This is a genomic window from Streptomyces noursei (assembly GCF_001646665.1).
Lineage (GTDB): Bacteria > Actinomycetota > Actinomycetes > Streptomycetales > Streptomycetaceae > Streptomyces > Streptomyces lavendulocolor.
Window position 1 is genome coordinate 7,517 of sequence record NZ_LWBU01000090.1, and the last position, 56,775, is coordinate 64,291.

General features: G+C 74.2%; 53 protein-coding genes (1 of these 53 running past the window's edge). 34 read left to right on the forward strand and 19 right to left on the reverse strand.

The annotated features are described in order from the left end of the window. The first annotated feature begins 211 nt into the window (after positions 1–211). From A4V12_RS39450 to purM, 7 genes are read left to right on the forward strand one after another with little or no spacing between them, the layout of a single operon-like run. Entirely contained in the window at positions 212–1,384 is a 1,173-nt protein-coding gene (locus tag A4V12_RS39450) for a cytochrome P450 (protein WP_064068432.1), read from the forward strand. Between the two features lie 15 nt (positions 1,385–1,399). After that, positions 1,400–2,410 (forward strand): 3-oxoacyl-ACP synthase III family protein, encoded by a 1,011-nt coding sequence (locus A4V12_RS07440; protein WP_064068433.1) that lies wholly within the window; start codon positions 1,400–1,402, stop codon positions 2,408–2,410. Continuing rightward, a complete protein-coding gene (locus A4V12_RS07445; RefSeq protein ID WP_064068434.1) occupies positions 2,407–3,150 on the forward strand; it encodes a glycosyltransferase family 2 protein in 744 nt (247 codons plus the stop codon). The genes A4V12_RS07440 and A4V12_RS07445 overlap by 4 nt, the downstream gene beginning before the upstream one ends. Beyond that, on the forward strand, positions 3,147–4,337 hold the full coding sequence (locus A4V12_RS07450; protein WP_064068435.1) for a cytochrome P450: 1,191 nt from the start codon (positions 3,147–3,149) through the stop codon (positions 4,335–4,337). Before A4V12_RS07445 ends, A4V12_RS07450 begins: the two co-directional genes overlap by 4 nt. Further along, positions 4,334–6,031, forward strand: coding sequence for a class I adenylate-forming enzyme family protein (locus A4V12_RS07455; protein WP_199831234.1), 1,698 nt, complete (start codon positions 4,334–4,336; stop codon positions 6,029–6,031). The genes A4V12_RS07450 and A4V12_RS07455 overlap by 4 nt, the downstream gene beginning before the upstream one ends. After that, entirely contained in the window at positions 6,028–6,915 is an 888-nt protein-coding gene (locus A4V12_RS07460) for an NAD-dependent epimerase/dehydratase family protein (RefSeq protein ID WP_064068436.1), read from the forward strand. The genes A4V12_RS07455 and A4V12_RS07460 overlap by 4 nt, the downstream gene beginning before the upstream one ends. Before the next feature lie 35 nt (positions 6,916–6,950). After that, positions 6,951–8,018, forward strand: coding sequence for a phosphoribosylformylglycinamidine cyclo-ligase (purM, locus tag A4V12_RS07465; RefSeq protein WP_064068437.1), 1,068 nt, complete (start codon positions 6,951–6,953; stop codon positions 8,016–8,018). 253 nt (positions 8,019–8,271) lie between these two features. Here the strand turns inward: purM and A4V12_RS07470 are convergent, their stop codons facing one another. Further along, a complete protein-coding gene (locus A4V12_RS07470) occupies positions 8,272–9,177 on the reverse strand; it encodes a hypothetical protein (RefSeq protein ID WP_064068438.1) in 906 nt (301 codons plus the stop codon). Between the two features lie 30 nt (positions 9,178–9,207). Here A4V12_RS07470 and dapE point away from each other — a divergent pair, with 30 nt between their 5' ends. Together dapE and A4V12_RS07480 are read left to right on the forward strand one after the other, a co-directional pair. Further along, entirely contained in the window at positions 9,208–10,299 is a 1,092-nt protein-coding gene (dapE, locus tag A4V12_RS07475; protein ID WP_064068439.1) for a succinyl-diaminopimelate desuccinylase, read from the forward strand. Positions 10,300–10,376: 77 nt separating this feature from the next. Continuing rightward, positions 10,377–11,147, forward strand: coding sequence for a TIGR00730 family Rossman fold protein (locus A4V12_RS07480; protein WP_064068440.1), 771 nt, complete (start codon positions 10,377–10,379; stop codon positions 11,145–11,147). Positions 11,148–11,202: 55 nt separating this feature from the next. On the opposite strand, the gene folP is transcribed toward A4V12_RS07480, so the two are convergent. After that, a complete protein-coding gene (gene folP / locus A4V12_RS07485; RefSeq protein ID WP_064068441.1) occupies positions 11,203–12,063 on the reverse strand; it encodes a dihydropteroate synthase in 861 nt (286 codons plus the stop codon). Positions 12,064–12,167: 104 nt separating this feature from the next. Between folP and A4V12_RS07490 the strand changes: the two genes are divergently transcribed. Together A4V12_RS07490 and A4V12_RS07495 are read left to right on the forward strand one after the other, a co-directional pair. Continuing rightward, positions 12,168–12,545, forward strand: coding sequence for a DivIVA domain-containing protein (locus tag A4V12_RS07490; protein ID WP_079136888.1), 378 nt, complete (start codon positions 12,168–12,170; stop codon positions 12,543–12,545). Beyond that, positions 12,542–13,120 carry a DNA-3-methyladenine glycosylase I gene (locus tag A4V12_RS07495; RefSeq protein ID WP_064068443.1) on the forward strand — a complete coding sequence of 193 codons (579 nt, stop codon included), beginning with the start codon at positions 12,542–12,544 and terminating at the stop codon, positions 13,118–13,120. Before A4V12_RS07490 ends, A4V12_RS07495 begins: the two co-directional genes overlap by 4 nt. A gap of 85 nt (positions 13,121–13,205) precedes the next feature. Here the strand turns inward: A4V12_RS07495 and A4V12_RS07500 are convergent, their stop codons facing one another. Next, complete coding sequence (locus A4V12_RS07500) at positions 13,206–13,988, reverse strand: enoyl-CoA hydratase/isomerase family protein (protein WP_064068444.1); 783 nt, start codon at positions 13,986–13,988, stop codon at positions 13,206–13,208. 313 nt (positions 13,989–14,301) lie between these two features. On the opposite strand from A4V12_RS07500, the gene A4V12_RS34075 reads away from it, so the two are divergent. After that, the gene (locus A4V12_RS34075; RefSeq protein WP_003966491.1) at positions 14,302–14,469 is read left to right on the forward strand and encodes a DUF3117 domain-containing protein; all 168 of its coding nucleotides are present in this window, start codon (positions 14,302–14,304) and stop codon (positions 14,467–14,469) included. 84 nt (positions 14,470–14,553) lie between these two features. Here A4V12_RS34075 and A4V12_RS07505 read toward each other — a convergent pair whose 3' ends face one another. Then, positions 14,554–15,219: an O-methyltransferase gene (locus A4V12_RS07505; protein WP_064068445.1), complete on the reverse strand. Its 666-nt coding sequence runs from the start codon at positions 15,217–15,219 to the stop codon at positions 14,554–14,556. A gap of 144 nt (positions 15,220–15,363) precedes the next feature. Between A4V12_RS07505 and sigE the strand changes: the two genes are divergently transcribed. From sigE to A4V12_RS07530, 5 genes are all read left to right on the forward strand, one after another. Next, complete coding sequence (sigE, locus tag A4V12_RS07510; protein WP_199831238.1) at positions 15,364–16,125, forward strand: RNA polymerase sigma factor SigE; 762 nt, start codon at positions 15,364–15,366, stop codon at positions 16,123–16,125. Next, positions 16,122–16,928 carry an anti-sigma factor family protein gene (locus tag A4V12_RS07515; RefSeq protein WP_064068447.1) on the forward strand — a complete coding sequence of 269 codons (807 nt, stop codon included), beginning with the start codon at positions 16,122–16,124 and terminating at the stop codon, positions 16,926–16,928. Before sigE ends, A4V12_RS07515 begins: the two co-directional genes overlap by 4 nt. A 93-nt stretch (positions 16,929–17,021) precedes the next feature. Beyond that, positions 17,022–18,788, forward strand: a complete 1,767-nt coding sequence (locus tag A4V12_RS07520; RefSeq protein WP_064068448.1) for a trypsin-like peptidase domain-containing protein — start codon at positions 17,022–17,024, stop codon at positions 18,786–18,788. Positions 18,789–18,934: 146 nt separating this feature from the next. Beyond that, positions 18,935–19,393, forward strand: a complete 459-nt coding sequence (locus A4V12_RS07525) for a sec-independent translocase (protein WP_064068449.1) — start codon at positions 18,935–18,937, stop codon at positions 19,391–19,393. Positions 19,394–19,523: 130 nt separating this feature from the next. Continuing rightward, positions 19,524–20,216 (forward strand): hypothetical protein, encoded by a 693-nt coding sequence (locus tag A4V12_RS07530; RefSeq protein ID WP_079136890.1) that lies wholly within the window; start codon positions 19,524–19,526, stop codon positions 20,214–20,216. A gap of 71 nt (positions 20,217–20,287) precedes the next feature. Here A4V12_RS07530 and A4V12_RS07535 read toward each other — a convergent pair whose 3' ends face one another. The 3 genes from A4V12_RS07535 to A4V12_RS07545 are packed head-to-tail and all read right to left on the reverse strand — an operon-like array spanning position 20,288 to position 23,280. After that, entirely contained in the window at positions 20,288–21,421 is a 1,134-nt protein-coding gene (locus A4V12_RS07535) for an Mrp/NBP35 family ATP-binding protein (protein WP_064068451.1), read from the reverse strand. Between the two features lie 43 nt (positions 21,422–21,464). Beyond that, complete coding sequence (locus tag A4V12_RS07540; RefSeq protein WP_064068452.1) at positions 21,465–22,010, reverse strand: DUF1003 domain-containing protein; 546 nt, start codon at positions 22,008–22,010, stop codon at positions 21,465–21,467. Beyond that, entirely contained in the window at positions 22,000–23,280 is a 1,281-nt protein-coding gene (locus A4V12_RS07545) for a magnesium transporter MgtE N-terminal domain-containing protein (RefSeq protein ID WP_064068453.1), read from the reverse strand. Before A4V12_RS07545 ends, A4V12_RS07540 begins: the two co-directional genes overlap by 11 nt. Positions 23,281–23,456: 176 nt before the next feature. Between A4V12_RS07545 and A4V12_RS07550 the strand changes: the two genes are divergently transcribed. After that, positions 23,457–24,284, forward strand: a complete 828-nt coding sequence (locus A4V12_RS07550) for a hypothetical protein (RefSeq protein ID WP_064068454.1) — start codon at positions 23,457–23,459, stop codon at positions 24,282–24,284. 71 nt (positions 24,285–24,355) lie between these two features. Here the strand turns inward: A4V12_RS07550 and A4V12_RS07555 are convergent, their stop codons facing one another. Continuing rightward, a complete protein-coding gene (locus tag A4V12_RS07555; protein WP_064068455.1) occupies positions 24,356–24,862 on the reverse strand; it encodes a hypothetical protein in 507 nt (168 codons plus the stop codon). A gap of 23 nt (positions 24,863–24,885) precedes the next feature. Continuing rightward, entirely contained in the window at positions 24,886–26,019 is a 1,134-nt protein-coding gene (locus A4V12_RS07560) for a magnesium and cobalt transport protein CorA (protein WP_064068456.1), read from the reverse strand. A 472-nt stretch (positions 26,020–26,491) separates the two neighbouring features. Here A4V12_RS07560 and A4V12_RS07565 point away from each other — a divergent pair, with 472 nt between their 5' ends. From A4V12_RS07565 to A4V12_RS07580, 4 genes are all read left to right on the forward strand, one after another. Beyond that, on the forward strand, positions 26,492–27,082 hold the full coding sequence (locus A4V12_RS07565; RefSeq protein WP_064068457.1) for a suppressor of fused domain protein: 591 nt from the start codon (positions 26,492–26,494) through the stop codon (positions 27,080–27,082). A gap of 131 nt (positions 27,083–27,213) precedes the next feature. Further along, positions 27,214–27,852, forward strand: a complete 639-nt coding sequence (locus tag A4V12_RS07570) for a DUF6758 family protein (protein ID WP_064068458.1) — start codon at positions 27,214–27,216, stop codon at positions 27,850–27,852. Between the two features lie 76 nt (positions 27,853–27,928). Next, entirely contained in the window at positions 27,929–28,801 is an 873-nt protein-coding gene (locus tag A4V12_RS07575) for a PHP domain-containing protein (protein ID WP_064068459.1), read from the forward strand. A 53-nt stretch (positions 28,802–28,854) separates the two neighbouring features. Beyond that, the gene (locus A4V12_RS07580) at positions 28,855–29,460 is read left to right on the forward strand and encodes a MarC family protein (RefSeq protein WP_064068460.1); all 606 of its coding nucleotides are present in this window, start codon (positions 28,855–28,857) and stop codon (positions 29,458–29,460) included. Between the two features lie 94 nt (positions 29,461–29,554). Here the strand turns inward: A4V12_RS07580 and A4V12_RS36280 are convergent, their stop codons facing one another. Beyond that, positions 29,555–29,707, reverse strand: coding sequence for a hypothetical protein (locus A4V12_RS36280; RefSeq protein ID WP_107415354.1), 153 nt, complete (start codon positions 29,705–29,707; stop codon positions 29,555–29,557). 172 nt (positions 29,708–29,879) lie between these two features. Between A4V12_RS36280 and A4V12_RS07585 the strand changes: the two genes are divergently transcribed. Beyond that, positions 29,880–30,800 (forward strand): NYN domain-containing protein, encoded by a 921-nt coding sequence (locus A4V12_RS07585; protein WP_064068461.1) that lies wholly within the window; start codon positions 29,880–29,882, stop codon positions 30,798–30,800. On the opposite strand, the gene A4V12_RS07590 is transcribed toward A4V12_RS07585, so the two are convergent. Then, positions 30,785–31,654, reverse strand: a complete 870-nt coding sequence (locus A4V12_RS07590; RefSeq protein WP_064068462.1) for an alpha/beta fold hydrolase — start codon at positions 31,652–31,654, stop codon at positions 30,785–30,787. The genes A4V12_RS07585 and A4V12_RS07590 overlap by 16 nt on opposite strands. 100 nt (positions 31,655–31,754) lie before the next feature. Then, positions 31,755–33,797, reverse strand: coding sequence for a DEAD/DEAH box helicase (locus A4V12_RS07595; RefSeq protein WP_064068463.1), 2,043 nt, complete (start codon positions 33,795–33,797; stop codon positions 31,755–31,757). Between the two features lie 481 nt (positions 33,798–34,278). Between A4V12_RS07595 and A4V12_RS07600 the strand changes: the two genes are divergently transcribed. Then, the gene (locus A4V12_RS07600) at positions 34,279–35,022 is read left to right on the forward strand and encodes a ferritin-like fold-containing protein (protein ID WP_064068591.1); all 744 of its coding nucleotides are present in this window, start codon (positions 34,279–34,281) and stop codon (positions 35,020–35,022) included. A 459-nt stretch (positions 35,023–35,481) separates the two neighbouring features. On the opposite strand, the gene A4V12_RS07605 is transcribed toward A4V12_RS07600, so the two are convergent. The 4 genes from A4V12_RS07605 to A4V12_RS07620 all read right to left on the reverse strand — a co-directional run bounded on the left by A4V12_RS07605 (position 35,482) and on the right by A4V12_RS07620 (position 37,238). Beyond that, positions 35,482–35,754 carry a hypothetical protein gene (locus A4V12_RS07605; RefSeq protein ID WP_064068464.1) on the reverse strand — a complete coding sequence of 91 codons (273 nt, stop codon included), beginning with the start codon at positions 35,752–35,754 and terminating at the stop codon, positions 35,482–35,484. A 156-nt stretch (positions 35,755–35,910) separates the two neighbouring features. Beyond that, on the reverse strand, positions 35,911–36,138 hold the full coding sequence (locus tag A4V12_RS07610) for a DUF3107 domain-containing protein (RefSeq protein ID WP_064068465.1): 228 nt from the start codon (positions 36,136–36,138) through the stop codon (positions 35,911–35,913). An 85-nt stretch (positions 36,139–36,223) separates the two neighbouring features. Continuing rightward, positions 36,224–36,865: a TetR/AcrR family transcriptional regulator gene (locus tag A4V12_RS07615; protein WP_064068466.1), complete on the reverse strand. Its 642-nt coding sequence runs from the start codon at positions 36,863–36,865 to the stop codon at positions 36,224–36,226. Between the two features lie 145 nt (positions 36,866–37,010). After that, entirely contained in the window at positions 37,011–37,238 is a 228-nt protein-coding gene (locus tag A4V12_RS07620) for a hypothetical protein (protein ID WP_064068467.1), read from the reverse strand. 154 nt (positions 37,239–37,392) lie between these two features. Between A4V12_RS07620 and A4V12_RS07625 the strand changes: the two genes are divergently transcribed. From A4V12_RS07625 to moeZ, 7 genes are all read left to right on the forward strand, one after another. After that, positions 37,393–38,415 (forward strand): alpha/beta fold hydrolase, encoded by a 1,023-nt coding sequence (locus tag A4V12_RS07625; RefSeq protein ID WP_064068468.1) that lies wholly within the window; start codon positions 37,393–37,395, stop codon positions 38,413–38,415. 8 nt (positions 38,416–38,423) lie between these two features. Beyond that, complete coding sequence (locus tag A4V12_RS07630) at positions 38,424–39,791, forward strand: DUF3152 domain-containing protein (protein ID WP_064068469.1); 1,368 nt, start codon at positions 38,424–38,426, stop codon at positions 39,789–39,791. 196 nt (positions 39,792–39,987) lie between these two features. Then, on the forward strand, positions 39,988–41,898 hold the full coding sequence (locus A4V12_RS07635; RefSeq protein ID WP_079136892.1) for a DUF3492 domain-containing protein: 1,911 nt from the start codon (positions 39,988–39,990) through the stop codon (positions 41,896–41,898). Beyond that, positions 41,891–43,153: a hypothetical protein gene (locus A4V12_RS07640; RefSeq protein WP_107415356.1), complete on the forward strand. Its 1,263-nt coding sequence runs from the start codon at positions 41,891–41,893 to the stop codon at positions 43,151–43,153. Before A4V12_RS07635 ends, A4V12_RS07640 begins: the two co-directional genes overlap by 8 nt. A 116-nt stretch (positions 43,154–43,269) precedes the next feature. After that, on the forward strand, positions 43,270–44,259 hold the full coding sequence (locus A4V12_RS07645) for an NAD-dependent epimerase/dehydratase family protein (RefSeq protein ID WP_064068470.1): 990 nt from the start codon (positions 43,270–43,272) through the stop codon (positions 44,257–44,259). Then, the gene (locus A4V12_RS07650; protein ID WP_064068471.1) at positions 44,247–45,008 is read left to right on the forward strand and encodes a spherulation-specific family 4 protein; all 762 of its coding nucleotides are present in this window, start codon (positions 44,247–44,249) and stop codon (positions 45,006–45,008) included. The genes A4V12_RS07645 and A4V12_RS07650 overlap by 13 nt, the downstream gene beginning before the upstream one ends. A 61-nt stretch (positions 45,009–45,069) precedes the next feature. Then, entirely contained in the window at positions 45,070–46,248 is a 1,179-nt protein-coding gene (gene moeZ / locus A4V12_RS07655) for an adenylyltransferase/sulfurtransferase MoeZ (protein ID WP_064068472.1), read from the forward strand. Positions 46,249–46,328: 80 nt separating this feature from the next. Here moeZ and A4V12_RS07660 read toward each other — a convergent pair whose 3' ends face one another. The 3 genes from A4V12_RS07660 to A4V12_RS07670 form a co-directional block, all read right to left on the reverse strand. After that, the gene (locus tag A4V12_RS07660) at positions 46,329–47,891 is read right to left on the reverse strand and encodes an alpha/beta hydrolase (RefSeq protein WP_064068473.1); all 1,563 of its coding nucleotides are present in this window, start codon (positions 47,889–47,891) and stop codon (positions 46,329–46,331) included. 54 nt (positions 47,892–47,945) lie between these two features. Then, positions 47,946–49,451 carry an alpha/beta hydrolase gene (locus tag A4V12_RS07665; protein WP_064068592.1) on the reverse strand — a complete coding sequence of 502 codons (1,506 nt, stop codon included), beginning with the start codon at positions 49,449–49,451 and terminating at the stop codon, positions 47,946–47,948. Between the two features lie 207 nt (positions 49,452–49,658). Further along, on the reverse strand, positions 49,659–52,301 hold the full coding sequence (locus A4V12_RS07670) for a lysylphosphatidylglycerol synthase domain-containing protein (RefSeq protein ID WP_079136894.1): 2,643 nt from the start codon (positions 52,299–52,301) through the stop codon (positions 49,659–49,661). A 179-nt stretch (positions 52,302–52,480) separates the two neighbouring features. Here A4V12_RS07670 and A4V12_RS07675 point away from each other — a divergent pair, with 179 nt between their 5' ends. The 3 genes from A4V12_RS07675 to A4V12_RS07685 all read left to right on the forward strand — a co-directional run. Beyond that, entirely contained in the window at positions 52,481–52,894 is a 414-nt protein-coding gene (locus tag A4V12_RS07675) for an MGMT family protein (protein ID WP_064068475.1), read from the forward strand. A 155-nt stretch (positions 52,895–53,049) separates the two neighbouring features. Next, positions 53,050–56,583 (forward strand): ATP-dependent helicase, encoded by a 3,534-nt coding sequence (locus A4V12_RS07680; protein ID WP_079136895.1) that lies wholly within the window; start codon positions 53,050–53,052, stop codon positions 56,581–56,583. A gap of 34 nt (positions 56,584–56,617) precedes the next feature. After that, positions 56,618–56,775: the start of an ATP-dependent DNA helicase gene (locus A4V12_RS07685; RefSeq protein WP_064068593.1), read on the forward strand. 3,589 nt of this gene lie beyond the right edge of the window; 158 of the gene's 3,747 nt are visible here — the first part of the coding sequence; its start codon is at positions 56,618–56,620; the stop codon falls past the right edge of the window.

The following is a 56,775-nucleotide window of genomic DNA, read 5'->3' on the forward strand; positions in this document are numbered from 1 at the left end:
CCCCCCCCCCCCCCCCGCCGGTTCGTCGCCGGCCGGCGCCCCACCCGTCGGCCGGCGACCAACCGCCCCCCGTACGGACGGGGCTCCACCGCCCCGTCCGTACGCCCCGCACTCCTGCCGGGCCTCCTCCTCGTGACTATCCCCCGGTACGGGAGGAAGCCCGGCAGGCCCCCGGTCGTGCCCACTCCGCGCAACGACGAGATGGATCACCATGAACCGCGCCGAATTCCACGAACTGCGCGTGCTGGCCGCCAGCCGTCCCGCCCTGCCCCTCCTGCTGCACGCCGGCCGGCTGGCCCGGCCCCTGCGGCACGTCCCGCGCGTCGGGTGGGTGACCGCCGACGCCGCCACGGCCCGCTCCGTCCTGACCGACCCCGAGCACTTCACCGTCCTGGACCGCGGCGGCGTCGGCCGGCTGTGGGCCCAGCTCCTCGGCGACTGGGTCGACGACCTCTTCGACGGGGAGGGGCACCGCGCCCTGCGCACCGCGACCCGGGACCTGTTCGGCGAGGCGCCCGCCCGCGAACTGGTCGAGCGGACCATCGGCGCCCGGCTCGCGGAGACCCGCGCCCGGCTCGCCGCCGGCAAGCCGGTCGACGTCGCCGCCCTCGGCCGCACCCTCGTCGGCCGGATCGTGACGGAACTCCTGCGGGTCCCCGTCACCGGCACCGACGACGCCGCCTACGAGAAGGTCTTCGCCACCGCCCGCGAACTGGCCGCCATCTCCCTGGAGGCCGCCGGAGGAGCCGACCTGACCGACGAGACCGTCGCCCGCGGCCGGCGCGTCGTCGCCCGGCTCACCGGCCACGTCGAGCAGGAATGGCGCACCGGCTCCACCGACCACCTCGTCGGACGCTGCCGGGAAGCCGGCCTCGACGCCCACCAGACCGCCGGAATGGCCGCCCTCGTCGGGGTCGCCGCGACCGAGACGGCGGCCAGCGCCATCACCCGCACCGTCGCCCTGCTGCACGACACCGGCGACCAGCACAAGCTCGTCGCGTCCCCCGCGCTCGTACCGGACGCGGTCCGCGAAGGGCTGCGCGTGACGGCGCCCGCGCCCGTCATCGGCCGGACCGTGCGCGGCGACGTCGAGCTCGCGGGCCGCAGGCTCAGGGCCGGAGAACGCATCACCCTGCTCAACTACACCGCCAACAGCCTCACCGGAGGCTTCCGCCTCGGCCGGCCCGCCGAACCGGCCAACCGGGAGCTGTGGTTCGGCGCCGGCCGCCACCGCTGCCTCGGATCCGCCATCGCCCAGGCGGAGATCGGCCGGACGCTGGAGACCCTGACCAGCGTCGGGCGGCCCTGGCGGATCGTCGAGCGGCGCTACAGCCGGCGCGTGGTCATCCCCACGTACGCCCGGCTGACCGTGACACTCGTCTGACGGGAGACCAGCCCCATGCCTGCACACCACGCCCGGCTCGCCGGTGTGGCCGTACACCTGCCGGAGACCCTGCGCACCGCGGAGGAGACCGAGCGGCGGGTGGCCGCCGCCGGAACCGGCTTCCGGCCACCCCCCGGACTCGTCCGCCGACTCACCGGCGTGGAGCGGCTCCACGTCATGCCCGACGACTGGCAGGCCTCCGACCTCGCCGCCGCCGCCGCGCGCAAACTGCTCGCCGACACCGGGACCGACCCCGACGACGTCGACCTGCTCATCTTCGCCGCGGCGAGCCAGGACATGATCGAGCCCGCGACCTCGCACATGACCGCCGACCGCCTCGGCCTGCGCTGCCCCGCCTTCGACGTGAAGAACGCCTGCAACAGCGTGCTCAACGCGCTGGAGACCGCGCACGCGCTCATCGCCCAGGGCGGCTACCGCCGCATCCTCGTGGCGTGCGGCGAGTCGCCCTCCCGCGCGGTGCGCTGGTCCGTACCCGACCTGCGCAGCTACCTCACCTCGATACCCGGCTACACCCTCTCCGACGCCGGTGCGGCCCTCCTCGTGGAGGCCTCCGCCGAACCGGGCCTCCTGGGCCACGGGTTCGCCGCCGACTCCGCCTCCTGGAGCGTCGGCACCCTGCCCTCGGGCGGGTCGGCCCATCCGCGCGGCGAGGAGCACACGTACTTCCGGCTCGACGGAGTGGGCCTGCGCCGCGCCTTCGAACGGCTGGGCCCCGGCGTGCTCGACGACACCCTCGACCGGCTGGGCGTCGGCTGGCACGACATGGCCGCCATCTGCGTCCACCAGGTGTCCAAGCCCTACCTCGACCAGCTCGCCGACCGGTTCGGCCTGCCCATGGACAAGATCCCCGTGACCATCACCGAGCACGGCAACACCGCCGCCGCGAGCCTGCCCCTGCAACTCGTCCGCGCCATCGAGAGCGGCCGGGCCGGCCCCGGCGACCTGGTCGGCCTGGTCGGCCTCGCCGGAGGCATCAGCATGGGAATGAGCGTGATCCGGCTGTGAGGCTCTGGGTGGTCGTCCCCGCGTACAACGAGGCCCACGGCATCACGGCGACCCTCCGGGCCCTCGCGTCGCAGACCGACCGGGACTTCTCCCTGGTCGTCGTCGACAACAACTCCACGGACGGCACCGCCGACGTCGTCCGGTCCTTCCCCTACCCCGGCGACCTGCACATCGTCCACGAGACGCAGAAGGGCACGGGCGCGGCGGCGGACACCGGCATGCGGTACGCCATCGCCCACGGCGCCACGCACCTCGCCCGCACCGACGCCGACTGCCTGCCCGCGCCCGACTGGACCGCCCGCATCCGGGCCGCCTTCCGGTCCGGGCTGCAACTGGTCGCCGGGCAGCTGCGGCCCCGCACCGACGAGGCACCGCTGCCCCCGCTGCGCCGTACCGCCCTCGTCGCCGCCACCGAGGTCGCCGCCTGGTTCGGCCGGATCCGGCCCGGCAACCGGGACGCCGGCTACCTGGGGCCCTACGTCATGGCGCCCGGCTGCAACATGGCCATCACCGCCGGGCTCTACGAACGCGCCGGCGGCTTCCCCCGCACGGCCATCGAGGAACTCCACGAGGACCGGGCCCTGGTGAACGCGGTACGGCTGCTGACGACCGCGTACGGCCTGCGCCGCGACGTACGCGTCCAGGGCTCCGCCCGCCGGGTGCGGGAGTGGGGGCTGCGCCGGACCCTCGGCTGGTACGCGGACCACCGCTACCGCCCCGAGGTGGTGGACATCCGATGACGGTCACCGCCACCACCGCACCCGACGCGACCTGGCAGCGGTGGGAGCACCGGGTGCAGACGTCGGCCCACCCCGTGGCCTACCGGCTGCTGCGCGCCATCGCGGCCCGCGGCCCGGTCGTGCGGGTGCCGCGGGTCGGGGTCGTCGTCAGCGACGCGGCCCTGGCGCGCGAGGTCCTGTGCGACACCGCGCACTACACGAAGACCGGACCGGGCTCGCCCTCCGACCTGTGGACACCGGTCCTCGGCCCGGCGGTGCTGCTCAACATGGAGGGCGCCGACCACGCCGCGCTGCGCCGCCGGCTCTCCGGCCTGTTCACCCCGGGGTACGTCGCCGCGCTGTGCGACCGCGTGCTGGCGCGGCCCCTCGCCGACCTCACGCGACGGCTCGCCGCCGGCGAGGAGGTCGACCTGGTCCGGGTGGCGCAGAGCTGCGCGGGCGCCGCCATCTGCGAGATCGTCGGCCTTCCGGTGGAACCGGAGCGGTTCGCCGCCGCGCACGCCGACGCGTCGGAGGTGACCAAGGCGGTACGGCTGTGGCGGCACTCCCTGCCGCCCCGGCACGTGCGCCGGGCCCGGGAGGTGCTGGGCCGCCTCACCGCCTCGGCGGTCGACGCCTACCGGCGGGGCGGGGACGACACCCTGCCCGGCCGGCTGCGCGGCCTCGGCCTGAGCGAGGAGGAGGCCCGGGGCGCCGTCGGGGCGTTCCTGCTCACCGGGACCGAGACGCTGGTCTCGTTCATCCCCCGCCTCGTCGCGCTCTGCCACGACACGGCCTGGCTCGACCGGCTCCGCGACGGCACGGCCGACCCCGGCGCAGTCGTCGAGGAGGCCCTGCGGGTCACCGTCCCGTCGCCCGTGATGCTGCGCAGCGTCGCCCGGCCGACCGCGATCGGCGGCGTACCGGTGGCCCCCGGCGACCGGGTCGTCATCGCCACGCTGATGTGCGCCTCGGCGTACGGCGCCTTCGACCCCGACCGGCCGCACCCGCCGGAGCTGCGCCGGCTGTGGTTCGGCGCCGGCCCGCACTTCTGCCTGGGCATGCCCCTCGCCATGGCGCAGGTCCGCGCGGTGCTGGACGCCGTCCTCGCGGCCGGACCGGTCGCGGTCGCCGACCGCCGTACCGCCCGCCACGTGCTGATCCCCGGGTACGCCCGGCTCACCCTCTCCCTCCGGAGCGCGCCGTGACCGACACCGAGCACCTCCCGGGACCCGACGGCCGCACCGCCCGCCCCGGCGGACCCGACGGCCGCACCGCCCGCCCCGGCGGACCCGACGGCCGCCCCGCGCACCTCCCGGCACCCGACACCGAGCACCTCCCGGGACCCGACGGCCCCACCGACGTGCTGACAGCGCTGCTGGAGACCGCGCGGCGGCGCGGTGACGCCCCGGCGCTCACCGGCCCCGACGGGACGACCCTCGGCCACCGGCAGCTCGCCGACGCCGTGCGGGCCACCGCGCGCGGGCTGCGCGAGGCGGGGATGGCACCGGGGGAGCGGGTGCTGTTCTCCGTACGCCCCGGGCCCGAGGGCGTCGTGCTGGCGCTGGGCATCATCGCGGCGGGCGCCACCGTGGTGTTCGTCGACCCGGGCGCGGGCCCCGAACTGTTCGCCGCGCGCCGTGAACTGGCCGCCCCCCGCTGGGCCGCCGCCGAGTCGCTGCTGTACGCCGCGAGCCGCTACGGCCGCCCGCTCGCGCGGCGCCGCGGACTGCTGCTGCCGCAGTACCACCGGCTCGGCCTGCGCCACATCCGCGCCGGCCGGTGGCTGCCCGGCGCCCCCGCGGGGGCGCTGTCCGCCAAGGGGCTCGCCGCCGGTCCCGCCGGGTCGTTCCACTCCGCGCCCGCGCCCGACCAGGAGGCCCTGGTCGTCTTCACCTCCGGCACCACCAGCGCCCCCAGGGCCGTGGTGCACACCCGGGGCTCGCTCGGCGCCGGCCTCGCGCGCTGCGGACACGCCCTGCGGATGGGCGACGGCGACACCGTGCACACCGACCAGCTGATGATGGGCGTTCCCGCCCTGATCACCGGCGCCCGCTGGACCATGCCCCCCTACGGCTTCGCGCCCGCCGCCGACCCCGTGCGGTACGCCGCCGGGCTGGGCGGCGCGACCCACACCTTCTGCGTACCGGCCGACCTGCCGGCCGTCCTCGACGCCGTCGAGCGGGGCGAGACGACCGTGCCGCCCTCGCTGCGGTACGTGGTCCTCGGCGGCGCCCCCGTCCTGCCGGGACTGCTGCGCCGCGCCGCCCGGGTCATGCCGTCGGTCCGCTTCCTCGCGGTGTACGGCATGACGGAGATCCTGCCCGTGGCGGTGGCCACCGGGGAGGAGAAGCTGGCCCACCCCGGCCCCGGCGACCTGCTCGGCACCCCGCTGCCCTCGGTGGGGCTGCGCACCGCCCCGGACGGGGAACTGCTGGTGTCCGGCCCCCACCTGTGCCGCGGCTACCTCGGCGGACCCGCCATGGACGAGCACGCCACCGGGGACCTCGCGCGGCTGGAGGACGGCCGGCTGGTCCTGCACGGCCGCAAGAAGGACATGCTGATCCGGGGCCGCACCAACATCTACCCCGGCCTGTACGAGCCGGCCATCACCGCCCTGCCCGGAGTCGCCGAGGCGGTCATCGTCGGCGTGCCCGACGAGTACGGCGACGAGCGCGTCGTCCTGGCCCTGGTCGCCGAGCACCCGCCGGCCTCGCCGGACGCCTTCGCCGAGTCCGTGCGCAGCCTGCTGCCCTCGGTGATCGACGCCGCCGTCCTCCCCGACGACGTGGTGGTGCTGGACCGCATCCCGGTCGCCGGGCGCTCCCGCAAACCGGACCGCGAGGCGCTGCGCGCCCGGCTCCGCCCGGCGGCCGCCTCCGGGACGGGGGCCGCGCGATGAGGATCGCCGTCACCGGCGCCCGCGGTTTCGTGGGCGGCGCGGTCTGCCGCGCGGCGGCCGAGCGCGGCTGGACCGTCCACGCGCTGACCCGCGCCGACTGGGACCTCACCACCGGGCCGTGGGCCGGCGCCCCCCGGGTGGACGCGGTGGTGCACGCGGCGGCGGCCGTCGCCGACTGGGGCGCGCCCGGCCCGGTGTGGCACGCCAACCTCACCGGCACCAGGAACGTCGCCGCCTCCTTCCCCGGCGCCCGGCTGGTCCACATCTCCAGCGCCAGCGTGTACGACCCGTTCCGCCCGACCGTCCACGCCGACGAGGCCGAAGCCCCCGTGCGGCGCTACCTCACCCCGTACGCCGCGTCCAAGGCGGCCGCCGAACGGGCCCTGAGCGGCCGGCCCGACACGGTCGTGCTGCGCCCCCACGCCGTGTACGGGCCGGGCGACCGGACCCTGCTGCCGCGGGTGCTGGGCGCCGTGCGCGGCGGCTCGCTGTGGCTGCCGGGCGACGGCACGGCACCCCAGTCGCTCACCCACATCGACAACCTCACCGCCGCCGCGCTGCTCGCCTGCGACCGCGCGGCCCCGCCCGGCACCTACAACGTCGCGGACGCCGAACCGGTGCCGATCGGCGAGGCGCTGCGGGCGCTGCTCGCGGCCCGCGGCGTCCGGGTACGCCTGCGGACGCTCCCGGCGCGGGCGGCGTCGGCCGCCGCGGTGGCCGCCGAGACCGCGTGGCGGCTGACCCGGCGGCCCCGCCCGCCGCGGCTCACCCGGTACGCGATCAGCCACCTCGCGGTCGAACGCACCCTCGCCCTCGGCGCGGCACGCGAGAGCCTCGGCCTCGAGCCCGTACCGACGTCGTTCGACGGGGCGCTCGCGTGGTGACCGACCGACCAGGACCTCCCGAAAGGCATGACGGCATGACTCCTCCCACCGGTGCCAGCTACGCGGCCGCGGGCGTCGACATCGAAGCGGGCGACCGCGCCGTCGAGCTGATGAAGGAGTGGGTGAGGAAGACGCAGCGCCCCGAGGTCCTCGGTGGCCTGGGCGGCTTCGCCGGCCTCTTCGACGCCTCCGCCCTCAAGCGCTACGAGCGGCCGCTGCTGGCCTCCGCGACCGACGGTGTCGGCACGAAGGTCGACATCGCCCGGCAGATGGGTGTCTACGACACCATCGGCCACGACCTGGTCGCCATGGTCATGGACGACATCGTCGTCTGCGGCGCCGAGCCGCTGTTCATGACCGACTACATCTGCGTGGGCAAGGTCCACCCCGAGCGGGTCGCCGCCGTCGTCAAGGGCATCGCCGAGGGCTGCGTACTGGCCGGCTGCGCCCTGGTCGGCGGCGAGACCGCCGAGCACCCCGGTCTGCTGGGCCCGGACGACTTCGACGTCGCCGGTGCCGGTACGGGTGTGGTGGAGGCGGACCGGCTGCTGGGCGCCGACCGCATCCGCGCGGGCGACGTGGTGATTGCGATGGCGTCCTCGGGCCTTCACTCCAACGGGTACTCGCTCGTGCGGCACGTGCTGTTCGACCGGGCCGGGATGCGCCTGGAGCAGCGGGTGGAGGAGTTCGGCCGGACGCTGGGCGAGGAGCTGCTGGAGCCGACGAGGATCTACTCGCTGGACTGTCTGGCGCTGACCCGGACGGCCGAGGTGCACGCGTTCAGTCACATCACCGGTGGTGGTCTGGCCGCCAACCTGGCCCGGGTGATCCCGGACGGGCTGCACGCCGCGGTCGACCGTTCGACCTGGACGCCCGGCGCGGTGTTCGACCTGGTCGGCACGGCCGGCCGGGTGGAGCGTCTGGAGCTGGAGAAGACGCTGAACATGGGCGTCGGGATGATGGCCGTGGTTCCCGCGGAGTCGGTCGACGTGGCCCTGACCACCCTCGCGGACCGGGGCGTCGACGCCTGGGTCGCCGGCGAGATCACCGAACGCGGCGAACACACCACCGGCGCCACCCTGACCGGCGACTACGCCGCCTGACCGGCGAACCCCGGGTGCCGGACCCCGGGGTCCCGCACCCGGGCACCCGCCCGGGTCCGGCACGGCCCCCCTCCCACGTCCCGCCCCACGGCCGGCCGTTCCCGACCCCGACGCCCAAACGCAGCTGCCGGGTCCTGCGCGGACCGCGCCGCGCGTCGGCCACGTCCCGCGCGCCGGCCACGTCCCGCGCGCCGGCCACGTCCTGCGAGCCGGCCGGCTTCCGCCCGGCTTCCGCCCCCGGGCGGGGCGGGCCCTACTCGCCCGTGACCCGGATGCGGACCTCGTCCGCACCGGCGGCGTCCTCGACCGTCCGCCAGCCGTCCTGCGACTCCGCCGCGCTCCACACCCGGCCCGCGTACGACACCTCCGCGAGGCCCAGGGCGTCGGCCCGGGCCACCGCCCACTGCGCCAGCTCCCAGCCGCCGCGCGACCCGCCGCCCGGCGCGGCGCCCTCGGGGCCCGCCCCGGCGGCCACGGTCCGCACCGGTACGGCGATCTCGGGCGCCCTCCCGCCGCCGGGCAGCGCGTCCGCCCCGAACGCCCGCCGCAGCTCCGCCCGCACCCGCGCCGGGTCGCCGGCCCGCACGGGCCCGCGCTCGGTCGTGCACGTCAGGGACGCCGGGGTGCGCCCGGTGAGCGCGGCGGCGAGGAGGGCCGCGTCCGGCTCGTGCTTGGCGTACGCCTGCGGGAAGCCGCTGCGCTGCACGCGCTGCGCGGCCACCGTCAGCGGCAGCCGCGAGTAGCCCGGCACCTCGGCGAGGTGGTCGTAGAACTTCCCGGCGGAGAACACCGGGTCGAGGATCTGCTTCTCGGTGCCCCAGCCCTGCGAGGGCCGCTGCTGGAACAGCCCGAGGGAGTCCCGGTCGCCGTACCCGATGTTGCGCAGCGCCGACTCCTGGAGGGCGGTCGCCAGCGCGATGGTGACCGCGCGCTCGGGCATCCCGCGCGACGTCCCGACGGCGGAGATCGTCGCGGCGTTGGACGCCTGCTCGGGGGTGAACCGGTAGGTGTTGCTCCCGCTGCCCACGACGCAGTGCGGCGCGTCCTTGCCGCCGGTGACGTACTGGACGACGACATAGCCGACCAGCGCCAGCAGCACGGCGAGCGCGACGGCGATCCTCGGTCGGCGGGAGCGGGTGGACTCGGACACGGAGCCCACCGTACTGGAGGCCGGGATAGGGTCGTCACCATGTCCGAGACCACGCCCGCCACCACGCTGGACCTCACCCAGGACGGCCCGGCGCTCACCGCCGCGCTCGTCGACTTCCCCTCGGTCAGCGGCACCGAGAAGCCCCTCGCGGACGCGATCGAGGAGGCGTTGCGCACGCTGCCGCACCTGACCGTCGACCGGCACGGGAACAACGTGGTCGCGCGGACGGACCTGGGCCGCGCCGAGCGGGTCGTGCTGGCCGGACACATCGACACCGTGCCGATCGCCGGCAACGTGCCCTCCCGGCTCGACGAGAACGGCGTCCTGTGGGGCTGCGGCACCTCGGACATGAAGTCGGGCGTCGCCGTCCAGCTGCGCATCGCCGCGACCGTCCCCGCGCCCAACCGCGACCTGACCTTCGTCTTCTACGACAACGAGGAGGTCGCCGCCCACCTCAACGGCCTGGGGCACGTGGCCGAGGCGCACCCCGAGTGGCTGGAGGGCGACTTCGCCGTCCTGCTGGAGCCCTCCGACGCCCAGGTCGAGGGGGGCTGCCAGGGCACGCTCCGGGTCCACCTGCGCACCAAGGGCGAGCGCGCCCACTCCGCGCGCAGCTGGATGGGGTCCAACGCCATCCACGCCGCCGCCCCGATCCTGGCGAAGCTCGCCGCCTACGAACCGCGCCGCCCGGTGATCGACGGGCTGGAGTACCACGAGGGTCTCAACGCCGTCGGGATCGAGGGCGGGGTGGCCACCAACGTCATCCCCGACGCCTGCACCGTGACCGTCAACTACCGCTACGCGCCGGACCGCTCCATGGCGGAGGCCGAGGCGCACGTGCGCGAGGTGTTCGCGGACTGCGGCATCGACGAGTTCGTGGTCGACGACCACACCGGCGGCGCCCTGCCCGGCCTGTCGCACCCCGCCGCCGCGGCCTTCATGGCGGCGGTCGGCGGCACCGCGCAGCCCAAGTTCGGCTGGACCGACGTGTCCCGGTTCAGCGCGCTGGGCGTGCCCGCCGTCAACTACGGGCCCGGCGACGCGCTCTTCGCGCACAAGCGGGACGAGCACGTCGCCGTCGACAGGATCACCCACTGTGAACGGCGACTGTACGACTGGCTCACTGCCTGACCTCCGTAATTTCGCCTTTTGTCACGTCCGTCGTCCTACCCTGAGCGGGAAACGATGTTCAGCGGAGGGAGCGGATCATGGGCAACCCCGAGGCCGAGGCCGAAGGACTGCGAGCGCTGGCCGAGCAGCGGCTGGGGCCGGTACTGCGCCGCAGGGAGCAGGTCCAGCCCGGCACCACCGATCAGCGGCTGCTGGACACCGCGGGCGACTCCGAGTGGGTCCACACCGACCCGTGGCGCGTCATGCGCATCCAGTCGGAGTTCGTCGAGGGCTTCGGCGCGCTGGCCGAACTGCCCAGCGCGATCAGCGTCTTCGGCTCGGCCCGCACCCCGGCGGGCACGCCGGAGTACGAAGCGGGCGTACGGATCGGCCGGGCGCTCGTCGAGGCCGGCTTCGCCGTGATCACGGGCGGCGGACCGGGCGCCATGGAGGCGGCGAACAAGGGCGCGCGGGAGGCCAAGGGCGTGTCGGTGGGCCTCGGCATCGAGCTGCCCTTCGAGCAGGGCCTGAACCCGCACGTCGACATCGGCGTCAACTTCCGCTACTTCTTCGTGCGGAAGACGATGTTCGTCAAGTACGCCCAGGGCTTCGTCGTCCTGCCGGGCGGGCTCGGCACCCTGGACGAGCTGTTCGAGGCGCTCACCCTGGTCCAGACGCGGAAGGTCACCCGCTTCCCGATCGTGCTGTTCGGCACGGAGTACTGGTCCGGCCTGGTCGACTGGCTGCGCGGCACGGTCATCGCGCAGGGCAAGGCGTCGGAGCACGACCTGCTGCTCTTCCACGTCACGGACGACGTCGACGAGGCGGTCGCGCTGGTCACGAAGGAGACCGGACCGGGCCGCCCCTGACGGCCGGGCCGCCCCCGGCCGGCCGGGGGCGGCGGGACCGCCCCGGAGGGTGGCGTCAGGCCAGTCCCCGGCGGGCGACCGCCGGGGGGCGGTGCCCCGCGATCGACGCGACCATGTCCAGCACCTGCTTCGTCTCCGCGACCTCGTGGACGCGGTAGACCCGGGCGCCCAGCCACGCCGAGACGGCCGTCGTCGCCAGCGTGCCCAGCACCCGCTCCTTGACCGGCCGGTCGAGCGTCTCGCCGACGAAGTCCTTGTTGGACAGCGACACCAGCACCGGCCAGCCCGTCTCCGTCATCTCGCCCAGCCGGCGGGTCGCCTCCAGGCTGTGCCGGGTGTTCTTCCCGAAGTCGTGGCCGGGGTCGATCATGATGCCGTCGCGGCGCACGCCCAGCTCCACGGCGCGCTCCGCCAGCCCGACGGTCACCCGCAGGATGTCGGCCACCACGTCGTCGTACTCCGCCCGGTGCGGCCGGGTACGCGGCTCGGCGCCGCCCGCGTGCGTGCACACCAGCCCCGCGCCGTACCGCGCGGCGACCTCCGCGAGCTTCGGGTCGACCCCGCCCCACGCGTCGTTCAGCACGTCGGCGCCCGCCTCGCAGACCGCCTCGCCGACGTCGTGGCGCCAGGTGTCGACACTGATCACCACGTCGGGGTACCGCCGCCGCACCTCGGCCACGAAACCGACGGTGCGCCGGGCCTCCTCCTCGGCGGTGACCTCCTCCCCGGGACCGGCCTTCACCCCGCCGATGTCGATGATGGCGGCGCCCTCGGCCACCGCCTGCTCGACCCGGGCGAGCGCCGGCTCGTCGCGGAAGGTGGCGCCCCGGTCGTAGAAGGAGTCCGGGGTCCGGTTCACGATCGCCATGATCACCGGCTCGTGCGCGCCGAATTCACGCCGTCCCAAGCGCAGCATCCCGTGTCTCCTCCTCGCGATCGGTCGCCTGCGACCTTAGCCGCCGGCGGCGCATGGCACGATCGGCACCGTTGGGTTTTCGCTCCCGGTGGAGAGGCACGGTCGTGTTCTGGTTTCTGGCTGTAGCGATGGTCGTGGTGGTTGCCGCGGTCACTCTGGCCGTGATCGGCGGCGGGGAGAACGAGGTACTGCCCGAGGCGCCGCCCGAGCACACGGTCGACCAGCTGCCGCTGACCCGGCCCGTCGGCCGCGCCGACATCGACGCCCTGCGGCTGCCCCTGGCCCCGCGGGGCTACCGGATGGCGGAGGTCGACGACGTGCTGGGCAGGCTCGGCGCGGAGCTGGCCGAGCGGGACGCGCGGATCGCCGAACTGGAGGCGGCGCTGGCCGGCACCCGTACGCAGCGCCACGGCGCGCCCGGCGCGCCCCTCGCGCCCGAGGACGAGCCGGACGACGTGCCCGGCGAGGAGCGGGACCGGTGACCGGCGGGACCGTACCCGGACCGGACGGGGAGCCGCGCTGCCCGTGGGGCGTGTCCACCGAGGACTACCTCCGGTACCACGACGAGGAGTGGGGCCGCCCCGTCCACGGCGACGACGCCCTGTTCGAACGGCTCTGCCTGGAGGCCTTCCAGTCGGGCCTGTCGTGGCTCACGATCCTCCGCCGCCGCGAGGGCTTCCGCCGGGCGTTCGCCGGCTTCCGGATCGCTGCGGTCGCGGAGTTCACCGACGCCGACCGGAGCAGGCTGCTGGCGGACACCGGGATCATCCGCAACCGCGCCAAGATCGACGCGTCCCTCGACAACGCGCGCGTCCTGGCCGGCTGGGCGCCCGGCGAGCTGGACGCCCTCATCTGGTCGCACGCCCCGGACCCCGCCACCCGCCCGGTGCCCCGCACGCTCGCCGACGTCCCGGCCGTCACGCCCGAGTCGGCGTCCCTGGCCAAGGCCCTCAAGAAGCAGGGCATCCGCTTCGTCGGCCCGACCACGGCGTACGCCCTGATGCAGGCCTGCGGCCTGGTCGACGACCACCTGGCCGACTGCGTCGCCCGCGGCTGACCGGCTGACCCGCTCCCGCCCGGCGGGCTCCCCCCGCGCTGCGGGCGGGGAGCCCGGGAACAGCGGCCCCGCCCCGCCCCGAGCCTCAGCGGCCGAGGTACTCCGGCTTCTCCTTGGCCAGGAAGGCCTGGACCGCGATGCCGTGGTCCTCCGACGCGCCGGCCCGCGTCTGGAGCTCGTCCTCCTTCTCCAGCGCCTCGTCCAGCGTGTGCGACGCCCCGTACGCCAGGGACTCCTTCAGCGCCGCGTACGCCAGGGTCGGGCCCTCGGCGAGGGCGCGGGCCACGGACTCCGCCTCGGCCGCGAGGTCGGCCGCCGGGACCAGCCGGCTCGCGATGCCCAGCTCGTACGCCTCCTGCGCCGGGATCGAGCGCGGGAAGAACAGCAGGTCCGCCGCCCGGCCGGGGCCCACCACGCGGGGCAGCGTCCACGAGACGCCCGAGTCGGCGGTCAGCGCCACCCCCGCGAAGGAGGTGTTGAACGACGCCGTGTCGGCCACCACCCGGTAGTCCGCCGCCAGCGCGAAGCCGAGGCCCGCCCCGGCCGCCACCCCGTTCACCCCCGCGACCACCGGCTTCGGCATCCCGGCGATGGCCCGGACGATCGGGTTGTAGTGCTCCCGCACGGTGCTCATCGTGTGCTCGGTGCCGATCAGCGCGACGTGCTCCCGGAGGTCCTGGCCCACGCAGAACGCCCGGCCCGTCGCGGTCAGCAGCACCGCGCGCACCGCGTCGTCCTCCTCCGCCGCCCGCAGCGAGTCCCTCAGGGCGATCTTCGCCTGGGTGTTCATCGCGTTCATGGCGTCGGGCCGGTTGATGGTGATCGTGGCGAGTCCGTCGACCACCTCGTACAGCACGGTGTCGGCCATGGCAGGGTCCCCTTTGCGGCTACGGCGATGATGTCCCGCCCAGCATGGCGGAGATCATCGCGCCGGGACATGTGACCTGCGTCAAAGAATGTTCGGCCCCGCCGCCGTGTGCGGCGGCGAAGTATCGCAGGCGTATCGCCGAAATAGACGGTTTTGCGAGAGCGCGTTGCGCAAGCGATGCCTGCTGATGTTGGTCATCGGGTCCTGCCATGCGGGATAATGACCTGGAAGCAATGTGTTCGATGCCGGTGATGCGTGCCCATGCCAGAGGGCCGTCGGCGACGATGAGCTGGTTTCAGGAAGGGGAACGAGCATGGCGGCCATGAAGCCGCGGACGGGCGACGGCCCGCTCGAGGTGACAAAGGAGGGGCGGGGCATCGTCATGCGCGTTCCGCTCGAAGGCGGCGGTCGGCTTGTCGTCGAGCTGACTCCGGACGAGGCCGACGCGCTCGGCGACGCACTCAAGAAGGTCGTCGGCTGACGCGGAACGCCCCCTGTTTTTCCGGAAGCCCCGGCACGGTACGCGGTGACGCGCGACCCGGCCGGGGCTCTCGTACGTCACCGGTCAGCCCCGGCGCACCGCGCACAGCAGCCCGTCGCCCACCGGCAGCAGCGTCGGCAGCAGCTCCTGGCTCTCCCGGACGGTCCTCAGCAGCTCCCGCACCCTGAGCACCTCGGCGGGCTGGGCCGCCGAGTCCACCGTACGGCCGTCCGCGAAGACGCCCTCGAAACAGACCAGACCACCCGGGCGCAGCAGGCGCAACGATTCAGCGAGATAGTCCAGGCACTCCAGGCGGTCGCCGTCGCAGAAGACCAGGTCGTACCCGCCGTCCGCGAGCCGCGGCAGGACGTCGAGGGCGCGGCCGGGGATGAAACGGGCCCGGTTCCCGGCGAAGCCGGCCGCCCGGAACGCCTGCTTGGCGAACTGCTGCCGCTCCGGTTCGAGGTCCACCGTGGTCAGGACGCCGTCGGGGCGCATCCCCTCCAGCAGGTAGATGCCGGAGACCCCCGTGCCGGTGCCGATCTCCGCGACCGCCTTGGCGTCCGCCGTGGCCGCCAGCAGACGCAGCGCGGCGCCGGTGCCTGGCGACACCGAGGGCAGCCCCGCGTCCCGGGCCCGGTCACGGGCCCAGCGCAGCGCGTCGTCCTCGGCGACAAAGGCGTCGGCGAACGCCCAGCTCGTCTGCCGGTTGGCGGTAATGACCCTCTCCTGTCCCCGTAGTTGGCGCAACGGTGACTGTAGCCGTTCGGGCCCGGGAACCCGCAGATGGGACCGCGCGTTGTGAAGGGGTGGGGGGAGCACATGGATCAAGAGCCGAAGACGGTCCCAAATCCACGTAAAGATTCTTATCCGGAGCTAACGGGCGAGGTGGCTATGGTAGGGGCTCCACTGGACACCACCAGAGCCGATAGGGGAGGTGCGGCTGCGCCTGTGGATCGGGGAGGGGTGCTGCGGCGCCTTCTCAGGTCGGCGGGTGAGCCGAAATCCGTGACCGACACCGCTGACCGTCCCATGCCCGCCGACTTCGCACCCACCACCGCGACCTTCGCATCGGATGCGGAACCGCAGGCGTGGACTCCTCCCTCCTGGGAGGAGATCGTCAGCACGCACAGTGGCAGGGTCTACCGTCTCGCCTACCGGCTGACCGGCAATCAGCACGACGCCGAGGACCTCACCCAGGAGGTCTTCGTCCGTGTCTTCCGGTCGCTGTCCACGTACACGCCCGGCACCTTCGAGGGCTGGCTGCACCGCATCACCACCAACCTCTTCCTGGACATGGTGCGCCGCAAGCAGCGCATCCGGTTCGACGCGCTCGGCGACGACGCGGCGGAGCGGCTGCCCAGCCGCGAGCCGTCCCCGCAGCAGGTCTTCCACGACACGCACTTCGACGCCGACGTGCAGCAGGCTCTGGACACCCTGGCGCCCGAGTTCCGTGCCGCGGTGGTGCTCTGCGACATCGAGGGGCTGTCGTACGAGGAGATCGCCGCGACCCTCGGCGTGAAGCTCGGCACCGTCCGCAGCCGTATCCACCGCGGCCGCTCCCACCTGCGCAAGGCACTCAAGCACCGGTCGCCCGAGGCCCGCGCCGAGCAGCGCACCTTCGTGGCCGTGGGCGGGGAGGGCGGACCCGCGTGAGTGGCACGAGTCCGACCCCCGCGGAACAGCATCTGGGGGACCGCCTCGCCGCGCTCGTCGACGGCGAGCTGGGCCACGACGCCCGCGAGCGGGTCCTGGCCCATCTGGCGACCTGTCCCAAGTGCAAGGCCGAGGCCGACGCACAGCGCAGGCTCAAGAGCGTCTTCGCCCAGGCCGCCCCACCGCCCCCCTCCGAGGGGCTCCTCGCCCGCCTCCAGGGGTTGCCCGGGGGTGCTCCGGGCGACGACGACCGGGGCGGACCCTTCGGCGGCGAGCGCGCCCTCGGAATGAGACCCGGCACCTTCGGCTACGCCGGGGGACCGGACGCGGGCTTCCGCATCCACGAAGTGGGCCGCCAGGAGGCGGAGCGCTCCCCCTGGCGCGGCCGGAGGTTCGCGTTCGCGGCCGCCAGCGCCGTGTCGTTCGCGGCGATCGCCCTGGGCGGTGCGCTGCCGACGGTCGCCACGGTGGACGCCCGCGGTGACGGCACGGGCAACAGCGTCACCCCGATGCGGTCGTCCGGCCAGACCCAGGGCGCCGGCACCGGCAGCGGTGACAACAGCCGCCGCCGCGGTGGCGGCCACGCACCGGTCCGGCTGACCGAGCGGCCGGCCGCACCGCTGGCCGCCGTGCCGCTGCACGCGGTGCGGCGCCCGGGTGTCCATCCCCTTCTGCCGGCCTCGCCCCCCGGTGCGGTGAGCGCGCTGAACGCCACACCACCCGCACCGCTGATACGCCCGGTCGGCCCCGGTGCGGACGCCACCCCGTCCCCCAGCTCGCTGCCGCTGCCCGCGGGCCGCTGACCGGAGCCCCCTGCACGGGGGCGGCCGGACCTGGTTGAATCCTGCTCAGTGGCGTCCCGAGGGGGCGCGGGACGGGCACGCAGCGGGGAGAACATGGACGACGGGAAGCCCACGGGGCCCAAGCCGAAGTGGTGGAGCCGCCCGGCGCGGCAGCACATGGTGGCGGAGGCGGGCGGCCCCGAGGGCGGCGCCCCGCGGACGGCCCCGCCCGTCCCCGGGCCCGGCCCCGCGCAGGACCCCGGCCCCGCCGCGAAGGCGGTCGCGCCCGCGTCCCGCCCGCAGCCGCTGCACCAGCCCGACGAGTACCGCACCCCGCCCTACGGCGAGCCGGGCCCGTGGGCGCCCGCACCGCCCGTCCAGCGGCCCATGGCGACGCCGGCGCACGGCACCGCCGTCCCGCCCGCCCCCGGCACCCCCGGCCCGGGCACCCCGCCCGGGCACCCGGGACACCCCGGGCCCCCGGCGACCGCCCAGCAGCCCGGCGTCCCGCCGCAGGCCGGGCCCCCGCACCCCACCGGTCCGCACACCACCGCCCAGCAGCCCGGCGTCCCGCAGGCCGGGCACCCGCAGCCGCCCACCGCCCAGCACCCCGGCCTTCCGCAGCCGCCCGCTCCTGCGGGGCCGCGCCAGGAGCACCCCGGCGCCCCGCAGCCCTCGCAGTGGCTCCAGTACGACCCGTGGAGCACCCCCGGCGGGCCGCACCAGCCGCTGCTCCACCCCGGCGGCCCCCTGCCGCACGCGCCGCGCAAGGGGCGGCGGCGCGGCCTCGCCGCCGTCGCCGCGCTGCTGTTCGCCGGGCTCACCGGCGTGCTCGGCGGCGGTGTCGGCGCGTACGTCGAGCGGCACGGCGGGCTCACCACCGTCGAGCTGCCGCAGGCCGGGCCGGAGGACGGCGACCGGGCGCCGGACAGCGTCGCCGGCATCGCGGCCAGCGCCCTGCCCGGTGTCGTCACCCTCCATGTGAGCGGCGGCGGCGAGCAGGGCACCGGCACCGGCTTCGTCCTCGACGAGCGGGGGCACATCCTCACCAACCACCACGTCGTCGACCCGGCCGGCACCTCGGGCGACATCACCGTCACCTTCAGCGGCGGCGAGACGGCCGCGGCCGAGCTGGTCGGCAAGGACAGCGGCTACGACCTCGCCGTCGTCCGGGTGAAGGGCGTCTCCAACCTCAAGCCGCTGCCGCTCGGCAACTCGGACAACGTCCGCGTCGGGGACCCGGTCGTCGCCATCGGCGCCCCCTTCGACCTCCAGAACACCGTGACCTCCGGCATCATCAGCGCCAAGGAGCGGCCCATCACCGCGGGCGGGGAGAAGGGCGACGGCAGCGACATCAGCTACGTCGACGCCCTCCAGACCGACGCTCCGATAAACCCCGGCAATTCGGGCGGACCGCTGCTCGATTCCAAGGCCCGGGTCATCGGCATCAACAGCGCCATCCGCGCCGCCGACAGCGGCTCGGGGCCCGACGGCGGCCAGGCCGGCTCGATAGGACTCGGCTTCGCCATCCCCGTCAACCAGGGCAAGCGCGTCGCCGAGGAGCTGATCAACACGGGCAAGGCCGACCACCCGGTGATCGGGGTGAGCCTCGACATGAAGTACACCGGCGACGGCGCCCGGGTCGGTGAGAAGGCCCAGGACGGCGGCGCCTCCGTCAGCCCCGGCGGCCCGGCCGCCAAGGCGGGCATCCGGCCCGGCGACGTGATCACCAAGGTCGACGGCCAGCGCGTGCACAGCGGCGAGGAGCTGATCGTCAAGATCCGCGCCCACCGCCCCGGCGACCGGCTCCGGCTCACCCTGGAGCGCGGCGGCCGGGAGGAGACCAAGACGCTGACGCTCGGTTCGTCGGCGGGCGGCTGACCGTCCACCGCGCGGCCACCCCGCCGTCGCCGCGAGGTACCGCCGCGACAGCCGGGCCAGGTACCGTGGTACGGGCCCCGGGCCCGGACGGCCCCACGGACCGCGCACCATGGACCGAGGGCCGGACCCTGTGAAGGAGCAGCAAGGTGTTCAATGACATAGGCGCACTCGAGCTCGTGGTGCTCGTGGTCCTTGCCGTGCTCGTCTTCGGCCCCGACAAGCTGCCGAAGGTCATCCAGGACGTCTCCGGCTTCATCCGCAAGATCCGTGACTTCTCCGAGAACGCGAAGCACGACATCCGCAGCGAACTGGGTCCGGAGTTCAAGGACTTCGAGTTCGAGGACCTGAACCCCAAGACGTTCATCCGCAAGCAGCTGACGGAGAACGAGGACCTCAAGGAGATCCGCAGCAGCTTCGATCTCAAGAAGGAGATCAACGACGTCGCCGACGCCGTCAACGGCCACGAGCCCGACGCGTCCGTCCCGGCCGGGGTCGGTGGCGCCGCCTCCCGCGCCGAGGGCCCCGGGGGCGGCACGGACCTGCTGAAGAAGGGCGACAGGCCCGACCAGGCCGACCGCCCGCCGTTCGACGCCGACGCCACCTGAACCCCTCCCTCGGCGCTCTTGCCGGGAAGAGGCCCCGTGAGGTGGCTATCCTCTCCATCTGTCCGGTTGCGTCGGCGCCCGTCGGGGCGCGCGGCACCGGACCTCATGGAACGAGGAGGCGGCCGGGCAGATGGAGACGACGAGTCGAGTAGGGGCGCAGGGTGCCGCACCCGGCACCGCACCGGCGTCCGCGGCGGACACGCCCGAGGGGGTGCCCGCGACCCGGCGTACGGTCGACGGTTATCTGCGTGCGTCGTTCCCCTGGTACGGGCTGGACGAGGCGTTCACCGGGCCCCGCTGGCTGATGCAGGTCGGCACGTCCGCCGACGGCACGGTGCAGCACGGCTCGATCGGCCACGGTGACGAGCCGTCGATACGGCCGGACCGCCTCGACCCCGCGGGGGCCGAGAAGGAGCGGTACGCGGTCGTCGTGACCGTCGCCGCGAGCCCCGTGCGCCGCAGCGGCGACGGTACGGGGGTGCTGGACGCCACCAGCGTGTCGTCCGCCGCCTGGCTGGCCGGTTCGGGGCTCCTGGCCTACACCTGGCCGCCGCAGCTGGACCACGCGCTGCGGGACGACTGGCTCGACCAGCAGACCGAGGCCGCCTTCGAGCTCGCCGACGAGCTCGGCGGGCCGGAGTGGTCGACGCTCTCCCTGCCGGTGGACGGCGTCCCGACGCCGTTCCACTACCGGGAGTCCGAGTACGGCTGGGTACTGGCCGGCACGACGCCCGGCGGGGCCCATCTGGGTGCGTACGGACGGGGGATGAGCGCGTACGGCCTCGGCTTCGCGGTCGTGCGGGACATCACCGCCTACGCGTAGCGGCGGACGTGTGGAGGGGCACCGCTCGGCGAGCGGTGCCCCTCCACGGTGTCGGCGCCGGAACGGCGCCGTCAGAACTTGTTGCGCGGGGTGATCCCCAGCGACATGCCCGACAGGCCGCGCTGACGGCCGCCGAGCTTGCCCGCGATGGAGCGCAGCGCCGCGCCCGCCGGCGAGTCGGGGTCGGACAGGACGACCGGCCGGCCCTCGTCGCCGCCCTCGCGCAGCCGTACGTCGATCGGGATGGAGCCCAGCACCGGGACGCTGGCGCCGGTCGTCTTCGTCAGGCCGTCGGCGACCTTCTGGCCGCCGCCGGTGCCGAACACGTCGACCATCTCGTCGCAGTGCGGGCAGGGCAGGCCCGACATGTTCTCGACGACGCCCACGATCTTCTGGTGGGTCTGCACCGCGATGGAACCGGCGCGCTCGGCCACCTCGGCCGCCGCCTGCTGCGGCGTGGTGACGACCAGGATCTCGGCGTTCGGCACGAGCTGCGCGACGGAGATCGCGATGTCGCCGGTGCCCGGCGGCAGGTCCATCAGCAGGACGTCCAGGTCGCCCCAGTACACGTCCGCGAGAAACTGCTGGAGCGCGCGGTGCAGCATGGGGCCGCGCCACACGACCGGGGCGTTGCCGGGGGTGAACATGCCGATGGAGATGACCTTCACGCCGTTCGCCGACGGCGGCATGATCATGTTCTCGACCTGGGTCGGACGGCCGTCGGCGCCCAGCATGCGCGGCACGCTGTGGCCGTAGATGTCGGCGTCCACGACACCGACCTTCAGGCCGTCGGCGGCCATCGCCGCCGCCAGGTTCACGGTGACGGACGACTTGCCGACGCCGCCCTTGCCGGACGCCACGGCGTACACCCGGGTCAGCGAGCCGGGCTTGGCGAACGGCACCTCGCGCTCGGCGGTGGTGCCGCGCAGCGCGGCGGCCAGTTCCTTGCGCTGCTCGTCGCTCATCACGTCGAGCGTCACGTCGACGCCGGTGACGCCCTCCACGCGGGAGACCGCCTCGGTCACGCGCGTGATGATCGTCTCGCGCATGGGGCAGCCGGAGACCGTGAGGTAGACGGTGACGGCGACCGCCCCGTCCGCACCGATCTCCACCGACTTGACCATGCCGAGCTCAGTGATCGGTCGGTTGATCTCGGGATCGTTCACCGTCGCCAGTGCTTCGCGCACCGCGTCTTCCGTAACCATACGGAGATGGTACGGCGCCGGACCCGGCCACCGGAAAGCCCTGTCAGCGGTCGGATTCGTCACTCCCGCGGGACGCCCCGGGCGGGAATAGATCCCGCCGCTCGTGCAGCTCCCGCACCAGGTCCTCCAGCTCGGACCGGATCCAGTCGCGGGTGGCGACCTCGCCGAGGCCCATCCGCAGGGCCGCGATCTCCCTCGTCAGGTACTCGGTGTCGGCGATGGACCGCTCGTTCTGCTTGCGGTCCTGCTCCAGGTTGACCCGGTCCCGGTCGGCCTGCCGGTTCTGCGCCAGCAGGATCAGCGGGGCCGCGTAGGAGGCCTGGAGCGACAGGGCGAGGGTCAGGAAGATGAAGGGGTACTCGTCCCAGCGCAGCTCGTCGGGCGCCGAGATGTTCCACACCACCCAGACAACGACGATCACCGTCATCCAGACGAGGAACCGGCCCGTGCCGATGAAGCGGGCGACCCTTTCCGAGAGCCGCCCGAACGCCTCCGGGTCGTAGGCGGGCAGCAGCTTGGGCCGCCGGATGCGCGGCTGGTCCAGCCGGATGCGGGACACGGGCGGCTCGCCGGGACGCTCAGGCGCCATGCGCGGCCTCGCTCTCGCCGTCCGGCTCGAACTCCGTCTCCCGCCAGTCCTCGGGCAGCAGGTGGTCGAGGACGTCGTCGACGGTGACCGCGCCGAGCAGCGAACCGCTCTCGTCGACCACCGGGGCGGCGACCAGGTTGTAGGCGGCCAGGTAGCTCGTCACCGAGGGCAGCGGGGTGTCCGGGGCGAGCGGCGCCAGGTCGGTGTCCGCGATCGCCGAGACCAGGGTGAAGGGCGGGTCGCGCAGCAGCCGCTGGAAGTGCACCGTCCCCAGGTACTTGCCGGTCGGCGTCTCGTCCGGCGCCCGGCACACGTACACCTGGGCGGCCAGGGCGGGGGAGAGGTCCTGCTGGCGCACCCGGGCCAGCGCGTCGGCGACCGTCGCGTCGGGGCGCAGCACGATCGGCTCGGTCGTCATCAGGCCGCCCGCCGTACGCTCCTCGTACGACATCAGCCGGCGTACGTCGGCGGCGTCGTCGGGGCGCATCAGCGTCAGCAGCCGCTCCTTGTCCTCCTCGGGCAGCTCCGACAGCAGGTCGGCGGCGTCGTCCGGGTCCATGGCCTCCAGGACGTCGGCGGCCCGCTCCTCCTTGAGCTTGCCGAGGATCTCGATCTGGTCGTCCTCGGGCAGCTCCTCCAGCACGTCGGCGAGCCGGTCGTCGTCGAGGGCCGCGGCGACCTCGGCACGCCGTTTGGGGGTCAGGTGGTGCAGGACGTTGGCGAGGTCGGCCGGGCGCATCCGCTCGAAGGTGGCGACCAGGCTCTCGGCGCCCTGCCCCACCTCCTCCAGCGAGAAACCGGTGACGGCCGACCACTCGACGGTGAGCGTCTCGCCCTTGCGGCGCAGTGCCCCGCCGCCGCCCCGGCGGACGAAGACCTTGTCGATCTCCCAGTCGCGGCGGGCCGGGAGCTGCTGGATGGCGACGTCGAGGACGGTCACCTCCGCGCCGTCCTCGACCAGCCGGACGCGGCGGTCGAGCAGCTCACCGAGGACCAGGCGCTCGGTGGGGCGCTGCTCGAAGCGGCGCACGTTGAGCACCCCGGTGGTGATGACCTGGCCGGACTCCACACCGGTGACCCGGGTCATGGGCAGGAAGATCCGGCGGCGCCCGATCACCTCCACCACCAGGCCGAGCAGCCGGGGCGGGCGGCGGCCGACGCGCAGCATCGCGACCAGGTCGCGCACCCGGCCGACCTGGTCGCCGTTGGGGTCGAAGACCGGGATGCCGGCGAGGTGCGAGACGAAGATCCGGGAAGCGCCTGCCGCCATGCCGCACACCTCCTCGTCTGCCGGGACAGTCTTGCTTTGTGCCGGTTCAGGCTAGCCCGTCCCGGTGCGGGTCGCCCAGGCAGGGCGTCCGTACGGCTCTCTGCCGGCGGTCGTATACGGCACCGGTACGCTGCCGTCTGCCAACCCCCCACGGTTTGATGAGAGGCAGTGCGCTGGTGACCTTTCTCGCCCCGGCTTCGCGCGCCCGCCGGGCCGCTCTCCCCGTCGCCCTGTGCGCCGGACTGACCGCGGTGCTCACCGCCTGCGGAGAGGAACCGCCGCCCGATCCGGACGCCGGCACGAACGGGGTGGGCAAGCTGTCCGCCACCGCGATCGAGTCGAAGGCGCGGGCCGCGGCGGGCCGGGCGACGGCGGTACGCCTGTCGGGGACGCTGGTCAGCAAGGGCGGCACGTACGAGCTGAACATGCGGCTGAGCCGGACCGGCGCGGCGGGGTCGGTGGTCACCCGGACGTCCACCTTCGAGCTGCTGCGGGTCGAGGACGCGCTGTACCTCAAGGCGGACGCGGACTTCTGGGCGAGCGCGACGGACGCGGAGGACGGCGGGCAGGGCGACTCCGGGTCGGAGGACCCGGAGGGCGAGGGCGACTCCGGGCCGGGGGACTCCGGGACCGGGGCGGCGGACAAGCTCGACGACAAGTACGTGAAGGTGCCCGAGGACGATCCGTCCTACAAGCAGCTGCGCGGCTTCACGGAGATGAACGTCCTGCTCGGAGGGCTGCTGGAACTGCACGGCGACGTCAACAAGGGCGACCGCTCCAAGATCGGCGGCATCCGCACGATCAAGGTCGCGGGCGGCCCCAAGGGCGAGGGCGGCACCCTCGACGTCTCCCTGGAGGGCACGCCCTATCCGCTCCAGTTCGCCCGGGGCGGCGGGGCGGGCGTGGTCGTCCTCTCGGACTGGAACAAGGCCTTCCCGCTGACGGCCCCGTCCAAGGAGGAGACGCTGGACTACGGGCGCCAGCTGCCCCGTACCAGCGACTGACGGCCCACCACCGCCCGGCGGACCGCTTCCGCCGGGCCCGGCGGGAGGGCAACGCCCGGCGGAGCGCGCGGTCAGCGCTTGCGGCGCTTCAGGAGCAGCCGGGGGAGCGCCGCCGGGACCGGGTTGCGGGTGGTGGCCGGCGTGGGGAGCGGGGGCGCGGCCAGGGAGCCGTCCGGGTGGGCGGTCGCCACGTCCCGCGGGGTGAGCCGCAGCACCCGGCACTCGCGCGCCCAGCGCTCGGTCATCGTCTCGGCGTCCGGGGCGTTCAGCCGCTTGCCCTTCAGCTCCGCGACCGCCGCCTCCCACGGCTCCGAGCCGGCCGCCAGTTCCGAGACGGCGGCCGTCCAGGCGACGACGCGGCCGCCCTTGTCCTTGCTGCGCACCGTCACCTCGGCGGCGGAGCCGTCCGCGAGCCCCGGCAGCGGCTGCTCGCCGGGGCCGTCACCGACGACGTGCGCCGCGCCGTCGACCCACACGTGCCACAGCGCGCGGGCCGGGCCCTCGCCCCGTACCCAGATCAGGCCGGACTTCTTGGTGGCCTCCTCGACGAGGGCCCGGTCGAGCAGTGCGTCAGTCATGACCCGCAGCTTAGCCAGTCGGGCTACAGCCAGCCGTTGCGCTTCAGGGTGCGGTGGATGGCGAAGCAGATGCCGATGATCCCGGTGAGGACCATGGGGTAGCCGTACTTCCAGTGCAGCTCCGGCATGTGGTCGAAGTTCATGCCGTACACCCCGCAGACCGCGGTGGGCACGGCCACGATCGCCGCCCACGAGGTGATCTTGCGCATGTCCTCGTTCTGCGCCACCGTCGCCTGCGCCAGGTTCGCCTGGAGGATGGAGTTCAGCAGTTCGTCGAAGCCGATGACCTGCTCCTGGACCCGCGCCAGGTGGTCGGCGACGTCCCGGAAGTACTTCTGGATGTCCGGGTCCACCAGCCGCATGGGCCGCTCGCTCAGCAGCTGCATCGGCCGCAGCAGCGGCGACACCGCCCGCTTGAACTCCAGTACCTCGCGCTTGAGCTGGTAGATGCGCCCGGTGTCGGTGCCGCGCGTGGAGCCCTTGGTGGGCGGCGAGAAGACGTCGATCTCGATCTGGTCGATGTCGATCTGCACCGCGTCGGCGACCGCGATGTAGCCGTCCACCACGTGGTCGGCGATCGCGTGCAGCACCGCCGAGGGGCCCTTGCCCAGCAGCTCCGGCTCACCCTCCATGCGGTGGCGCAGGTTGCGCAGCGAACCCTGCCCGCCGTGCCGGACGGTGATGACGAAGTCCCGGCCGGTGAAGCACATCACCTCACCGGTCTCCACGACCTCGCTGGTGGCGGTCAGCTCGGCGTGGTCGACGTAGTGGATGGTCTTGAAGACGGTGAACAGCGTGTCGTCGTACCGCTCCAGCTTCGGCCGCTGGTGGGCGTGGACCGCGTCCTCCACGGCCAGCGGGTGGAGCCCGAACTCCGCGGCGATACCGGCGAATTCGGCCTCCGTCGGCTCGTGCAGGCCGATCCAGGCGAAGCCGCCGCCCTCCCGTACCTGCCGCATCGCCTCGCGCGGCGTGAGGCAGGCGTCGCTGGCGTCGTCCTTCAGCCGGCGGCCGTCGCGGTAGACGGCGCAGTCCACCACGGCGGTGGAGGTGGAGGGGTCCCGGGTCGCGTCGTACGAGTTGTACGTGTTGTAGGGGGCACTGCTCTTGCGCAGGGACGGGCGGACCGCTGCGCGCAGGTCACGGATCATCGACATGGCTGGCTCCTTCACGGAGAGGCCGTCGCGGGGCGTGGCACAGCCCGGAATGAGGACGTGGCGTTCCTTACGTCCGCAAAGCGGGCGGCACCGCGGGATCGCGGTGACGGCGTTCGCTACAGACAGGCAAAACGGTGTGCTCTTCCGTCGTGCGAATGGCCGTGACCTCACTTCGACGCTCCACGTGGACGAGCGCGAGCGGGCGGCTGAGATGCCTCTCAGGTCACAGAGAAAAGCCGCGGGCGGAAGAGCGGTTGGTACTGCACGGTCGACTTCGATCCACCGCAGCCCCACCTCCTCCGGCCGGTCCCCCGTAAGGGATGACGTGTTGTCGGGACGGGGGAGCGACTCCCCGGCTTCAGCCCGGAGTCCTCCCGGCGTGCTGTCCCGACCAGCAGACGGCCAACACTATCAGCCGACCGGGAGTCAATCCCTTACTTTGCCCGTTCGATACGCGCTCTATGCTCCCCGCATGGGAGAAGTTCTTGCTCTGGTCGAGGCCCGGTTGCGTACCGCCCTCGGTGAACCGGACGCGCGCGCCGCGGTGACCTTCCTGGGCACCGACCGCATCGAGGTCCTCCGCTTCCCGGACGCCGCTCTCGGCCTGGTGAGGTACGCCACCCTCGGCATGTCGGCCCAGCCGATGACCGACCCGACCGCCGCGCTCGCCGACCCGGTGAAGGGCCCGCGCGCGGAGCTCCTGCTGTCGGTACGGGCGGGGCTCGCCGACACCGACAAGGCGCTGCGGCCGCTGGCCGTGCTCGCCGCCTCGCCGCAGGTCGAGGGCGTGGTCGTGGCGCCGGGCGCGTCCCTGGACACCGGCGAACCCCTGTGGCCCGGGGCGCCGTTCACCTCGGTGCTGGTCGCGGAGGCGGGCGGTCTGGTCGAGGACCTGGACCTGGACGCGCCGATGGACCCGGTGCGGTTCCTGCCGCTGCTGCCGATGACGCCCAACGAGGCGGCGTGGAAGCGGGTGCACGGCGCGCAGGCGCTCCAGGAGCGGTGGCTGGCGGCGGGCACGGACCTGCGGGACCCGCTGCGCGGGTCGGTGGACCTCGGCTGACGGCGAGGGCGCCCCGGCCCGCCGGCGAGGCTCATCGGTGTACGGGGCATCCGGTTCCGCGGCGGAGAACGGCACACCGGAGGGGTGATCGTCCTTGACGGGGCGACGGCCGGGGAGGACCGTGGAACCCTATGAGGGGCGAACCCAGTTGCCCGAAGTGTGGAGGCCGGGTCAGGGCGCCGGGTCTCTTTTCCGACTCGTGGCAGTGCGACGTGCACGGCGCCGTGCACCCGCTGCAGCCCGTGATCCCGCCCAGCGTCGAGGCGCTCGGCGTCGTCACGCACCGGTCCCAGGTGCCCGTCTGGATGCCCTGGCCGCTGCCCGTGGGCTGGCTGTTCACCGGTGTCGCGTACGCCGGTGACGACCGCAGCGGCGGCCGGGCGGCCGTCGTCGCCTGCTCGGGCCCCGCACCGCTCGGCGGCGTGGGCGAGCTGCTGCTGATCGCCGAGGAGCCCGGCGTCGGCCTCGGCGCGCGGTACGCCGGGATCGACGGCGTCGATCCCGGGCCGCACATGTGCACCGGCACCCGCCCGCAGTCCAAGGTCCTCGCCGCCGGCCGCCCCACCCCGCTGTGGCACGTCGGGGACGTCCCCGAGGACCGGGCGGTCTTCGCGGGCGAGGCCAGGGGACTGTGGCTGTGGGCCGTCGTCTGGCCCGAGAAGTCGGGCCTGCTGATGTACGACGAGCTGGTCCTGACCGACCTGCGGGAGGCCGGCTCGGAGGTGGAGCTGCTGCCGTGCGGCGCGCTGAGCCCCAGGCTGCTGGACTGACCGGCGGGAGCCCCGGCGGAACGCCGGTATCCTTCTAGGCGTCCCCCGTCCGTCCCGAGCCCCGGAGTCCCGCGTCGTGCGCATCGACCTGCACACCCACTCCACGGCTTCCGACGGTACGGACACCCCCGCCGAGCTGGTGCGCGCCGCCGCGGCGGCCGGGCTCGACGTCGTCGCGCTGACCGACCACGACACCACCCGCGGCCACGCCGAGGCGGTGGCCGCGCTGGCGGGCCTCGACCGCGGGATGACACTGGTCACAGGCGCCGAGCTGTCCTGCCGGATCGACGGCGTCGGCATGCACATGCTCGCGTACCTCTTCGACCCGGACGAGCCCGAGCTGGCCCGGGAGCGCGAGCTGGTGCGCGACGACCGCGTCCCGCGCGCCCAGGGCATGGTCGCCCGGCTGCGCGAGCTGGGCGTCCCCGTCACCTGGGAGCGCGTCGCCGCCATCGCCGGCGACGGTTCCGTCGGGCGGCCGCACATCGCCGAGGCGCTCGTCGAGCTGGGCGTCGTGCCCACCGTCTCCGACGCCTTCACCCCCCAGTGGCTCGCCGACGGCGGCCGGGCCTACGTCGAGAAGCGCGAGCTCGACCCGTTCACCGCCGTCCGGCTGGTCAAGGCGGCCGGCGGCGTCACCGTCTTCGCGCACCCCGGCGCCTCCAAGCGCGGCCGCACGGTGCCCGAGCAGGTCATCGCCGAGCTGGCCGCCTGCGGCCTGGACGGCATCGAGGTCGACCACATGGACCACGACGAGCCGACGCGCGCCCGGCTGCGCGGGCTCGCCGCCGAGCTGGGCCTGCTGACCACCGGCTCCAGCGACTATCACGGCACCCGCAAGACCTGCCGCCTCGGCGACTTCACCACCGACCCCGAGATCTACGGGGAGATCACGCGCCGCGCGACCGGCGCGTTCCCGGTGCCGGGCACCGGCGGACGGCGGGCGTAACCCCGCATCCCGGCACTTTTCTCTGTACGACCCTCTCCCCGCAAGGCCTCACCGTGTTCGACGTCGCCGTCTTCGGCTCCCTGTTCCTCACCCTTTTTGTCATCATGGATCCCCCCGGGATCACCCCGATCTTCCTCGCCCTGACCTCCGGCCGGGCCACCAAGGTGCAGCGCCGGATGGCCTGGCAGGCCGTCGCCGTCGCCTTCGGCGTGATCACCGTCTTCGGCATCCTCGGCCAGCAGATCCTCGCCTACCTGCACGTCTCCGTCCCCGCGCTGATGATCGCCGGCGGACTGCTCCTGCTGCTCATCGCCCTCGACCTGCTGACCGGCAAGACCGACGAGCCCAAGCAGACCAAGGACGTCAACGTCGCCCTGGTGCCGCTGGGCATGCCGCTGCTGGCCGGACCGGGCGCCATCGTCTCCGTGATCCTCGCCGTCCAGCACGCCGAGGGCGTGAGCGGCCAGGTCTCGGTCTGGGCGGCGATCGTCGCCATGCACGTCGTGCTGTGGCTGACCATGCGCTACTCGCTGCTGATCATCCGGGTCATCAAGGACGGCGGTGTGGTCCTGGTGACCCGCCTCGCCGGAATGATGCTGTCGGCGATCGCCGTGCAGCAGATCATCAACGGCGTCACCCAGGTCATCCAGGGGGCGTGAGCCCCGGACGCACTGCGCCCCCGTACGGATTCCGGCGCCCGTCGTGGGTCGGCCGGAGTCCGCGCGGGGGCGCGGTGTGTCGAGCGTCGTGCCGTTACGAGGCCGTGGTGACGGCCGGGCGGATCCAGATGCGCTGGCCGATCGAGGCGGCCTGCTGCACGATCCCGTTGACGGAGGCGGCGTCCACGACGGTGCGGTCCACGGGCGTGCCGTCGACGTCGTCGAGTCGCAGAATCTCGAAGCGCATGGGGCTTCTCCCTTCGTCTGAGTTGATCCTCCTGCTGGAGAACTGTGTTCGTACCGGTTCAACGGCTTGTAGGGGGCAAACATTCCCTACGCTAAAGAAAATTTTCGATCGGCTAAGTATTTGCTGGTGAGTGGTGGCGGGCACCCGCACGGCGGCGGACAATGAGCCCGGTATGAACCACGACCCCGACACCCCACACACCCCCGGCCTCGCCGATCTCGGCACCCGCCTGGAGCACACCAACGAACTCCTGCGGCGGATGCTGGCCGAGGTGGCCAAGACCCCCTCGACACACGCCATCTTCGTCGACGCCGGTTACGTCCATGCTGCGGCCGGGTTGCTGGTGGCGGGCACCGAGGACCGGCGCTCCTTCGACCTCGACGCGGAAGGGCTCATCGAGGCCTTCATCGACAAGGCCCGCACGATCTTCGCCGACAGCCGCCTGCTGCGCGTCTACTGGTACGACGGAGCCCGGCGCCGTATCCACACCTCCGAGCAGCAGGCCATCGCCGAACTCCCCGACGTCAAGGTCCGCCTCGGCAACCTCAACGCCAACAACCAGCAGAAGGGCGTGGACTCCCTCATCCGCTCCGACCTGGAGTCGCTCGCCCGCCACCGCGCCATCAGCGACGCCGCGCTGATCGGCGGCGACGAGGACCTCGTCCCGGCGGTCGAGGCGGCCCAGGGGTACGGCGCCCGTGTCCACCTGTGGGGCATCGAGGCCGCCGAGGGCCGCAACCAGGCCGAGCCGCTGCTCTGGGAGGTCGACAGCACCCGCACCTTCGACCTCGACTTCTGCCGCCCCTACGTCACGCGGCGGCCCGTCACCACGTACGAGAGCGAGGGCGAGCCGCCGCCGTCCCGCGACGAGGTGCGGCAGCTGGGCGCGCAGATCGCCGCGACCTGGCTGGGCGAGCGGGGCGCCGACGCGCTGGCCGAGCTGCTGCCCGGCCACCCCTACCTGCCCGGCCCGGTCGACCAGGACCTGCTCGTCGAGGCGGAACGCCGCCTCGGCCGGTCCCTGCGCGGGCACGCCGTGCTGCGGCGCTCCCTGCGCGACGGCTTCTGGCAGCAGCTTCAGTCGCGGCTCTGACGGTCCCAGAACCGCGCCACCGCCGCCGCCGTCTCCACCGGCCGGTCGGTGTTCGGCGAGTGCTCGGCGCCCTCCACCCGCGTCCGGTGGGCGCCCAGCCGCTGCGCCATCGCGTCCATGAGCGGCACCGGCCAGGTGTCGTCCCGGACGCCCGAGACGACGTGCACCGGCGGCCGCGGGATCACGGCCGCCAGCTCGTCGACCCGGTCCGGCTCGACGGTCAGCCGGCGCCCGGTCGCCAGCAGCTGCGCGGGGTTGTGCAGCAGCCAGCGCCGCCGCAGGTCCTCACGGTGACTGCCCCCCTCCTCCGCGTCCTCCGGCGGGTCGAGGGCGCGCATCGCCTCCCACACCTGCCCCATGGTCATCACCGCCAGCGCGTCGCTCAGCAGCTTGATCTTCTGTTGCTGGGCCGGCTCGACCTGGGCGGGACCCGACGACATCAGCGTCAGCGTGGCGAACGGCCGGGCGTCCAGCAGAACGGCCGCGCGGGCGATCTGACCGCCCAGCGAGTGCCCGAGGAGGTGGATCCCGGTACCCCCGAGAGCCGCAGCCTGGGCCAGCACGTCACGCGCCAGCTCCTCCTGGTCGTAGGCCTGCTGGTCGGCCGGGCCGGGCGTCTCGTACTGCCCGCGGCCGTCCACGGCGACGCTCCGGTAGCCGGCCGCCGCGAGCGGTTCGAGCATGGCGATGAAGTCCTCCTTGGACCCGGTGTACCCGGGCAGCAGGAGGGCTGTCCCCCTCGGCTCCGTACCGTCGGCGGGCGCCGCGTCCAGCACGGCGAAGTCACCGCGCGACGTGCGGAGCATGCGGGCACGGGCGCAGGGGGGCGGGGTGAAGGTGGGCGGACGGCTCATGGGACGAGGCTAGCGGGGACCCGCCGCGGGCGCGGAACACGGCGACGGCCCCGCCCCGGGAAGGGGAGGGGCCGTCACTCGTGTGCGGGTGCGCCGGTCGTCAGCTCTCGGGCTGGGCGGCGGCGACCGCCTTGGTGGCCCGGCGCCGGCGCGGCTTGGCCTCGGCGACGGCCTCGGTGGCGTCGGCGGTGGCCTCGGCGACCGGCTCGGCGGCCTTGCGGGTGCGGCGACGGGGCTTGGCCTCGGCGACCGGCTCGGCGGCTTCGGCCACCGGGGTGGCGGCTTCGGCGGTGGCCTCGACGGCCGGTTCGGCGGCCTTGCGGGTGCGGCGGCGCGGCTTGGTCTCGGCGACCGGCTCGGTGGCGTCGGCGGTGGCCTCGGCGACCGGTTCGGCGGCCTTGCGGGTGCGGCGACGGGGCTTGGTCTCGGCGACCGGCTCGGCGGCTTCGGCCACCGGGGCGGCGGCGTCGGCGGTGGCCTCGACGGCCGGTTCGGCGGCCTTGCGGGTGCGGCGGCGCGGCTTGGTCTCGGCGACCGGCTCGGCGGCTTCGGCCACCGGGGCGGCGGCGTCGGCGGTGGCCTCGACGGCCGGTTCGGCGGCCTTGCGGGTGCGGCGACGGGGCTTGGCCTCGGCGACCGGCTCCGCTGCCTCCTCGACCGGCACGGCGGTGGCGGTCGCGACGGCCTCCACCGGCGCGGCGCCCGCGCGGGTGCGGGTCCGGCGGCGGCGCGGCGTGCGGGGCTCGGCCGGCCCGTCCGCGGCGGGGGCGTCCGCGGCGGGGGCCACCGTCTCGGCGGTCACCGCCGCCTCGTCGGCGCCCAGCGGGGCGCCGCCCCGCGTACGACGGCGCTGGCGCGGCGTCCGGGTACGTGCCGGGCGCTCCTCCGAGCGCTCCGACCGGTCGCCACGCTCCGGGCGGTCCGAGCGCCGGCCGCGCGAACCGCGGCCGCCCGTCTCGCCCAGGTCCTCGACCTCTTCCGCGTCCAGACCGGCACGCGTCCGCTCGGCACGCGGCAGGACGCCCTTCGTGCCCTCGGGGATGTCCATGTCCGCGTAGAGGTGCGGGGACGTCGAGTACGTCTCGACCGGGTCGTTGAAGTCCAGGCCCAGCGCCTTGTTGATCAGCTGCCAGCGCGGGATGTCGTCCCAGTCGACCAGCGTGACGGCGATGCCCTTCTTGCCGGCGCGGCCCGTGCGGCCCACCCGGTGGAGGAAGGTCTTCTCGTCCTCGGGCGACTGGTAGTTGATCACGTGCGTGACGCCCTCGACGTCGATGCCTCGCGCCGCGACGTCGGTGCAGACGAGGACGTCCACCTTGCCGTTGCGGAAGGCGCGCAGCGCCTGCTCGCGGGCGCCCTGGCCGAGGTCGCCGTGGACCGCGCCGGAGGCGAAGCCGCGCCGCTCGAGCTGCTCGGCGATGTCGGCCGCCGTCCGCTTCGTACGGCAGAAGATCATCGCGAGCCCGCGGCCGTTGGCCTGGAGGATGCGCGAGACCATCTCGGGCTTGTCCATGGAGTGCGCGCGGTACACGTACTGCTTGGTGTTCGCGACCGTCGCCCCCGCGTCGTCCGGGGACGTGGCGCTGATGTGCGTCGGCTGCGACATGTAGCGGCGGGCCAGGCCGATGACCGCGCCCGGCATGGTCGCCGAGAACAGCATCGTCTGGCGCTTGACCGGAAGCATGTTGATGATCTTCTCGACGTCGGGCAGGAAGCCCAGGTCGAGCATCTCGTCGGCCTCGTCGAGCACGAGGGCCTTGATCTTGGACAGGTCCAGCTTGCGCTGACCGGCCAGGTCCAGCAGGCGGCCCGGGGTGCCGACGATCACGTCGACGCCCTTCTTCAGGGCCTCGACCTGCGGTTCGTAGGCGCGGCCGCCGTAGATCGCGAGGACACGGACGTTACGGACCTTGCCCGCGGTGAGCAGGTCGTTGGTGACCTGGGTGCACAGCTCGCGGGTGGGCACGACCACCAGCGCCTGCGGCGCGTCGGTCAGCTGCCCGGGCGTCGCCCGGCCCGCCTCGACGTCCGCGGGGACGGTGACGCGCTCCAGCAGCGGCAGGCCGAAACCGAGGGTCTTGCCCGTGCCGGTCTTGGCCTGGCCGATGACGTCGGTGCCGGAGAGGGCGACCGGGAGCGTCATTTCCTGGATGGGGAAGGGGGACGTGATGCCGACGGCCTCGAGGGCTTCGGCCGTCTCGGGAAGGATCCCGAGCTCTCGGAAAGTCGTAGTCAGGGTGCTGCCTCTTCTGTGAGACGCGGCATGAGGCGAACGCTGGGGGTCTTACCGTGCCGGTAGCGGCCGGCCGCAGGTCGTCAAGACCGCTGCCGGGTGGCGCGGGACCACTGCCGTCGCTCGAGCGTCATACCGCTGAGGGGCCCCTCATGTGCGGCTCATGCGCACGGAGGGCTGTCGGGTCGGAGCCGATCGGGCCACCGACCGGGCATCCTCATTCATGAGATGGCCCACCGAGTACGTACGAACATGACTGCATACTCAGCAGGCGCATTACCACTGTACCCCGGATCCCCGCAGGTGTGTTGGGCCAATTCATAAGGAGGGGGAGGTCACAGTGGATGACCAGGGCCTTCGGGGGCCCGGCGGGCGGGCTATTGTGCGCTTCATGGAGACGCCTGACAACGCCGCTGCTTCCACCGCCGCCGACGAACCGACCGGAATCGCCGCCCTGGACTGGGCCGGTGCCTCCGCCGAACCCCAGTACCGCGCCGCGGTCGTGGACCTGCTCGGCGCGCTCGCGTACGGAGAGCTCGCGGCCTTCGAGCGGCTGGCCGAGGACGCGAAGCTGGCGCCGACGCTCGCCGACAAGGCGGAGCTGGCGAAGATGGCGTCGGCCGAGTTCCACCACTTCGAGCGGCTTCGGGACCGGCTGGCGGCGATCGACGCCGAGCCGACGGCCGCGATGGAGCCGTTCGCCAAGGCGCTGGACGACTTCCACCGCCAGACCGCCCCCTCCGACTGGCTGGAGGGCCTGGTCAAGGCGTACGTGGGCGACTCGATCGCCAGCGACTTCTACCGCGAGGTCGCCGTCCGGCTCGACTCCGACACCCGCGCTCTGGTGCTGACCGTCCTGGACGACACCGGCCACGGAAACTTCGCCGTCGAGAAGGTGCGCGCCGCGATCGAGGCCGACCCGCGGGTGGGCGGCCGTCTCGCGCTGTGGGCGCGCCGCCTGATGGGCGAGGCCCTGTCGCAGGCCCAGCGGGTGGTCGCCGAGCGGGACGCGCTGTCGACGATGCTGGTGGGCGGCGTCGCGGACGGGTTCGACCTGGCGGCGGTGGGCGAGATGTTCTCCCGCATCACGAAGGCGCACACCAAGCGCATGGCCGCGCTGGGCCTGGCGGCCTGACCCCTTCGGCGCGGCGCCGCCCGGCGCCGGCCGGTGGTGCGGGCCGGGTGGGCTCCTGCCGGTGGGTGGGGTGCCTGGTCGTTCGGCTTCTGCCGGTGGGTGGGGGCGGGTGTCTGGTCCTGCGGCGGGGGATGCTCGGACTCTCGCTTCGCTCGTCTTACGTCCGAGCACCCCCCGCCTCCGGCCCCGACACCCTCACGCACGCGTGCCGCGGGGCCTCGGCCCGCCCCGGAAGGGGGACGCGCAGTGGGGGGTGTTCCGGGCGTAAGACGACCGAGCTTGCGAGGGAGAGCCCGGGACACCCGCCACGGAGCGGACCCCAACGGCAACCGACCCGGGCGGGCGACCCCGAGCACGGCGACGCCCCGGGGCGCGGACCCCACGGCAACCGGCACCGGCCGGGTCACCGGGGAAACCCGAGCCCACCGCAACCGACGCCCGGACGGGCGGACCGGCGGGTCAGGTCTGCGTCGCCGCCGAGCGGCGCAGGCGGCGGGTGGGGCGCAGGAGCAGGGAGAGGACGACGGCCGCGACCGCGACCGCGCCCAGCAGGGTGCCCAGCGCGTGGCCGGGGCCCAGGGCCGCGTGGGTGATCAGCGCCCCGAAGAGCGAGCCGAGCACCCCGGTGCCGAGGACGGCGCGGCGTGACGGGAGCCGGTGGGCGAGCCGGTGGGCGGCCGCCCAGGACAGGGCGTAACCGAGGACGACGGCACCGATGGCTTCCCAGAACACGCGGATCACCTCGCGGACGGCGGGGCGGGCAAAACGGTCACATGCCGTCCTACCCGATGCGCGTGAAACGCAATCCTTCCCGTGGGGCACGGGAAAAGGCACGGCAAAGGCCCGGCGGGTTGTCCCGCCGGGCCTTTCCCGTGCACTTCGTCCTGCTCAGAGCGCCCCGAAGCCCACGCGCGGCTTCGCCGGCTCGCCGATCTCCACGTAGGCGATGCGGTCGGTCGGTACCAGGACCTTCCGGCCCTTGTCGTCCGTCAGGCTGAGCAGCTGCGTCTTGCCGGCCAGCGCGTCGGACACCGCGCGCTCCACCTCCTCGGCGGACAGACCGCTCTCCAGAACGATCTCCCGGGGCGCGTGCTGCACGCCGATCTTGACCTCCACGGCTATGTCCCTCCGAACGGTCAGCGTTGCGCGGTCAGCCGCGCCGTACGCTGCACACATTAGCCCGGAGAGACGACCCCGATCATCAGTGGGATTCGGAGCCGTGCAGCGGGAAGCCCGCGATGCCCCGCCAGGCCAGCGACGTCAGCAGCTGGACCGCCTTGTCGCGCGGGATCGTCGACTCGCTGGACAGCCAGTAGCGGGCGACCACCTGGGAGACGCCGCCCAGGCCCACGGCGAGCAGCATCGACTCGTCCTTGGACAGGCCCGTGTCCTCGGCGATGACGTCCGAGATCGCCTCCGCGCACTGCAGCGAGACCCGCTCGACGCGTTCGCGCACCGCCGGCTCGTTGGTCAGGTCGGACTCGAAGACGAGGCGGAACGCGCCGCCCTCGTCCTCCACGTACGCGAAGTAGGCGTCCATGGTGGCCGCCACGCGCAGCTTGTTCTCCGTGGTGGAGGCGAGCGCGGTCCGTACGGCCTGGAGCAGCGACTCGCAGTGCTGGTCCAGCAGTGCCAGGTACAGCTCCAGCTTCCCGGGGAAGTGCTGGTAGAGCACGGGCTTGCTGACACCCGCGCGCTCCGCGATGTCGTCCATCGCGGCCGCGTGGTACCCCTGTGCGACAAACACTTCCTGGGCGGCGCCCAGGAGCTGGTTGCGTCGGGCTCGGCGCGGCAGGCGCGTGCCCCGCGGGCGCGCCGCCTCTGTCTGCTCGATGGCTGTCACGCCGCCTCCCAAAATCGATCCTTGCGCGCTGTGCGCCGCGCCCGCCATCGTACTTTTGGGTAACCCGGCTGTGCGCGGTGCGAGCGCAGAATTTCACGTACCGGACGGGCGGGGTAGCAGGATATTCAACGTTAAACCGACCAAATCATCGGTAGTCGTCCTCGTCGTGCGCCACCACGCGCGTCTGTTCGGCGGCGTCGGCCTCGTTCGCGACGGTCGGATCGACCCGGGTGAGCGGTTCGTCGCTGCGCTCCTGCAAATCCCTGTGCTGCTCGGCGGCGTCGGCCTCGGGCGTCTCCTCGTCCAGGGGTGCGGCCTCCTCGCCGTTCTCCGCGGTCTCGAAGGTCTCCGGGTCGGTCGGGTCGACGGTCATGGGCTCCCTTTCACTGGGCGGATCCACATCGGTGTGCGGGGGCCTGGGCGAAATGCCCTCACGTACGAGCCTAGGAGGTACCCCTTTCCTGCGCTATGCGATCTGTGACGGCGAACACACCGGAGCCCGCGTGATCGTCTCGTAACATTGGCGCATGTCTTCGACCGAGCTGCCGGAAGCCGTCGCCGCCACCGCGGCGGGGCCGCGGGTGAGCACCGTGCGGGTCGCGGAGGGGGAGCGGCTGCGCTCCGTGACGCTGCCCGGACTGACGCTGAACGTGCGCCACCGGCCGTCGGACCGCACCGGGCTGCCGCCCGCCCTGTACGTGCACGGGCTCGGGGGCTCCTCCCAGAACTGGTCCGCCCTGATGCCGCTCCTCGAGGACCTGGTCGACGGCGAGGCGGTCGACCTCCCGGGCTTCGGCGACTCCCCGCCGCCCGACGACGGCAACTACTCCCTGACCGCGCACGCCCGCGCGGTCATCCGGCTGCTGGACGCCGGCGGGCGCGGGCCCGTCCACCTGATCGGGAACTCGCTGGGCGGGGCCGTCGCCACCCGCGTCGCGGCGGTCCGGCCCGACCTGGTCCGGACGCTGACCCTGGTCTCGCCCGCGCTGCCGGAGCTGCGGCCCCAGCGCGGCGCCTGGCCCACGGCGCTGCTGGCGCTGCCCGGCGTCGCCTCCCTCTTCACCCGGATCACCCGGGAATGGACGGCGGAGCAGCGGGTGCGCGGGGTGTTGTCCCTCTGTTACGGCGACCCCGGGCGGGTCACCGACGAGGGCTTCCGCAACGCGGTCGAGGAGATGGAGCGGCGCCTGGGGCTGCCGTACTTCTGGGACGCCATGGCCCGCTCGGCGCGCGGCATCGTCGACGCGTACACGCTCGGCGGCCAGCACGGGCTGTGGCGGCAGGCCGAGCGGGTGCTCGCGCCGACGCTGCTGGTGTACGGGGGCCGGGACCAGCTGATCTCGTTCCGGATGGCGCGCAGGGCGGCGGCCGCCTTCCGCGACTCGCGGCTCCTGACGCTTCCGGACGCGGGCCACGTGGCGATGATGGAGTACCCGGAGACGGTCGCCCGGGCCGTACGGGACCTGATCGCCGAGGCCGACGGCGCCGACGGCCGTGACGGCGGCGGCGACAGCGGCGACACTGGCATCGACGACAACGACGGGAGCTGATCCGGGGCGTGGGACGACATAGCCGCAAAGGCCCCGCACCTCAGGGCTCCGAACAGGGTGCGCAGGCCGCCGGCGCGGTACGCGGGGGGGCACGTCCGGGCACCGGGCGCCGCCGCCGGGCCGCCGCGCCGCCTCCCGAGCCGCACGCCACACACCTCCGCCACCCCGGCCACCCGGACCAGGCCCCGGCCGCCGGGCCCCAGCAGCCGGTCCGCGGCGGCCACCCCGAGCAGCGCGAGCCGGGCGGCGGCTGGGGCGGCACCGGGCGCTACGGCGACTGGCGCGGTGCACCCGCCGCCCCCGCCCGGCCCCCGGGTCCGTCGGCCGGCCCGGCGGGTCCCCCCGGACCGGCCGGTCCCGCGGGCCGCAACGGCCGCCCGGCCTCCCAGGGCCCCGCGACCGGGCTGGGCGCGGGCGCCCGGATACCCGGCCCGCGCCGGGAATTCGTCGAGGCCTTCGACGGCTCCTCGCAGGGGGCGCCGCCCGAGCCGCCCGCCCCGCCCGCGCCCGGAGAGGGCGACCCCGCCGACCGGCCGGGCGGCGGCAAGGGGCGTACCGTCACCGGCATCGCGGCAGCAGCCGTCACCACCGTCCTCGCCGTCGTCGTGGCCGGCCAGGTCACCGGCTCCGGGCCGGACGACTCCGCCGCCCGCCCGCCGGGAGAGGCGGCCGAGCGCGGCCAGGCCGGCGGCGGCACCGACGCCCGCTTCGACCGGTCGGACCGTTCCGACGAGCGCGCCGTCCCGCCGCCGCCCGCGCGCCGCGCCGCCCCGGTGACGTACGCGCAGCTGATGGCGAAGCCGTTCCCGCTCGACCCCAAGCTGAAGGGGCCGGGCGAGTTCGAGGTCGTCCCCGGCACCGACCGCGCCCCGGGGAAGGGGCGCAAGGTGCGCTACCGGATCGACGTCGAGAAGGGACTCGGCCTGGACTCCGGTCTGTTCGCCCGGGCCGTCCAGCAGACCCTGAACGACGACCGCAGCTGGGCGCACGGCGGTGCCATGACCTTCGAGCGGGTCTCCAGCGGGGAGGCCGAGTTCGTGGTCACGCTGGCGAGCCCGGTCACCACCGGCGTCTGGTGCGCCAAGTCCGGTCTGGACACCACCGTCGACAACGTCTCGTGCGACTCCGCCGCGACCGAGCGCGTGATGATCAACGCCTACCGCTGGGCCCAGGGATCGGCCACGTACGGCGTCGGGGCGATGCACCCGTACCGGCAGATGCTCATCAACCACGAGGTGGGGCACCGGCTCGGGCACAACCACGTGAACTGCCGCACCCCGGGCGCCCTGGCACCGGTGATGCAGCAGCAGACCAAGTCCCTGGAGGTCGAGGGCGTCAAGTGCCGCCCCAACCCCTGGGTGTTCCCGAACGGCTGACCGGCGCGGCGCCGGGCGCGACCCGCCAGTAGCGCGTCGAAACGCCACGAGTACGGGAAAGTTACGAGCATTCACCCCTTCCGGTGGCGCGACGGACAACCGTCCGTCGCGCCACCGGCATATCCGCTTACGTTCTTCCCGCTGTGAGCCGCCGGACCAACGGTGGCCGCACCCAAGGGAGATCGGGGGTGTACTCGTGCGGATCGGACTGCTCACCGAGGGTGGATACCCGTACGCCACGGGTGAGTCCAGGCTCTGGTGCGACCGGCTGGTGCGCGGGCTCGCACGGCACGACTTCGACGTCTACGCCCTGAGCCGCAGTGCCCGGCAGGAGGACGCCGGCTGGATCCCGCTCCCGCCCCAGGTGCGGCGCGTGCGCACCGCCCCGCTCTGGGGCCCGCAGGAGGACTGGCTCGGCGGAAGCGGCCGCCACGCGGTACGCGCGTACGGCCGGCGCGAGCGCCGGCGCTTCACCACCTGCTTCGCGGAGCTGGCCACCGCGGTCTGCCGGACACCGGACGCCGTCCCGGACGCGGGCACCGGCACCGGCTGCGCCACGGCCTTCGCGGACGGGCTGTACGGGCTCGCCGACCTCGCCCGGGAGCACGGAGGCCTCGCCGCCGCGCTCCGTTCCGAGACCGCCGTGCGCGTCCTGGAGTCCGCCTGCCGCGCCGGGGGTGTGCGCCGGGGCGTGCACGGCGCCACCCTGCCCGACCACCTCGCCTTCGCCGACCGGGTGGAGCGCGCCCTGCGCCCCCTCTCCCTCGACTGGTACGGCGAGGACGGCCTCGGCGCGGTCGACCTCTGCCACGCGGCGTCGGGCGGGTCCGCGGCCCTGCCCGGACTGCTGGCCAAACGCTTCTTCGGAGTCCCGCTGCTGGTCACCGAGTACGGCGTGCACCTGCGCACGCACTACCTCACGGTCGCCGACGCGCCGGTCAGCGCGCCCGTGCGCACCCTCCTCGCCGCGTTCCAGAACCTCCTGACCGCCGAGGTGTACCGGCGGGCGGACGTCCTCACGCCCGGCAACACCCACGCCCGCCGCTGGCAGGAGAGGTGCGGAGCCGACCGGGCCAAGCTGCGCACCGTCCACCCGGGCATGGCGGCCGACCGGTTCGCGGCCGTGGGGGAGAGCGGCGACGGCGGCGACCCCCGCACGCTGGTGTGGGTGGGGCGGATCGAACCCGCCAAGGACCTCGTGGGCCTGCTGCACGCCTTCGCCGAGGTACGGCGGGAGGAGCCCGCGGCCCGGCTGCGGATCGTGTGCGCACCGGTCCGCGACGCCGAGTCCGCGACGTACCGCACCCACTGCGAGGCCCTGGCCGCCCAGCTCTTCCCCGACGAGGCCGCGGCCGCCCACACCGTGGGCGACAACCCCGTCTCCTTCGAGGACCTCGGCGGCCCGTACGCGCCCGATGTCACCGACGCGTACGCCGGCGCCGGGGTGGTCGTCCTGTCCAGCGTGGTCGAGGGCTTCCCGGTCGGTCTGGTCGAGGCCATGCTCTGCGGCCGGGCCACCGTCTCGACGGACGTCGGCGCGGTGGTCGAGGCCGTCGGGGGCACGGGGCTGGTCGTACCCCCGCGCAATCCGCGGGCGCTCGCCGACGCGTGCCTGGCGCTGCTGCGCGACCCGGCGCGGCGGGAACGGCTGGGCGCCGCCGCGCGCGCCCGCGCACTGGAACTGTTCACGGTCGAGCAGAACGTCGCGGCCTTCCGCGGGATCTACCTGGAGCTCATCTCCCGCGCGCCGGTCCACCGCGAGGCGGACGCCGTCGGCGCGGACGGCGAGCCCCTGCCCTTCGCGCATCCCGCCGAGGCGTACGTCGCCGGGCACTGGACGGGACGCGGCCCGGGCGGTGGCACCCCGGCGTGGGCCGCCGCCCCGCAGCCGGTGAGCACCGGGCCCGCGCCGGGCGGCCCGGTCCTGGCGGGCGCCCAGGCGCCGGCGGCCGAGGCACCCGTGGCGGACGTGCCGGCGGCGGCCGCTCCCGCGACGGACACGGCGGCTGCGGCGCACGAACCGGCGGGCGGCGCCGGCCTGGTCGTCGCCTCACTGCCGGTCGCGGCGTCGTTCCCGGTCGCGGGGAGGGTGGACGGCCATGTCTGACGGAGGTACACCGGCGGCGGGCGGCCCCGCCCGGGGCGTCCGCCCGGCCCCCGCGGCCCCCGCGGCCGGGGACGACCGCGCGGGGCACGGGCGCACGGCCGGCGGCGGAGGCACGGCCGGCGGCGGACGCACGGCCGGCGACCGGACCGCTCCGGGCGACCGCACGGCCGGGAGGGGCGAGCGCCTCGTGGGGCAGGCCCGTACGGCCGTCACCCGGCACGGGTCCGCCGACCCCGTGAAGGCGCTGCTGCACCGGCACCGGGAGCTGTGCGAACGGGCGGTCGACCCGCTGGAGATCGCCGCCGGGCTGGAGGCCCACGGAGTCACCGACCGCACCGCCGCCCGGTTCCGGCACCGCGACGTGTTCTCGCTCGCCGAGGAGCTGTACGCGCGCGTCCCGCGCGGTGACGGCGGCACCCGCTACGGCTCCGCCGCCCCCGCTTCCGGCGCGGCCACCCCCTGGAGCGCCGGCGCGCTCCTCCTGGCCCTGCTGCCCGGCGCGCTGGGCCTGCTCACCGTCGCCGGTCTGACCGCCACGGACGGGCCGCTGCGGGCGGCCGTCGGCGTGGCCGGCGCCCTCGGGCTCGCCGTCGCGCTCGCCGGCCCCGCCCCGGCGCCTGGCACGCGCGCGTGGACCGGGTTCCTGCTGATCTACGCGCTGGTCGGTGACGGGCTCCTCGCCGAACTGCTGGCCGGCGGCCCCGACGGGCCCTGGCCCCTGGACGCCCCGCCCCTGCTGGGCCTCGCCCTGGCCGCCGCCCCCGCGGTCTGGTGCGCCCGGCTCTTCGCCACCCGGGCCCGGCGCAGGCTGGCCGGCAGCCGCGGCCTGGCCGACTTCGCCGCAGGCACCCGCCCCTTGCTCCTCGGGGTGGTCGCCCTGTACACGGTGGCCCTCACCGGCCTGCTCGCGCTGGTCGGAACCGTCCTGGGCGCCGGTCCGCCCGGGGGCGGCGCCGTGGCGCTCGGCGTGCTGCTCTTCCTCGCCCGGCTGCTCACCGCCCACGGTTACCGCGGGGCGGCCGCGTCGGGCCTCGCCGCCGCGTGCGCCGTGCACGGCCTCGCCCTCGCGTCGGTGCTCGCCGCCCGCCTGCCGGGCTGCGACCTGCTCGCCCGCCCCGTCGAGGCGGCCTTCTCCGCCGGGGGACCCGCGGCCGTCCCCGCCCTCGCGTGCGGTGCCGCCGCCCTCGCCCTGCTGGGACACGCCACCGCCGTACTCGGCCGGGCCTCCGCCCATGCGGGCACCGCCGCGACCTGAACCGCGAGCCGCCGGTACCCGCGCACACCCCTTTCACCAGCACACACGCCCAAGGAGAGAACAGACATGACCCCCCAGACCCCTGCAACGGCCACTCGGCGCGAAGGGGGCGCGCGATGAGGGTGCTGCTGCTCGGTGCCAACGGATTCATCGGCCGCTACGTCGCCGACCGGCTCCTCGCCGACCCGGCCGTCCACCTGACCGCCCTCGGGCGCGGTGACGACGCCGACGTGCGCTTCGACCTCGCGGGCGGCAGCCCCGGCGCGCTCACCAGATTTCTCGACGCGGTGCACCCCGGCGTCGTGATCAACTGCGCCGGGACCACCCGGGGCGGCGCCCGCGAGCTGACCCGGCACAACACCGTCGCCGTCGCCACCGTCTGCGAGGCCCTGCGCCGCAGCGGCTGCGGGGCGCGGATGGTCCAGGTCGGCTGCGCCTCCGAGTACGGGCCCTCGCAGCCCGGGTCGTCCACCGCGGAGGACGCGGTGCCGCGCCCCGGCGGCCCCTACGGCGTGTCGAAGCTGGCCGCCACCGAACTGGTCCTCGGCTCCGGACTGGACGCCGTCGTGCTGCGGGTCTTCTCGCCCGTCGGCCCCGGCACGCCCGCCGGCTCGCCGCTCGGCCGGCTCGCCGAGGCCATGCGGCGCGCCATGCAGACCGGGGACGGCGAGCTGAAGCTCGGCGGCCTCGGCGTGCAGCGCGACTTCGTCGACGTGCGCGACGTGGCGCGCGCCGTGCACGCCGCGTCCCTCTCGGCGGCCCAGGGCATCGTCAACATCGGCACCGGCCGGGCCGTCCGCCTCCGGGACGCCGCCGCCGTGCTGGCCAGGGTCGCCGGGTACGCCGGGTCGCTGCACGAACTGGACGGGCCGCCGGTCAGGCCCGGGCTGTCGGCCGTCGGCGGCATGGCGTCCATCGGTGCCCAGCGCGGCGAGCACGGCCCGGACCACCTGGTGGCCGCGCCGCCCCACCCGTACCCCGACGGCTGCGGCGGCTGGCAGCAGGCCGACGTCCGCACCGCCCGCGACCGGCTCGGCTGGCGGCCCCGCATCAACCTGGAGGAGTCGCTCGCCGACATCTGGATGGAGGCGGCGTGCCGCATCTGACCCGCACGGACACGGCCCTCTCCGCGACCGGCGCGGAGAGGCTCGGGTTCGGCGTCCCCGGCTACGCCCACCCGCTGCTCGCCCCCGTCGAATGGGCGGAGCTGACCCGCCCCGGCACGCCTCTGCACTGGGCCGTCCTCAACGTGGCGGACGGCCCCGGGGCGCGGCCCGACCCGCACTGCCTGGAGGCGGCGGGCAAGCTGCGCAACGCGGGCGTCAAGGTGCTGGGCCACCTCGACCTGCGCCACGGCTCGCGGCCGTTCGGCGAGATCGTCTCCGACGCGCACCGCTTCCTCGACTGGTACCGGGTCGACGGCTACCTGCTGGACCGCTGCCCCGCCGACCGGGCGGACCTGGCCGCCGTGCGGCGCGCCACGGCCACCCTGGAGGTGGTCCTGGAGCACGCCGACGGCGGCCACCTGGTGCTGGGCCACGGCTCCCACCCGTATCCCGGCTACGCCGAGATCGCCGACCAGCTGGTGACCTTCTCCGGGCCGTGGGCGGAGTACCGCTGGTCACAGGTGGCGGAGTGGACCGCCGACCACCCCCCGGAGCGGTTCGTCCACCTCGTCCACGGGGTCCCGCGCACCCACCTCGACGAGGCCGTGCGGATCGCGCGCTGGCAGGGCGCCGGGACGATCTTCTTCACCGACCGCATGGAGGACACCGGACATAACAACCCATTCGCGGCGCTGCCCGGCTACTGGGACGAAATCGTCTCGCAGATCGGACCGGGTGTCTCGGAATGAGAAGGGCCGTGGCAGTGTTACGGGAGAACAACCGTACTGACTACCGACCAACGGAGTCCCCGTGTCGCTGCCACCCCTGGTCGAGCCGGCTGCCGAGCTCACCGTAGACGAGGTCCGCAGGTACTCCCGCCACCTGATCATCCCGGACGTCGGGATGGACGGGCAGAAGCGGCTCAAGAACGCCAAGGTGCTCTGTGTGGGCGCCGGCGGCCTCGGCTCGCCCGCTCTGATGTACCTGGCCGCGGCCGGCGTGGGCACGCTCGGCATCGTGGAGTTCGACGAGGTCGACGAGTCGAACCTGCAGCGCCAGATCATCCACAGCCAGTCCGACATCGGCCGCTCCAAGGCCGAGTCCGCGCGTGACAGCGTGCTCGGCATCAACCCGTACGTGAACGTGATCCTTCACGAGGAGCGGCTCGAGGCCGACAACGTGATGGAGATCTTCGGCCAGTACGACCTGATCGTCGACGGCACGGACAACTTCGCCACGCGCTACCTGGTCAACGACGCGTGCGTGCTGCTGAACAAGCCGTACGTCTGGGGTTCGATCTACCGGTTCGACGGCCAGGCCTCGGTCTTCTGGTCCGAGTACGGTCCCTGCTACCGCTGCCTCTACCCGGAGCCCCCGCCGCCGGGCATGGTCCCGTCCTGCGCCGAGGGCGGTGTGCTGGGCGTGCTGTGCGCGTCCATCGGCTCCATCCAGGTCACCGAGGCGATCAAGGTCCTGACCGGCGTGGGGGACCCGCTGGTCGGCCGCCTGATGATCTACGACGCCCTGGAGATGCAGTACCGCCAGGTCAAGGTCCGCAAGGACCCGGACTGCGCCGTCTGCGGCCAGAACCCGACCGTCACCGAGCTCATCGACTACGAGGCGTTCTGCGGCGTCGTGTCGGAGGAGGCCCAGGAGGCGGCGCTCGGCTCGACGATCACTCCCAAGCAGCTCAAGGAGTGGATCGACGAGGGCGAGAACATCGACATCATCGACGTGCGCGAGCAGAACGAGTACGAGATCGTCTCGATCCCGGGCGCCCGTCTGATCCCGAAGAACGAGTTCCTGATGGGCAGCGCCCTCCAGGACCTCCCGCAGAACAAGAAGATCGTCTTGCATTGCAAGACGGGTGTCCGCAGTGCGGAAGTCCTCGCGGTGCTGAAGTCCGCGGGCTTCGCGGACGCGGTGCACGTGGGCGGCGGCGTCATCGGCTGGGTCAACCAGATCGAGCCGCAGAAGCCGGTCTACTAGGCCACGACGGAAAGGGCCGGACCCCGTGCGGGGGTCCGGCCCTTTTCCGTTCGCCCGCCCGTGACCGGCGCGGGGCCCGTTCAGGAGCAGGTCGTGCCGTTCGGGGGGACCTTGCCGTCCAGCAGGTAGGCGTTGACGGTGTCCCGCACGCAACGGTTGTCGCCGGTGTACGCGCCGTGCCCCTCGCCCTTGAAGGTGAGGAGGACGCCGACGCCCGCCCCCAGCTCGTCCGCCATCTTCTTCGCGCCCTCGTACGGCGTCGCCGAGTCGCCCGTCGTCCCCACCACCAGGATCGGGCCCGCGCCCGGAGCACTCGCCTCCGGTGTGGCGCTCTCGCCCTTCACCGGCCAGTCGGCGCACCACCCGGCCGTGTCCCAGGCCATGAACTCGGCGAAGACCGGCGAGATCCGCCGGAACTCCGGCAGCAGCGCCCTCGCCTGGGCGGCCGTCGGCCGGCTGCTGCTGTCGGCGCACGATATGGCGCGCTGCGAGTGCGCCTGCGTGCCGTAGGTGCCGTCCTCGCCGCGGTCGTTGTACATGTCGGCGAGCCGGAGCAGGGTGTCGCCCCTGCCCGCCTCCGCCTCCTTCAGGCCCTCGGTGAGGTAGGTCCACATCTGCTGGGAGTACAGGGTCTGCGCGATGCCGGTGAGCGCGAGGCTCTGGGTCAGCTCCCGGTCGCCGTCGGTGGGCAGCGGACGGCGGTCGAGCCGCTCCAGCAGCGCGGTCACGCGTGCGTTCCCCGCCGCGGCGCTCTCACCGGTGGACGCGAAGTAGTTGTTCAGCGCCCGCTGGAATCCGGTGGCCTGGTTGCGGGCGTGCCCGGTCGCGTCCGCGGTGGGGTCGACGACCGCGTCGAGGACGGTCCGCCCGACGTTGCGCGGGAAGAGGTGGGCGTAGGTCCCGCCCAGCTGGGTGCCGTAGGAGAAGCCCATGTAGTTGAGCTTCCGGTCGCCCAGCACGTGCCGCACGAGGTCCAGGTCCCGTGCGGTGTTGCTGGTGGTGACGTGTGCGAGGACCTTGCCGGACCGCTCGGCGCAGCCGGCGCCGAAGTCGGCGCCGTCCTTCAGGAAGGCGGCCTCCTCGGCGGGCGTGTCGGGGGTCAGGTCGATCCTGGCGAGGGACGCGGCCTGCTCCTCGCTGTCGCGGCACACCACCGCGGAGCTGCCGCCCACGCCGCGGGGGTCGAACCCGACGAGGTCGTAGCGGGCGCCCAGCTCCTCGAACCCCTGGGCGGCCTGCGGCATGGCGCTGACCCCGGAGGCGCCCGGGCCGCCGAAGTTGAAGAGCAGGGAGCCGATCCGGCGGTCCTTGTAGCGGGCCTCCTTGCGGATCAGCGCGACGGGCAGGGTCTCGCCGTCCGGCTTCGCGTAGTCGAGCGGCACCTTCACGGTCGTACAGCGCCACTCGGGGCCGGGCTTCTCCCCGCCCGGGGGCGCCTCGCACGCGTCCCACCGCGGCTGCTGGCCGGTGAGCGCGGCGGGCAGGGAGTCCATCGCGCCCTCGGACGTACCGCCGGAGCCGGTGCTGCCGGTCCGGCCCGTACCGCCGCCCGGGTCCGTGCCGCCGCTGTCGCAGCCGGTGGCCAGCCCCGCGATCAGCACCGCGGCGACCGCCGCGGCCCCGGCCCGTACCCGCATGGACATGAGTCCCCCCAACTTCTGTACGAACAGCCATCCTAGGCCGGACCGCCGGCGGCGCTACGGGCACACGGTCCCCGACGCGGGGACCGTGCCGTCCAGGAGGTAGCCGTCCACGGCCCGCTTCACGCACGCGTCCCCGCCGTTGTAGGCGCCGTGCCCCTCGCCCCGGTACGTCAGCTCCACGCCGACGCCCTTGCCGAGCGCGTCCGCCATCGCCTTGGCACCCGCGTAGGGGGTGGCCGGGTCACCGGTGTTGCCGATGACGAGGATGGGCGCCGAGCCGGGGGCGCTGACGTCCGGGTGGTCCCAGGTGCCGGGGACGGGCCACTGGGAGCAACTGATCAGGCCCCAGCCGAGGAAGGGCCCGAAGACGGGGGAGGCCTCGCGGAACTCGGGGAGCTTCGCCTTGGCCTGCTCCACGGAGAACCGTTCCTTGTCGTCGACGCAGTTGATGGCGGCGTTGGCCGCCTGGAGGTTGCTGTAGTTGCCGCTCTGGTCGCGGCCGTTCATGGAGTCCGACAGGGCGAGCAGGAGGCCCCCGTCACCGCCGTCGGCCTCGTCGAGGCCCTGCTCGAGGTAGGGCCAGTACTCCTTGGAGTACAGGGCCTGGGCGATGCCGTTGGTGGCCTGCGACTGGGTGAGCATGCGGTCCCCGATGCCGTTGATGGGCTTCTTGTCGAGCTCGGCCAGCAGACCGGTGATGAACCCCTCGATCTCCTTGGCGTCGGAGCCCGGGAGCTTGCAGGCGTCACCGCGCCGGACGCAGTCCTCGGCGAAGTTGTCCAGCGCCAGCTGGAAGCCCTTGGCCTGGCCCAGGGCGCCCTGCTCGCCGGTGCCGGTGGGGTCGACGACGGCGTCGAAGACGGCACGGCCGACGGTTCTGGGGAACAGGTGGGCGTAGACGCCGCCCAGTTCGGTGCCGTAGGAGATGCCGAAGTAGTGCAGCCGGGCGTCGCCGAGGACCTGGCGCATCAGGTCCATGTCGCGGGCGGCGTTGGTGGTGCCGACGTGCGGCAGCACGTCACCGGAGTTCTCCTCGCAGGCCTCGGCGAATTTCTTGAGCCCCTCCTGGTAGGCGGTCTCCTCGCGGGCGTCGTCGGGCGTGGAGTCGAGGGCGAAGAACGCGTCCAGCTCCTCGTCGTCCGCGCACTCCACGCCCTCGCTGCGGCCGACGCCGCGCGGGTCGAAGCTGACCAGGTCGTAACGGGTGCGCAGGGACTCGTAGTCCTTGGCGAAGGAGGGCAGGGCGGTGAGGCCGGAGCCGCCGGGACCGCCGAAGTTGAAGATGAGGGAGCCGATCCGCTTCGCCGGGTCGGACGCCTTGGCCCGGATGAGCGCCAGTTCGACGGTGTCCCCGCCGGGGTCCGCGTAGTCGAGCGGGGCCTGCATGAACGAGCACTCCCACCTGGCGCCGCCCGGGAGGGGGGACGGGGCGGTGCCGGGACCCTCCTGGAGCGAGGGGGCCGGGCACTCCTCCCAGGTGAGCTTCTGGGTGGCCAGCTCCTTGGGCCGGTCCGGATCCCGGCCGCCCTTGTCCCCGTCGCCGGAGCACCCGGCCGCCATCAGCACGGTGGCGGTCGCGGCGGCGAGCACGGCGGCCGGCCGGGTGGCGTGCCGGGCGGGCCGCACGGCGGTACGCCGATGGGTGCGGGTGGCGGCGGACCGGGCGGCGCGGTGGGTCATGGATCCATGGTGCGTCCGGCTCCGGCCGGGCGCCCGCGACGAGGGCCATGCGGGTGGCCGTACGCGGGTACGCGCGCGTGGAGCGGGTTACAGAGCGCCCTTCCTCGTCAGGAAGTTGAACGAGAACCACCCCGGCAGCACCGGCAGCCACAGCGTCATCAGCCGGTAGAGGAGGACGGCGGGCGTCGCGACCTCCAGCGGCATCCCGCCCACACCCACCAGGCCGGCGATCAGCGCACCCTCCACGGCGCCGACACCGCCCGGGGTGGGCGCCGCCGACCCCAGGGCGTTGCCGGCCAGGAAGACCACGGCGAGGCTGGCGTACGTCAGCGGCTGCGCCCCGTGCGAGAACGCCCGGATCGAGGCGTCCAGGCACAGCACGAACGTGGCCGTCAGCAGCAGCATGCCGCCGATGCCGGTCAGCAGCTTCACCGGCCGCTGGAGGACGTCCAGCATGCGCGGCACGACACCCGCGAACAGCGACCGCAGCCGGGTCGAGACGAATTTGCGCAGCCCCGGGACGGCCGTGACCACCAGGACCAGCACCGCGACGGTGAGCAGGCCCGCGATGACCGTCCTGGAGGGGGTGAAGTCCTGGGTCTTCTCCGTCCCCGTCAGGTAGCCGAAGGACAGCAGCAGCAGGATGTGGGCGCCCAGCCCGAACAGCTGCGACGCCCCGACGCTGGCCACCGCGAGGCCGGGCCGTACCCCCGAGCGCTGGAGGAAGCGGGTGTTGAGGGCGACGCCGCCGACCGCCGCCGGGGCGACGATCTTGACGAAGGACCCCGCCACCTGGGCGACGACGGTGCGGCCGAACGACACCCGCTCGGGCACGAAGCCCAGCAGGCTCATGGCGGCCGCCACGTAGCTGAGCGCGGAGAAGAACAGCGCCGCCGAGATCCAGGCCCAGTCGGCCTCGGCGATCGTGGACACCGACAGCGGCGCCTCGGCGATCTGGGAGAGCAGGAAGTACACGGCGATGGCGCCGGCGATGAGGCTGATGAGCGTCCGCGGCCGGATGCGCTCCAGCCGTACGGGCTCCACCGGGGCCTGGGGCCGGATCAGCAGCACCTGCTGGCGGATCTGGGCCAGCAGGTCCTCCTCCCGGACCTCGTCCATCGCCTCGTCCAGGGCCCGCTTCTCGGCCTGCTTGTGGGCGCGCACGGCCTTGCGGTCGGCGCGTTTGTCCTGGTCGCTCTTCTCGGCGTGGCCCTCCAGCCGGGCCTGCTTGGCCGCCTCGGACGCGGCCAGGACGGCCTCGCGCTCCCGCTGCGAGCGCTCCCGGGCGAGTCTGCGCAGCGTGGCGCGGGTGGAGCGGCTGAGCGCGATCGGCTGGAGCAGCGGGAGGCAGTCGGCGACCTTGTCGGGGCCGAGCACCTCGACCGCGGCGGCCACCGCCCGCTTCGCGCCCACCCGCAGGCCCAGGGTGGTGAGGAGCTGCGCGATGTCCATGCGCAGGACGAGGTCGCCGGCGGCGATCTCACCGCCCCGGAGATCTGTGATGATCACTTTGCCGGAACGATCCACCAGAAGGGCGTCGCCGGTCAGCCTGCGGTGGGCGATGCGCCGGGACTGCAGCGCCTTCACCTGCTGCCAGGCGCCCCGCACGACCTCGTCGGTGATCTCCCGGTCCTCCAGCGCGTCCAGCGAACGGCCGCCGAGGTGCTCGTACACCAGCATCACGGCGTCCGGGCCGAGCTCGGCGGTGGCGATCAGCTTCGGTGCGTTGGCGCCGGCCGCGATCGCCGCGTAGGCCAGCAGGGCCTCCTGCTCCAGCGCCTGGCGCAGCGACTGCAGGGAGCGGCGGGTGGTGATGCCGCGCAGGGTCATCCTGCGCCAGACCCGGTAGAAGAACCCCTGCGCCTGCTGTTCGCGGTCGACGACCGTGACGTCGAGCGGAGGGCCCTCCTCCAGCGTCACCAGGTAGCGGCGGCCCCGGTCGCCCTGCTCCGCGGAGTCGGTGACGTCCTCGGCGCGCATCGCCGTGACCGGGCGGAAGCCGACGTGGCGCAGGCCGGCCAGGAGGGTCTGGCCGGTGGGCCGCACGTTGGGCGAGCCGACGGCGTACAGGGTGCCGTAGGCGACGGTCCAGCCGATCAGGATGGTGAGGATGATCGAGAACGGGGTGGTGTAGTCGGCCACCAGCATCGCGAACGCGTCGAGCAGCAGGACCACCCAGAGCGACACCCGCCAGCGGGGCCTGCGGGCCATGCCCACCGCCGTCATGTAGGCGATGACGGGGGCCAGGTAGCCGTGGACGGGGTCGGACAGTCCGCCGCCCGCCTGCGGCTGGGTCAGCGCCTCCTGGATGGTGCTGGGCGCCGCCCTGGCGACCCACAGGTCGGTGGCGAGGGTGACGCCGTGCGCCAGTACGGCGGCGAGGACGCCGTCCGCGATGCGCAGCCCGTCCCGCTTGATCAGCCGTTCGATCGCGAAGGCGACGGGGACGAGCAGGACGGCGATGCTGGAGACGAGTCCGGCGACCTTGACGAAGACGTCGGGAGCCTGGCCGGTGCCCTTGCTGATGTCCTCTTCCAGCCCGGTGGTGGTGGCGTGGGCGAAGGCGGCGATGGCGATGACGACGGCGATGACGAGGATGCCGACGAGCAGGCGCAGCAGGTCGGAGGGCCGGTGGACGCGGGCGGCGAGAAGCGGCTCGTCACCGGAGACGCGGTCGATGTGCCTCTCCGCGTTCACGCATACCGTCTCCTTCGTCTCATTCTTCTCCATCGTCTCAGGAGGCCCCGAAGCGGTCGCCACCTCGGGAGGCCGCACATCCTGCCCCTTCGCCGTATCTGTGTCTTGTTGATCTCGTATCACCGGTCACCGCCCGGAAGATGGTGGCATGACCGGGCGGTACGGGGGGCCATCAGGGTGCATTGCCCGCGTTGTCGGTGGTGTGGTGCAGGATGGACCGGGTGACTGCTGAGGAGCTTCCGGAGTACGCGGAACGGGTGCTGGAAGTCGCCGAGCTGATCCCGCCCGGCCGGGTGATGACGTACGGGGACGTCGCCGAGTGGCTGGGGGAGGGCGGCCCGCGCCAGGTCGGACGCGTCATGGCGCTCTACGGCGGCGCGGTGCCCTGGTGGCGGGTGGTGCGGGCCGACGGCCGGCCCCTGCCCGGCCACGAACCGCGCGCGCTCGGCCACTACCGGGCGGAGGGCACTCCGCTGCGCGAGGCCGCGCGCTCGGCGGAGGACCGCGTACCGCGGCTCGACATGCGCCGGGCCCGCTGGGACGGCCGGGACGGCTCCGGCGGTGACGGCTCCGGCGGTGGTGGCGGCGGCGTCGGCTCCGGAGCGAGTGCGATGGCTCACAGATGACAGCTTCGGCCATGCGGCGGCGCGGCGGGCAGGGTGGGAACCGTGGGCACGACCGTACGGAGTACGCGTAACGTCGTTGCGCGCGGCGTGCTCACCGCACCCCCCTCCCAGCATCCTCAGCACCAGCACACCACCCACCAGGACCGGCGATCCACGTGAGCTCCTCCTCGATTACCACCGGGCGTACGCCATCTCGTGGGCGCACCCCGGGCGCGTACCGACTGGTGCGTACCCCGCCGGCTCCGGTGGACCCCCCTCTCCTGGACGCATCGCAGCGCGCTGTGGTTGACCACCCCGGCGGACCGCTCCTGGTCCTGGCCGGACCGGGGACGGGCAAGACGACGACGCTGGTGGAGGCGGTCGCCGCGCGGATCGCCCGGGGCGCCGACCCGGAGCGCATCCTGGTCCTCACCTTCAGCCGCAAGGCGGCCGTCGAGCTGCGCGACCGCCTGACGGCGCGGATCGGCGGGACGCGCGCCCCCCAGGCCACCACGTTCCACTCCTACTGTTACGCCCTGATCCGCGCCCACCAGGACGCCGACCTCTTCGCCGAACCGCTGCGCCTGCTGTCCGGCCCGGAGCAGGACCTGGCCGTGCGCGAGCTGCTGGCCGGCCAGCTCGACCTGGAGCGGGAGGGCCTGGCCCGCATCCACTGGCCCGACGAGCTGCGGGCGTGCCTGACCACGCGCGGCTTCGCCGACGAGGTGCGGGCCGTGCTCGCCCGCTCCCGCGAGCTGGGCCTCGGCCCGCGCGCCCTGGCGGACTTCGCGGCGCGCACCGGGCGGCGGGACTGGTCGGCGGCGGCCGAGTTCCTCGCCGAGTACCTGGACGTGCTCGACATGCAGGGCGTGCTGGACTACGCGGAGCTGGTCCACCGGGCGGTGCTGCTGGCGGGCTCCGCGCCGCTGCCCCACTACGACGCCGTGTTCGTCGACGAGTACCAGGACACCGACCCGGCGCAGGTCCGGCTGCTGCGGGCACTGGCGGGCGGCGGGCGGACGCTGTACGCGTTCGGCGACCCGGACCAGTCGATCTACGCGTTCCGGGGCGCGGACGTCAACGGGATCCTGGACTTCCCCGGCACGTTCCGCCGCGCGGACGGCACCCCGTCGCCGGTCGCCGTCCTCACCACCTCGCGCCGCTCGGGCGCCGCGCTGCTGTCCGCCACCCGCCTGCTGACCGGCCGGATGCCGCTGCCGCGCCTCCCCGCCGACAAGGCGCGGGCGCACCGGGACCTGGCGGCGGTACGCGGCGGCGGCCGGGTCGAGACGTACACCTTCCCGACCCCCTCCACGGAGGTCGACAACATCGCGGACATCCTGCGGCGCGCCCACCTGGAGGAGGGCGTCCCCTGGAACGACATGGCGGTCCTGGTCCGCGCCGGCGGCCGCACCATCCCCACCCTCCGCCGTGCGCTGACCTCGGCGGGCGTCCCGGTGGAGGTCGACGGCAACGACGTCCCGCTGCGCCACGAACCGGCGGTCGCCCCCCTGCTGGCCGCCCTCCGCGCGGCGGCGGCCCCGGACGCCCCGGTGCGGGCGGACGGGTCGGAGCCCGACGATGCCGAGGGCCGCGGGGGGCCCGACGACCGCGGGGGGCCCGACGAGCACGACGGCCGCGAGGGGCACGGTGAGGCCGCCGGCCGTGAGGGGCCCGACGAGCGCGACGACCGCGAGGAGCCCGACGAGCACGACGAGCACGACGAGCCCGACGAGCACGACGTGGCCGACGGCCGCGAGCAGTCCGACGAGGCCGACGAGTACGCCGAGGCCGACGAGCGCGACGAGCGGGACGACCTCCCGGACGCGAGCCGGCCGTGGCTCGACACCGAGACGGCGATCGGCCTGCTCACCTCGCCGCTCGGCGGCATGGACGCGGCCGACCTGCGCCGCCTGGGGCGCGCGCTGCGGGACGAGGAGCGGGCCGGCGGCAACAAGGTCCCCGCGCCCTCCGACGTCCTGCTCGCCCGCGCGCTCGCCGAGCCCGAGCGGCTCGTCGCGCACGACCCCTCGTACGCCCGCGGCGCCCAGCGGCTCGGGGACCTGCTGCGCCGCACCCGCGAGCTGCTGGCAGGCGGGGGCACCGCCGAGGAGGCCCTCTGGCTCCTGTGGAACGGCACCCCCTGGCCCGCCCGCCTCCAGCGCGCCGCGCTCCGGGGCGGCGCCGCCGGCCGCAACGCCGACCGCGACCTCGACGCCGTGTGCGCCCTGTTCGAGACCGCCGCCCGCGCCGAGGAGCGCACCGGCGGCCGCGGCGCCCTGAACTTCCTGGAGGAGCTCGACGCCCAGGACATCGCCGCCGACACGCTCACCAAACGGCCCGTGCGCCCCGACGCCGTGCGCCTGATGACCGCGCACCGCTCCAAGGGCCTCGAATGGGGCCTGGTCGTCGTGGCCGGCGTACAGGAAGGGCTCTGGCCCGACCTGCGCCGCCGCGGCTCCCTCCTGGAGGCCGACCGCATCGGCCGGGACGGCATCGCCGAGCCGCTCACCCCCGGCGCCCTCCTCGCCGAGGAGCGCCGGCTCTTCTACGTGGCCGCCACCCGCGCCCGCGACCGGCTCGTCGTCACCGCCGTCAAGGCGCCCGCCGACGACGGCGACCAGCCCTCCCGCTTCCTCACCGAACTCGGCGTCGAGCCGAAGGACGTCACCGGCCGCCCCCGCCGCCCCCTCGCCGTCGCCGCGCTCGTCGCCGAGCTGCGCGCCACCACCGTCGACCCCGAGGCGACCCCCGCCCTCCGCGACGCCGCCGCCCGGCGCCTGGCCCGGCTCGCCGCGCTCACCGACGACGAGGGCCAGCCGCTCGTCCCGGCCGCCCACCCCTACCGCTGGTGGGGTCTGTACGAGCCGACCCACGCGACCGTCCCCCTCCGCGACCGCGACCGCCCCGTGGCGCTCTCCGGCAGCGCGCTGGACCAGCTCGCGAACACCTGCGCCCTGCAGTGGTTCCTCGGGCGCGAGGTCAAGGCCGACGCCCCGGCCACCGCCGCCCAGGGGTTCGGCAACGTGGTCCACGTCCTCGCCGACGAGGTCGCCTCCGGCCGCACGCCCGCCGACCTGGCCGTCCTCATGGAGCGGCTCGACTCGGTCTGGGACGCGCTCGCCTTCGACGCCCCCTGGAAGTCCGCCCAGGAGAAGGAGCACGCGCGCGTGGCGCTGGAGAGGTTCCTGCGCTGGCACGTCATGGACCGCGCCGGCCGCACCCCCGCCGCCACCGAGCACGACTTCGACGTCACCCTGGAGGCGGGCGAGTACGAGGTGCGCATCCGGGGCTCCATGGACCGCGTCGAGGCCGACGAGCACGGCCGGGCGTACGTGGTCGACTTCAAGACCGGCAAGTCGGCCCCCACCAAGGACGAGGTCGCCCACCACCCGCAGCTCGCCGTCTACCAGCTCGCCGTCCGCGAGGGCGCCGTCGACGAGGTCTTCGACGGCCGCCGGCCCGAACCCGGCGGCGCCGAACTCGTCCAGCTGCGCCAGGCCGCCCCCAAGAAGGAGGGCGGCGAAGCGCTGCCCAGGGTGCAGGCGCAGGAGCCGCTCGGCGGCGAATGGGTCGGCGACCTGCTGGCGACCGCCGCCGGACGGGTCCTGGACGAGCGCTTCACCCCGTCCACCGGCAAGCACTGCGACCACTGCGCGTTCCGGGCCTCGTGCAGCGCCCGGCCCGAGGGGCGCCACATCGTGGAGTGAGGAGTGTCAGTGGGGCCGGTTAGCCTCGTTGACCGTGACCACTCGCCTCACCGACCCCGAGCAGCTCAAGGAGCTCCTCGGCATCCCGTTCACCCCGGAGCAGACGGCCTGCATCACCGCGCCGCCCGCGCCGCAGGTCATCGTGGCCGGAGCCGGCTCGGGCAAGACGACGGTGATGGCCGCCCGGGTGGT

Bases quoted from the DNA above. Each gene is read 5' to 3' on its own strand.
- A4V12_RS07660 (WP_064068473.1), bottom strand. From the start codon at position 47,891: ATGTCCATGCGGGTACGGGCCGGGGCCGCGGCGGTCGCCGCGGTGCTG.
- A4V12_RS39450 (WP_064068432.1), top strand. From the start codon at position 212: ATGAACCGCGCCGAATTCCACGAACTGCGCGTGCTGGCCGCCAGCCGT.
- A4V12_RS07595 (WP_064068463.1), bottom strand. From the start codon at position 33,797: ATGACGCTCCCGGTCGCCCTCTCCGGCACCGACGTCATCGGCCAGGCC.
- dapE (WP_064068439.1), top strand. From the start codon at position 9,208: ATGTCCGAGACCACGCCCGCCACCACGCTGGACCTCACCCAGGACGGC.
- A4V12_RS07545 (WP_064068453.1), bottom strand. From the start codon at position 23,280: ATGGCGGCAGGCGCTTCCCGGATCTTCGTCTCGCACCTCGCCGGCATC.
- A4V12_RS07600 (WP_064068591.1), top strand. From the start codon at position 34,279: ATGGAGACGCCTGACAACGCCGCTGCTTCCACCGCCGCCGACGAACCG.
- A4V12_RS07675 (WP_064068475.1), top strand. From the start codon at position 52,481: ATGGACCGGGTGACTGCTGAGGAGCTTCCGGAGTACGCGGAACGGGTG.
- A4V12_RS07665 (WP_064068592.1), bottom strand. From the start codon at position 49,451: ATGGCGGCCGGGTGCTCCGGCGACGGGGACAAGGGCGGCCGGGATCCG.
- A4V12_RS07570 (WP_064068458.1), top strand. From the start codon at position 27,214: ATGAGGGGCGAACCCAGTTGCCCGAAGTGTGGAGGCCGGGTCAGGGCG.
- A4V12_RS07480 (WP_064068440.1), top strand. From the start codon at position 10,377: ATGGGCAACCCCGAGGCCGAGGCCGAAGGACTGCGAGCGCTGGCCGAG.
- A4V12_RS07640 (WP_107415356.1), top strand. From the start codon at position 41,891: ATGTCTGACGGAGGTACACCGGCGGCGGGCGGCCCCGCCCGGGGCGTC.
- A4V12_RS07565 (WP_064068457.1), top strand. From the start codon at position 26,492: ATGGGAGAAGTTCTTGCTCTGGTCGAGGCCCGGTTGCGTACCGCCCTC.
- A4V12_RS07620 (WP_064068467.1), bottom strand. From the start codon at position 37,238: ATGACCGTCGACCCGACCGACCCGGAGACCTTCGAGACCGCGGAGAAC.
- A4V12_RS36280 (WP_107415354.1), bottom strand. From the start codon at position 29,707: ATGCGCTTCGAGATTCTGCGACTCGACGACGTCGACGGCACGCCCGTG.
- A4V12_RS07530 (WP_079136890.1), top strand. From the start codon at position 19,524: ATGGAGACGACGAGTCGAGTAGGGGCGCAGGGTGCCGCACCCGGCACC.
- A4V12_RS07500 (WP_064068444.1), bottom strand. From the start codon at position 13,988: ATGGCCGACACCGTGCTGTACGAGGTGGTCGACGGACTCGCCACGATC.
- A4V12_RS07460 (WP_064068436.1), top strand. From the start codon at position 6,028: ATGAGGATCGCCGTCACCGGCGCCCGCGGTTTCGTGGGCGGCGCGGTC.
- A4V12_RS07540 (WP_064068452.1), bottom strand. From the start codon at position 22,010: ATGGCGCCTGAGCGTCCCGGCGAGCCGCCCGTGTCCCGCATCCGGCTG.
- A4V12_RS07520 (WP_064068448.1), top strand. From the start codon at position 17,022: ATGGACGACGGGAAGCCCACGGGGCCCAAGCCGAAGTGGTGGAGCCGC.
- A4V12_RS07585 (WP_064068461.1), top strand. From the start codon at position 29,880: ATGAACCACGACCCCGACACCCCACACACCCCCGGCCTCGCCGATCTC.
- A4V12_RS07555 (WP_064068455.1), bottom strand. From the start codon at position 24,862: ATGACTGACGCACTGCTCGACCGGGCCCTCGTCGAGGAGGCCACCAAG.
- A4V12_RS07535 (WP_064068451.1), bottom strand. From the start codon at position 21,421: ATGGTTACGGAAGACGCGGTGCGCGAAGCACTGGCGACGGTGAACGAT.
- sigE (WP_199831238.1), top strand. From the start codon at position 15,364: ATGGTAGGGGCTCCACTGGACACCACCAGAGCCGATAGGGGAGGTGCG.
- A4V12_RS34075 (WP_003966491.1), top strand. From the start codon at position 14,302: ATGGCGGCCATGAAGCCGCGGACGGGCGACGGCCCGCTCGAGGTGACA.
- A4V12_RS07560 (WP_064068456.1), bottom strand. From the start codon at position 26,019: ATGTCGATGATCCGTGACCTGCGCGCAGCGGTCCGCCCGTCCCTGCGC.
- folP (WP_064068441.1), bottom strand. From the start codon at position 12,063: ATGCTGCGCTTGGGACGGCGTGAATTCGGCGCGCACGAGCCGGTGATC.
- A4V12_RS07440 (WP_064068433.1), top strand. From the start codon at position 1,400: ATGCCTGCACACCACGCCCGGCTCGCCGGTGTGGCCGTACACCTGCCG.
- A4V12_RS07670 (WP_079136894.1), bottom strand. From the start codon at position 52,301: ATGGAGAAGAATGAGACGAAGGAGACGGTATGCGTGAACGCGGAGAGG.
- A4V12_RS07625 (WP_064068468.1), top strand. From the start codon at position 37,393: ATGTCTTCGACCGAGCTGCCGGAAGCCGTCGCCGCCACCGCGGCGGGG.
- A4V12_RS07645 (WP_064068470.1), top strand. From the start codon at position 43,270: ATGAGGGTGCTGCTGCTCGGTGCCAACGGATTCATCGGCCGCTACGTC.
- A4V12_RS07590 (WP_064068462.1), bottom strand. From the start codon at position 31,654: ATGAGCCGTCCGCCCACCTTCACCCCGCCCCCCTGCGCCCGTGCCCGC.
- purM (WP_064068437.1), top strand. From the start codon at position 6,951: ATGACTCCTCCCACCGGTGCCAGCTACGCGGCCGCGGGCGTCGACATC.
- A4V12_RS07450 (WP_064068435.1), top strand. From the start codon at position 3,147: ATGACGGTCACCGCCACCACCGCACCCGACGCGACCTGGCAGCGGTGG.